Raw genomic sequence first — 42,797 nt, forward strand, 5'->3', positions numbered from 1 at the left:
ACGGAAGACTATGATAAAGTGGTATCACCTCATCCTATCGCACTCAATTACGTATATTATGAGATTTATACTCAAATGGTCGAGATGATTAGGGATTTAGATTTATCCTATTAAACTCTACCGTCTCGAAATTGAACACAAGGACAAAAGCCAGCACTTAATCTGTCGTCTAACGAAACATGACTAAGCGCTGGCTATAAATTTATTAAAGTCCCATTTGTACCTACTCTGAATAACTCTCAGATATCACTTACTAATCTCTTTACAAATAATGTAGTACAAGTTGAGCAATATTATTTTTGTTGTTGCTTCAAACTCGCTTCAACAAAAGCTTTAAAGATAGGTTGTGGACGATTTGGACGCGAAGTAAATTCAGGGTGAAATTGACATGCTACGAAGAAATCATTTTCTGGTAATTCAACCATCTCTATCAAACGTCCATCAGGGCTCGTGCCTGAGAACACCATACCGTGAGCTTCTAATTGCTCTCGATAATTGTTATTGAATTCGTATCGATGGCGATGACGTTCTTCTATATCAGTTTCCTTATATATAGACTCCGCTAGAGTGCCCTGTTTAATATGACAAGGATATAGACCAAGACGTAAAGTACCACCTAAATCTTCTATATCTTTTTGTTCTGGTAACAAGTCGATAATAGGATGTGGCGTATTAGGGTCTAATTCTGCTGAATGCGCACCTTCTAAACCAAGGACGTGACGAGCGTATTCAACCGTGGCGAGTTGCATACCGAGACATATGCCGAAATAAGGTACATTATTTTCACGAGCATATTTGATCGCGGCAATCTTACCTTCGCTAGCTCGGAAACCAAATCCACCTGGAACTAAAATACCGTCCACTTCAGCTAAATAATCTTTCGCGTTCTCAGTTGTCACTTCACTAGAGTCTATCCATTTCACTTTAACATCTTTTTTAAGTGGATATCCTGCGTGCTTTAAAGACTCTACAACGGAGAGGTAAGCATCTTGAAGGCTGACATATTTACCGACCAAACCTATTGTGATAGTACCATCCAAATTATTAACTGTATTTAATAAATATTGCCATTCTTCGAGTTGCGTTTCGTATTGAACATTTAAACCTAGACGTTCTATAACGATATCATCCATGTTTTGTTCACTTAATTGCAGAGGTATTTCGTAGAGAGATTCAGCGTCACGACACTCTATGACGCTGCGTTCATTAATGTCACAGAATAAAGCAATCTTATCTTTTAAATCTTGCGTCATTGGATATTCTGTACGCACCACAATAAGGTCCGGTTGAATCCCTAATCCTCTCAATTCTTTAACACTATGTTGCGTAGGCTTAGTTTTCATTTCCCCTGCCGCTTTAATATATGGTAATAACGTACAGTGAACGTACATTACATTTTCTCGACCTAAGTCGCTACGAATTTGACGTATAGCTTCTATAAATGGTAAAGATTCTATGTCGCCAGTCGTCCCACCTATTTCAGTAATGACCACGTCAGCATTCGTACTTTCTCCAGCTAGTAACAATCGCTCTTTAATTTCGTTAGTAATATGAGGTATGACTTGTACGGTGCCACCTAAGTAATCTCCACGGCGTTCCTTCTTCAATACATCTGAATAAACTTTACCAGCTGTCACATTAGAATACTTATTTAAATTAATATCGATAAATCTCTCATAATGACCTAAGTCTAAATCTGTCTCAGCTCCGTCATCCGTGACGAATACTTCACCATGCTGATAGGGACTCATCGTACCTGGATCGACATTTAAATAGGGATCAAACTTCTGTATAGTAACATTTAAACCACGGTCTTTCAGCAATCTCCCTAGTGAAGCTGCTGTGATTCCTTTTCCTAGCGATGATACAACGCCACCTGTTACAAATATAAATTTTGTCATCTTTCGTCCTCCTACCCTTTTGTAGATTAAACATCATTACTTAACTCATTTTTTAAATATGTAAAGAATTAACCTTGAGCGCTTCTTGTTTCTAAAACCACTTGAATAAGATATGCCTTAAAAATATCATTTAAACTTTCACTTTTTCTTTATGATAAAATAAAAAAATCGCTCCCTCTCACACATTGTAAGGGGGAGCGTATACTTTATACACGTCGTCTCCAAATTTAAGGAGCCCGAATAAAATTTTATCACTTTCACAGAAAAAGTCAATCGGATTTCAAGAGCTTAATCATTCATATCTGTTTCGTCTTCAAATACTTCCTCTTCTTCCTCAAGACCATCTTCATCTTCATCAATAACGATATCATTATCATTCATTTCTTCTTCTACTTGTCCTTCTTCTTCATCGTCGTCAATAGATTCTTCACTTTCAGCTTCCTTAGGTGATGGTTCAGTATCTTCATCCTCATCTTCACCTAAGAGCTTGAGATTCTTATCTTCTTCATCATCATCGTCAAGAATATCAAATTTTTGAATTGTAGGAGCTATTTTTTCTTCGATATCATCTACAGAGTACCAATCACGTAATCCCCATTCATTTTCGCCTACATTGAGGAAACGTCCATCAGTATTTAAATCAGTGTAAAATTGAACAATCCGATTTTCAATTTGTTCATCTTCATAATGTCCTAATTCTTTGAATTCATCGATAATATCGTATAAATTCATCGTTTCGCCCTTTTGATTTAACATCGTGTAGGCCATATCAATAAATGATTTCTCGTCTACCATTTCTTTAGTATAATCTTGAATCTTCATCCGAATACTTCCTTTCGCAGGCTTTAATTAAAAATTTATCATGTCGTAAATTATTCATTATCAGTAATAACCAAGTTTACATCATTGAAGAGGTCGGGGCAAAAGCATATTGGATTGGAGCAGAACTGAGCGATGAGCAAAATGATTGTTGATATTTTGTCAAATCACGACTGTTTCTGTCGACAATCCTGCTTTTAAGACGCCGTTAATTAGGTTCCGAGAGCACAGAAACTTTATATCTCAACCTCATTCGGTGGTTTAGGAGTAAATGAAGTATAGATCTAGTATCTCATTAGTTCTAAGTAATAACTTACTTAGTTACTAGACTCACAGTTACCCTTACAGAGCGAGATGACTCTGTCACAATGTACTTTCCTCGCTTGCATGTTTAACAATTGAATTGGGTTGCATTGGTCTTAAGTTTAGACTCAACTTCTGTTAGTCCTTACCTTTCATACTCATTAATAGTAACAAAACATGATTATAAATGACAATATTGAAATACGCAAACTTCCCTCAATAATTAATGAATTTCTCGAAGATAACATAATTCTCTGTAGTAACGGTTTCAACGAAATTACTATTTGTACACATTGGTCTCAACTCATTATATTCACCATATAAAGTTATTCTTATTAATGTTATACTTGTGAAATGCTTTCTAATATAAGTAGCCAATTGGCGCAGGGCACTCTGCGCTACACCACTTTTTCTTTCAGACGCAGTCACTTCTATCGCTGCAATATTAACTCGAGTAGAATATTTCTCTAGCGCTACAAAGCCTATTTTTTCATTATCTTTTTCTAAGTTAATGATATGGATATTATAATTTTCTTCAGACTTACCTGGAATTAATTTTAAAGAAGAAACATATTTAGCATCGAGATCTAAATAGTATAAGCGCTCTTTACCTATAGGCCCTTCTTCTTTCGTTGCTGTGTGCATGAAACCGGCCCGCTCGTAGACATTCCAAGCCCCTTTATTCTCAGCATCAACGACGAGATAAAGATGGTTAAAGTCTGGGAAGCACTGTTGAACATATTGCGGTAAATTCATCATCATCTGCGTGCCATAACCTTGACCTTGAAACTTTTCATTAACCGAAAGTGAACGTATGTACACGACTTGATTAGGCGTATCATAGCCTTCATGTTGGTAGTATGCATGCAGTACGAAGAAACCTACTACTTCGTCATCTTTATTTAAAGCTATATTTGCCCTTTGATGTGGGTCGCTTATCGCTTCGTCAAGTACGTCCTTCGGTAAGGAGGTATAGATCTGTTGACGTTCATTTAGCTGGAACGCTGTTAAATTGTCTCTATACTGTTCCTCAAACTCTTGAATGATAATATCTCCAAATATCCCTTTTTGTTTCATCTCATTTAATCCCCTTATTATTTTATCTAAGTTTAACATACCCCAATAAATTTAATTTAGTAAGTTAATTGCTAAAAAGGATTTTCGTACTTGATTTACGAGTAAAATATTATAATATAAAAGATGATTGATTAATGTCGAGGTGAGCAAGTGATGAAAATTGGTATCGATGCAGGTGGCACACTTATAAAAATAGTAAAAGATGATAATGGGAAAAGAACTTATGAAACAACAAAAACGAGTGACATCGATGAGGTTATCAAGTGGTTGGATGAAACTGAGTGCGATAGTATTAGCTTAACTGGAGGAAATGCAGCACTGATTAACTCACGCTTAAATTGCACAGCTTCCGTTTATGTAGAATTTGATGCAGCTGCTAAGGGAGTAGAGATGTTACTACAAGAGCAAGGCCATGATTTAAACAATTACATATTTACTAATGTTGGTACTGGAACATCTATCCATTATTCTGATGGCGTCTCTCAAAAGCGTGTCGGCGGTGTCGGCACTGGCGGTGGCATGATTCAAGGTCTCGGATACTTGCTCACTGGCATAACTGATTATAAACAGTTAACAGATACGGCTCAAAAAGGTAACCGTGATATTATAGATTTAAAGGTTAAACACATTTATACAGATACAGAGCCCCCTATCTCAGGAGACTTAACAGCTGCTAACTTTGGTCACGTTCTTAAGAATTTAAATCACACATTTACTCCCGCAGATAAACTAGCATCAGTTATCGGAGTGGTGGGTGAAGTCATTACAACGATGGCGGTCACTGTGGCACGTGAGCATCAAACTGAAAATGTAGCCTACATCGGTTCTTCATTCCACAATAATCCACTGCTAAAAAAAGTAGTTGAAGATTATACAGTGTTACGTGGCTTCAAGCCATACACCGTTGAAAAAGGCGCCTTCTCTGGAGCAATAGGTGCTATCTATCTTTAACCTTTCCTGTTAACTAAAACGAACTAAAAGGCCCTAAGATATAACAATCTCAGTAACTGAAAAAACTTCAGAAGCGGGACAGAAATCTAATTTGAATAAAAAGATTTCGTTGTCCCCCCAGCAAAGATGACTAGAATTGAAAAAAGCTTGATACAAGCGCATTTTCAAATCAGTCATCTACTGCCAAAATGCGGAAAAAGGCTGAGACATTACATTATGTCCCAGCCTCTTTCTCTCTAGTTAAAGACCATTATGTCCCAGCCTCGAAGTATTTATTTTAATCATATGATACGTTGAGTAGCACAACGTGCGCTCATGTCTTTACATGGGAGCGGGACAGAAATCTAATTTGAATAAAAAGATTTCGTTGTCCCCCCCGGCAAAGATGACTAGAATTGAAAAAAGCTTGATACAAGCGCGTTTCAAATCAGTCATCTACTGCCAAGATGCTAAAAGGACGGGGCATCATCCGCGTTTGACCTTATTTAGCCTTCCACACAACACGGGCTTACCCTTAAATGACGTAGCGTCAATTAGAACGTCAATTCATTCGCCACTTTTTGAGCAGGTACTACTGTCCCTACCACACCGGTTTTCAAATCAATAGCTACAGCGTTATCATCATCTCTAAGCTCATCTAACCACTCACCAAAGACTTCACCTTCAACTTCGATGATCTCACACTCCTCAAAGTCTTCTTGGCGAACTGCTTCTGCTCTCTTTTTAAGACTCCAGACAGGCATGATGTTAGGCTTTTCTTCTTCTCCATCACTGATCATAATAAATTGGTTTTGTCCTTTTTTAGAAAGCCCGTAAACCGCGTCTTCTTTAGCAACAACTCTTACAAATTCTTTAACTCGAATATTATCAAGATCAGACATTAATTCTGATGTGACTTTAACGACATCTATTAATTCTCCATCGCTAGGACCAGAAGGGTTAACGAGCACTTCGTCCCCCTCATCGAATACTTCATCTAATTCGTACGTTACGAAACGATCAATATCCATTTGATGTAACCTATCGTACTCTACGCCTTCCTTTTTAAGAAAAGCCTCAGCTTCTTTCTTACCTGTCCAAAGACACACTACTTCTTTACCTAGCACTCCATGTCTAACTAATTTCTTATTATGTGTTGCGATAAAGAATATTTCGTTAACTAATATATCTTCGTAGAAAGCATAATTTCTATAAGACACATAACTCCCTCGTTTCTCTACAATGAATGTCATTCATTTAAAATATAAATGAGTCCACTCTGTGAGTCAAACAACCTACTTGGCAATCTCTTTAGAGTGCTATTTGAACCTATTACAACATTATTGATGAGCTTCTAGTTCTCGTAAAAATTCCCTTTCATATGCTTCAATTTCTTTACGGGTCTTCCCGTGCCATATACATCCAAATCGAGAGTTTACCTTATCGGATTCATACCAATCACCATCATAGTATGAAAGCGGATAAAGAACACCTTTAGCTACATATTTGTAAATAGTATTAAAGAAATGTTCATTATCACCTTTAGCAAAGTAACTAAAGAACTTATGGTAGCCTTGATTTAACAAAGGTTCAAGTAACAACATATTAGTCGAACCATTTTGGCGGAAATTTAAATCAATAGCAAACACATTGTCATCTTTGTCGACAAGTAGATCAAAACCTGCCACACCAAAGAAACCTAATTCGACTCCTCGTTTCATAATTTCTCTACCCGCTTCTATCACATGAGGAGGTACATCTTGTGCATTCTCATTACCATTGTAGAATCCATAATCATTAGTTAATTGTTGCGCGCTGCCAATATATTGAATCGGTTCTCCTTGTGCACAAGCAAACTGCACACAGTAGTTAGCTACTGCCTCGATTTTTTGTTCGATAATCATATGTTCCGTTTCATCTGCAGCTTGATGTACACGCTGTATGGCTTGTTCTAATTCCTCATCGTTATAAACTACTATAACGCCGTAACCACCAGCAGTTGGTAAATCGTCACCGGGTTTCAGGACAAATGGGTATTCCCATTGACGTACAACCGAGTCAAAGTCTTCGAGCGATACGACCGCACGTTTAGGTAAATATTTTCCTCCTGTCCAGAGAGGTATTTTCGCTTTATTATTTAAAGCTATAAAGTCATCTTTATCTAACGCGTAATACGCTTTGGTCAGAATTGAATCATCATGGACATATTGAAAGTAGATTTTCTTACCTTTGTCATAAGCCAACGCTTGTAGCAAGCGTTCATATGTCTTCTTATCTTGAAATGAGTATAATTGTTTAGGCTTCTCTTTACCTACGAGCTCAAGCAATTTATCTAATTTCGGCGTCACACACGCTTCATGTACTATGACAGGCATATCACCTGCAATTAAGAGTTCCCTTCCAGTTAAAAAGTTCGATTGATGCTCTTCCGGCTCTAACCAAGGATTAGAAACATACGATGGTCTAGAGGTATACACAATTTGGCTATCATATAAATCACTAAGTACTAGTTTAGGTCGTAACGTCTCATGGTGTGTCATTTAATATTCCCCTTTATTATTTGATGCTCCTCTTTAATATCATGAAGTAAGGAAGGGCGTTCTATTAATTCAAGCCCCATTAGCGCTAATATCTTCGCCCCTCGAATGAGCGCTTGATCACCATGCGCACTTGCTGCCGCCTCACGAAAACGATGCGTGTGACCTACTAAATTGCGAGATCCTATTTTAACGTGCGGATGGATAGTAGGTACAATATGACTGACATTACCTGTATCAGTTGATCCGAAACCAAAATCATCGTCAATGACGGCTTCACCCATTTCTTCTGCATATTTGACAAATAACTCATCTAGTTTAGGTGATTTAACAAATTCATTCACTCCGTTTTGGATTGGGTCAAACTCGTAATCACAACCCGTTTGAATGGCTGCACCTTTAGCTATTTGACTCACTCGCTCTGTTAAGACATTGAGTTCTTTACGAGAGGTTGCTCGTGTGTAAAAACGTGCGTGGGTGTAGTCAGGAATAATATTCGCAGCCTTGCCACCATCCAAGATCACACCGTGGACACGCTGGTCTTTCTTAATATGTTGTCTCAGCTGGGCAATACCATTAAAGTAAGAGATCATCGCATCAAGTGCATTTCGAGCTTCACTCGCTTTTTCGGAAGCATGGGCGCTCTTACCATAAAATTTAATATCTAATACATCTACCGCTAACGTGTCAATTGTTCGATACGTTTCATTGCCGGGATGGACCATCAATGCTACATCAATTTCATCAATTATCCCCTCATTCACATAGCTAGCTTTGGCACTCCCATTCTCACCACCCTCTTCAGCAGGACAACCGAGCACCACTACTTTGCCGCCAACATCGTCGATAACTTGTTTAAGCGCTATTCCTGCGAAGACACTTGCAGTTCCGATAATATTGTGGCCACAAGCATGACCCAAACCTGGCAGCGCATCATACTCAGCAAGTAAACCTATCGTAGGTCCCGATGTCTCCGCTTCATAACGTGCGATAAACCCTGTCCCATGTCCTGCAATATCGGTTTCTAAATCGAAACCGTTTTGAACGAGTTGATCTCCAAGCGTGCGAGAAGCAAAGATTTCTTCATTACCTAACTCAGGACGTTGATGGATTTGATGACTTATCTTCAGATATTCGAGCTGATGATTATCTATATAATCTAGTATGTGTTGTTTAATACTCATAATAAATTGCGCCCCTCCTAATAATTAATAGATTTTTATTTTAAATATGATTTAATTTTCTGATATTAGTTTCTGTAATTAACTATGCGCGCTCAGCATGTATCCTAATTTTTAGGAATTTCTACTTATTCTATCGGATTTGTTTCATTTTGTCAGTAGAAGTATTAATATTTTTCACAATTTCAATATTATTTTGAATCCAATTCATTCATACGGCAATCTACATACATACCCTTTACCCCGAATTTTAACATTCACTCAATGCTCCTTGTATGTTTAGCTAATTATAAAATTGTAAATGATATAAACTGTTGTTACAATAAGTTAAAGTGATGTACGAGGAGGAAATATCATGCCTAAAATGAATGTTGAAAGCTTTAATCTTGATCATACTAAAGTCGTTGCACCTTTCGTTCGCTTAGCAGGAAAGATGGAAGGTGAAAATGGAGATACAATTTATAAATATGATATTCGTTTTAAACAACCAAACAAAGCGCATATGGAAATGCCTGGACTACACTCGTTAGAGCATTTAATGGCTGAAAATATACGCAATCACAGTGATAAAGTAGTAGATATTAGCCCAATGGGATGCCAAACAGGTTTCTATGTCTCATTTATCAACCACACTGATTACGAGGACGTGCTTCAAATTATTGAAGCGACGTTGAAAGATGTATTAGCAGCTGAAGAAGTACCGGCTTGTAACGAGGTCCAATGCGGTTGGGCAGCTAGCCATTCATTGGAAGGCGCTAAAGAGATAGCACAAGAGTTCTTAGATCATCGTGAGGAATGGAAAGACATCTTTGAATCAGCTCAATAAATGTATTGAGAAGGGCTAATATTAACGCAAGTCTGTAAACGTCGCTTACCGATTGCACTGATGAAACATGCGCTTTTGCGACAGCAGATGACTAAAAACATACTAAGATGCCCTGGGACATAAATCTCAGAAAAAATAGCGGGACAGAAATCTTTTTATTCAAATTAGATTTCTGTCCCGCTCCCGCTTTCAAACAAATCATACAAGCTTTTATAGTTTTGAAATTGTTCTCATTAATACGAATTGAAGCGGTAAACGAGCATATAATACCCATGTAGGCAATTGTTTATCTCCTAAAGGCAATTTCTTTCGAGCCATATACACATTAGCTGGAAATACAGAAAGTAAAAATGCATTGATACTTCTCTTCCAAAACTGGGAAGGACGTCTTATGATGAGGATGACACCAAATAACATTTCAAATACACCTGTTATGAGGACAGCTGTTTTACGTAATGGCAAATAGTGTGGCACGATGTTTCTAAATTGCTTTTCTTTAACGAAGTGTAAGATTCCAATACTAACTAATCCGATACCTAATAGAATTCTTATAACTTTCTTCATTTATGAACCCCCATTTCTTTTAAATAACTCTTACCGTATTGAGGTAATTTAACGCCGAAATTATCGGCGATCGTCATGCCAATTGAGCTGAACGTTTCGTCTGGTGAAAGCTCATAATAATAATCGATTTGAGGACTATACATTAAGACTGGTACGAATTCCCGTGTATGGTCTGTTCCCTCAGCTGTAGGATCATTGCCATGATCTGCAGTGATGATAAGTAAATCTTCTTTCTCTAGATTATTTAGAATTTCAGGCAATCTTTCATCAAATTCTTTTAACGCTCGCGCATAACCCTCTTTGTCTCGACGATGACCATATTTAGCATCAAAATCTACGAGGTTCAAGAAGCTCAATCCTTCAAAATCACTTTGCATCGTCTGAATTAATTTATCCACGCCATCCATATTATTCTCTGTTCTTATAGCCTGGGTAATACCCTCTCCATCATAAATATCATTGATCTTGCCTAAAGCAATGACGTCATACCCTTCATCAGCTAAATAATTTAGAACTGTATCGCCGAAAGGCTTTAGCGCATAGTCATGACGACGTGAAGTGCGAGTATAATTACCCGGTTCTCCCACATAAGGACGAGCAATAACTCTGCCGATTAAATATTTAGGGTCTTTAGTAATTTCTCTCACTTGCTCACATATCGTATAAAGCTCATCTATTGGAATGACGTCCTCATGAGCTGCTATTTGAAGTACAGGGTCGGCAGATGTATATATAATTAAATCCCCGGTTTCTAATTGATGTTCGCCCCATTCCTCAATGATTTGTGTACCGGAAGCTGGTCGATTGGCTACTACTTTTCGTCCCGTTAGTCGTTCAATCTCACGTATTAATTCTGGTGGAAAGCCTTCTGGGTATACCTTAAAGGGTTGCATGATATTAAGACCCATTATTTCCCAATGACCTGTCATAGTATCTTTGCCTATTGAAGCTTCGCTGAGCTTTGTATAAAATGCGCGAGGTGCGTTGACCCTGGGCACCCCCGGTAACGTCTCAATATGACCTAACCCTAAACTGGCTAAATTGGGTAGCGTAACTCCTGAATCCTCAAGGGTATGACGGAGTGTATGTGCATCTTCATCACCGAATGCCTTAGCATCAGGACCTTCACCGATACCAACTGAGTCCATTACGATCAAATGTATACGTTTAAATGGTTTCACCATTTTTTCAGCTCCAATCTAATTTTATAATGCAAATTTCGCAAACATCAAACTAATTGCCTGCAACATACTAAGTTGACCTCTACTTGATCTTAAATTGCTTTATTTTATCTTTCGAGTTCTTGAATAATACTTACACCTGCGCTTGCTCCTACCCGCGTAGCACCTGCTTCTATCATAGCTATAAAGTCCTCTGCTGTACGTACACCTCCGGAAGCTTTAACTCCCATCTCCGATCCCACAGTTCGCTTCATTAATCTTACATTGTTAACCGTAGCACCACCGCCAGCGAATCCAGTAGAAGTCTTCACAAAATCTGCACCAGCTGATTTGCTTATTTCACAAGCTTTCACTATTTCTTCATTAGTAAGTAAGCACGTCTCAATAATCACTTTAACCGTTTTATTAGCGGCAGACTGTATGACTGCTAATATATCTTGTTCCACTCTTTGATAGTCTTTATCTTTTAAAGCCCCTATATTAATAACCATGTCAATTTCATCAGCCCCATGGTGAATCGCATTCTCCGTTTCAAAAGCCTTGACTTCAGAGGTTTCTGCACCTAATGGAAAGCCAATAACAGTGCATACTAAGACATCACTATTTGCTAACGACTGTGCAGCGTGCTTAACATGCGTAGGATGTATACAAACAGATTTAAATTGGTAATCATTTGCCTCGTCAATGAGTTGATCAATTTGCTTAACCGTAGCGTCGGGTTTCAATAATGTGTGATCTATGAATTGCGCGTATTGCATATGTATTCCTCCTAAAACTTTTAAATTAATCCCAAAATACTTTCTAGTACTAGCATACCCTTTTCCCTAAATATACATATATACGTTAACATTCCATCTTCACGTCTTAGTTGCCTATAGCAAACGATATGTGCGCAGCAGCTGACTGACAAAAGCGCTCGTCTCAAACTCGCCAAATCGTCATCCAGCATTGTGAGAAAAGGGGCAGGAAGTTTGCTTTATACTTTAATTTAACCTTTGATGTGAGCAGCAAAAAAGTAACCAATTTTATACTACAAAAATTCGCTAAAATAATAAACTAATGTTATCTTTAATACGAAGTTTAAGAGAAGGAGTTAATGACTATGACTAAATCTACACCACATATCGAACCCAATGATGTACCTATCGCCAAAACGGTTCTGATGCCCGGCGACCCTCTAAGAGCGAAATATATTGCAGATCATTATTTAGATAATGTAGAACAATTTAATTCTGTACGTAACATGTTTGGTTATACCGGTACCTATAAAGGCAAGACTGTATCAGTTATGGGATCAGGTATGGGGATGCCAAGTATTGGTATCTACTCTTATGAGCTTTATAACTTTTTTGATGTTGAAACGATCATTCGAGTAGGTTCTTGTGGCGCATTACAACCTCAAATCAATCTTTATGATCTCATTATTGCTCAAGCAGCTTCTACCAATTCAAACTATGTTGATCAATATAATATTCCTGGTCACTATGCACCGATTGCCGATTTTAATTTAATGGTTAAAGCTAAACAATATGCGGATCAACTTGGAGCTACTGTTCACGTTGGCAATGTATTATCTTCTGACACATTTTACAATGCTGATACTCAATTCAACGATCAATGGCAACAAATGGGCATTTTAGGTATTGAAATGGAATCTGCAGCTTTATATCTCAATGCTGTTCACGCTGGACGGCAGGCTTTAGGTATCTTCACAGTGAGTGATCACATCTTACGAGATGAGGCTACAACTGCTGAGGAACGACAAAATGCTTTTACTCAAATGATGGAAGTTGCATTAGAAATCGCTGAGTAAAATCTGTGGATCGAAGTTATGTCTTAAAGGCTATGCGACTCGATCACAGTGCTGGTAATCATCATGATCTAGCTTCCTTTAAATAAATGATATTATAAGCGCTCTCTGTAGAATTCAAAGAAGCTTTGTTAAGGCGCGTGGGAACGACATTAATGAGTAATGTCCTACTGTCCTTTCGTCCATCTTTTACATAGTTAACTCATATTAAAAATCAGTCCCTTATGACATTTAATCAGATACCCAAAAAGGGAGCGGGACAGAAATCTTATTTTGAATAAGAAGATTTCTGTCCCGCTCCCTCCAATCATTTATTCTAAATACTAGCCAGTTAGATTAATTCACTCTGATGATTGACGTTTCACTTATTTACCTAAATAAGATTTTAACATCCAATTGTGCTTATCAATATCAGTTTGCATACCGATAAACATATCCTCTGTTACATCATCTTCAGCTTTACTAGCTACTTCAATAGCTTCCTCTAATTGTTTAGACACGTTCGTAAAGTCTTGTGATAATTCTGCTACCATTTCTTCAGCTTTGTAATTTTTACCTGCTTCGTCTATGATTGAGATTTCTAAACTCTCTTTAAGAGTTGCTACAGGATTGCCTCCAATAGCTAATATACGTTCCGCTAAATCATCTATAAATTGACTAGCTTCATCATATAATTCTTCAAATTTAGTGTGAAGTGCGAAGAAATTAGGACCTTTAACATACCAATGGAAATTATGCAATTTAGTAAAAGCTACTGTCCAGTTTGCCACTTGTTGATTTAATACACGTACTACTTCTTCATTATTACTCAAAATAATCTCTCCTTTTTAGTAAAGGCGTAGTTAAGTTTTCAATTTCAACGAGAGGTTCAAATTAAAAGCTTGTTATACGCTAACCTTATTTTCAATTATTATTATATCATAATTATTATAATATTCAACAGGATTGCTCACATACTTCTAAATCCTTTAACGCGCTTATTAATGCACTTTTTAAATTATATACATCACTACAAACATATTTGCAAATGAGAATGCGAGAGTTTAATTGATAAAAACAAAGCAAAAGTAGTCATTAATCAACGTGTTCTTGTTTATCGATAAAGAAACTACGTTCATAGTCTGAAGGTTGATGCCAATGCGTCTTCCACATAATTTTACGATTCTGAGCAAAGAAATCATAAGCACAATCTCTTATCACAGGAGGAATGCAGCGGAGTACAAACGCTAGCCATTTAAACTTAGGTAAGCTGCCTATTAAAGAAGCGATTGCATCTGATTTATATTGCAGGCGATCTCCCGTTTGGAGAATCACACTATCATATTTTCTCGCTTCTGGATAATCTTTTTTTAATTTCTGACCGGCTTCACTTTGTAATTGTACGAATTCATATCGGTGAGATAATCCATTCTGAATTAACCAAATTGCGTAATTGTAGCAATAGACACATGTACCATCATAATAAATTATAGGCATTCCTTTTCACCTCATCTTTCTCTTATATTCTGTATAGCCTTTAACCATTCATTTCAATCATAAAAAAGGACGAACGCCCTTTTGAAACTGAGGCGTCGTCCTTCGTTACATCGCATTGCTCGTATCCCTGTCATACTTTTAATTATCTTTATTTACTCTGACGATCCTTGTATATTTTAAAAATTGAGGGCTATATTTCTGTTTGATCGTCGTCAAATCGTCATGCGTTACTCCAATAATATGCCAGTTCGGATTAAAGTGATAGAAAGAGTCTTTATTGCGTGACCATTTAATCATTTTCCCTTCTTTATTATAGCGCGGTAACGTTACTTCATACCCTTCTAGTACATTGATATACATCTGAAAGATATCTGGATCAATACGGTGAAAGTTATCGATCACTAAATAACGTCTGTCTGTTTGCGGCATATTTTCAGTAATAAAGCCTTCTCGATAATATAATGCTCCGTTTTCATTTGGTAGATATTTACCGTAAAGCATATCTTCGGTAAAGTCTACATGGCCCGTAGTTACTACAGGGTTGGCGTTTGTCTTTTGCAATAAGTTTTGAGCAGCTTCTAAACCATTTTGATGCTCTTCTACTACGAGTAGAATAAAGGGCTTTAACTCGTTATCATCTGAGTCTACAACCTCGTTCTTATCAACCTTTTCAAACTGAGGCTTGAGCCCGTCATTCTCACTCATCTCTATAATCGCATCATACTGAGTTTGACTAAGACTGGCGATAGCTTGTTTGGCATTTTCTTGTAAAAAATATAAATTTTTTAATTTAGGATGTTTATTCAAAGTAGTTAAAGTGACTGGATTGATATATTTCTCAAAATATACTTCAATCGCCGTACTGCTCGTTCTACCAGGAATTGGAGGTTTCTCATGAATATGTTGAGTGACTTCTCCCACACCTATAACAGATTGGTTGCTATTGCGGTTAAAGAATATCAGCTTATCTCCTATTTCAAGTTGCGTGTAGTGATGATAACCGTTTCGTTTGATTCCATTATAAGTATGAGTGTAGACAGTAAAACGTTGTCCCGGCTCGTATTCGTCAGTTTCAGATAGGAAGAAATAACGTGATATCTTTGTTTCTCCTTTTCCTAGACTCACTATTAATTCAAATTCTTCTTGAGAAAGTTGGTTAAATAACGTTTCTTTCATATTACGTATTCTCATATCTAATTGGTCACTACGTTTGAGGTAATCCGTAGTGAGCGGTTGCAATTGCTCTTTCAGTTCAAACTGAACGCGTATTTTATTCTGAGCGCCTGTTTGTACGCTAATAATTTCGCCATACCCTAATAGGCCTGTATCCATCTGAACTTGATAGAATACGACTTGGTCACCTACTTTTGCATTTTTAAAAGCTCTGAAACCTTGTGTAGGATTAAAATGTGCTCCAGACTCAAATAATGTAGTTTGCCCTACTAAAGAATCATGATGGTCCCATCTATTATAACCACAATTTAACCAAAAATAATTTGTTTTTTCCGACATATAGATACTCCTAATCACCTTATTTATCTTTATAGTTAAACATAATATTAACTCTATCCTTCAATCATTCATCTATTCTCAAGCTTGACTCTTATCATCATAGCATTGAGACACAATTCTATTTAGCTTTCGACATCTCATACCTGCATGGTTAGCTAAGATTTAAAAAAGTATCTAGCAGTCCATTTAGAATTGATTCGGTACCTGTACAATACTAGATTTCATCACTAGGGTCCCCACAGATATATGCGTCATCAGTCACCACTAGAGTAGGTGTATGAACCACATAGTTAAGATACTTGATAGTATCACTACTATCCACGTTATCAGTCCCAATAATATAGGTTTAAAGCCTGTAGACTTAAACTGTTTAACATCTACTGATAACCCTATTCCTGCCATCGCCACACTAATTAAGAATAAGGATATATTGTGAAATACGTCCATTACATGCGATGGGAAATTAAAGAGTGTACTTATTAATGAAGTGACGATGAAACCTAAGATAAACCATGGAAATATCTGTTTAATTGAGACGTTAGAGTCCTTAGATTTCTCTTTATTCATCGTTCTAACGGCAAAAAATAGCACAACAGGTATAATCATAAGTGTACGCGTGAGCTTGACAATAGCACCCGTTTGCAACGAAGTATGACCGTATATCGATGCGGCTGCTATAACACTTGAAGTATCGTTGATAGCCGTCCCGCTGAAATAACCAAACGATTCTTGACTCATACGCAATAAGTGCCCTACCGACGGGAAGATAAACACTGCAATTAAATTAAATAAGAAGACAGTAGATATTGAGAAGGCCACTTCATTATCCTTAGCTCGAATGACGGGGCTCGTAGCTGCTATAGCTGATCCCCCACAAATAGAAGTACCTACCCCGATAAGAATGCCTATGTTCTCTTCAATTTTTAACAACTTTAAGAGTATGTATACAGTTATAAATGCTAAGATTAACGTTATAAAAATAATTGGAATTGAGCGCCAACCAACACTACCGATAGATTGAAAGCTCAATGTAAATCCGAGAACTATAATACTATAGTGTAACACTTTCTTACTACTAAACTGAATTCCGGCTTGAAAGGAATCAGGTATATGAAATAAATTTCCTACTACCATTCCTATAATAATAGCAAATATCGCGCTACCGATAATTGGAAAGAAATGCCCTAATGTAGAGGCTATAATAGCAATTATAACTGTCACGATAAGTCCTTTAACCTTAGTCATTTTCTCACCTTTTCTTCATACACTAGCTCACCCTAGCTAATAAAATATGAACACTTATTCGGTTGCTAACTTATTTATGAGTGCATAAGCGTAAACGCTCCGAAAAGAGGCATAATATTGATAAATAAACCACCTAATTTAAGGAATCCATTAATCTCTTTATCAGGTAACGTGATGAGGACACTGATAATGCCAACTATATTAATAACTATAGGAATAAATAAGACGGGGAAAATAGGTAACTTTAAAAATATTCCTACGCCTGAAATAATTCCACAAACAAGAGCGATATAAATAAATTTCTGCATTAATTATACCTCCTTTTATAGAAGTTGAGACATCAAGATTCTGTGCTCTAGGAAACCGATGAACGGCGTCCCAAAAGTAGGATTGTCGATGGAACTTTCACGATTCGGGAGCGGGACAGAAATCTAATTTGAATAAAATGATTTCGTACTCCCGCTCCGGCTTGGATGACTAGAATTGAAAAAAACTTGATACAAGCGCATTTTCAAATCAGTCATCTACTGCCAAGATGCTAAAAGGGGGAGCGGGACAGAAATCTAATTTGAATAAATGATTTCGTAGTCCCGCCCCGGCAAAGATGGCTAGAATTGAAAAAAGCTTGATACAAGCGCGTTTTCAAATCAGCCATCTACTGCCGAGATGTTGAAGGGAGCGGGACAGAAATCTAATTTGAACAAAAAAGATTTCGTAGTCCCGCCCCGGCAAGGATGACTAGAATTGAAAAAAGCTTGATGCAAGCGCATTTTCAAATCAGTCATCTACTGCCAAGATGCTGAAAGAGGTTGAGACATTACATTATTTCCCAGTTTCTCTTTGTTGGGGCCCACCCCAACTTGCATTGCTGGTGGAAACTGATGAACCAGTTTCTTTGTGTTGGGGCCCCCACCCCAACTTGCTGTGCTTGTTGGGAGCGGGACAGAAATCTAATTTAACTAAAAAGATTTCGTAGTCCCGCCCCGGCAAGGATGACTAGAATTGAAAAAAGCTTGATACAAGCGCATTTTCAAATCAGTCATCTACTGCCAAGATGTTGAAAGAGATTGAGACATTACATTATGTCCCAGTTTCTCTTTGTTGGGGCCCCTCGCTCAAATCCTCAACGCTTTTGTCCTGACCTCTTTCTTACGATTAGTCAAGCGCTTCTACTATAAAATAAGCATACTTAACTAAAGCGTTTTATAGAAAGCTTACTATAAGTTCAAAGTTCCCTTCAAAAACGGTATCTAAATCATGAGATGTTAAAATAAAATTGGACCCCTTTTGAATATGATATATCTCTCCATCTGTAACTACTTGGCCTTCACCCTTTATCACAGAAACTAATACAAACTCTCTCGGTTTCATGTAATTAAGGGTTCCTGAAATGTCCCACTTAACCATAGTAAAAAAATCATTAGAGACAAGTTGAGTTCGCTTGTGATTCTCCCTATACTCCACATCAGTGGAAGAATTGTTTTCTATTTCAGGTAACTCTAGCACCTCGATAGCTTTTTCTCGATTAAGTTCCCGCCGTGAATTACCATATTCACGCCCGTAATCATAAATACGATACGAAATATCAGAAGCTTGCATTGTTTCATACAATAACACGCCAGCTCCTACTGAGTGAATCATCCCTGCAGGAATATAATAGAAATCTCCAGCTTGGACCTTAATCTTATTAAATAGATTTTCATAGTCCTGATTTCTTAGTTTATCAATATTATTGGGACAGCGTTCATCTTTGAAACCATATATAATCTCAGCACCAGGTTCTGCCTCTATCACATACCAGCATTCCGATTTACCATATTTGCCTTCCTCATGTTCAAAAGCATAAGCGTCATTAGGGTGAACATGGATGGATAAAGGTTCTTTGGCATCTATCAATTTAGTTAACAACGGAAATTCTTCACTAGGGAAATCTCCAAATAATTCTCTATGATGGCTCCAAAGATAATCAAGCGTATACCCACGATATTCGCCCTCCACAATTTCACAAGCGCCTCTATGATGAGCAGAAATAGTCCAAGCCTCTCCAACTGTTTGACTCGGTAACTCGTAATCAAACGCCTCAAACTTAGTTCCACCCCAAACCTTATCTTTCAGCACAGGTTTCAAAAACAAAGGCATATCTGCACCTCCATGTAAGTGGTCGCTACCTTTCTCTTATCTCTGTAGCTAATATAAATTATCGTTCAGCTTTTAAAAGTGAAACATCACCATTCATTGAACATCTTGTCTCACTTCTCAGAATAACAACAATCCTACAAACGACTTATCAGTGTACGATGAATGCAGTCACAACAGCTTTCTAGTATATCAGTTCGCTTTCTCTTTCAAATCTGCTCGATTGAAGTTCGTATAATAAAGGGTTTGAAAATGAACTTTTATTGTACTACCTAAGACTCCTTTTTATCGTAACACTATTACTCATTCTGATTGTATCATATAGAAGTAATAATGAGATAGCTTCTATTTTCTGAACTCTATTACAAGCATCATATCTCTAAATCTTCTATCTCTTAATTAATCAACGAAATTACCAGAGCGAAATTATATTTTAGATTAAAACAACTCTGAAGGTGTTGTATTACACAAAAACAATATTGCTTATATTCAAATTTAATGCTTATAATGAGTAATAGAAACACGGAAGACAGTTATTTTATTCAATAGTAGTCATTCCCTGTTTTAATGGCTCATATAAGGTAATAGCTATGATAATGTTATACATCAGTACCGATTATAACTATGTGTAACTTACTAATTTGCACGAGGCCCCTAGTAGATAGAGATAAGTCTAGGGGTCTTTTTTAATAAAAAAGACGTAAATATAGGGAGCGGGACAGAAATCTAATTTGAATAAAAAGATTTCGTAAACCCGCTCCCTATACTTACTCCTTGGATAAACTATATCTTATTCATTTAAATCACTATTAAATTTGTGCTATAGCCTCTTTAATGTCTGTTTCTCCTTGAACGATTTGAAATTCTTGATTATCTTCTCCATCTTCTTGAGCCACTTCTTTAAGTACGCTAGCAACATCTTCTCTCGGAATAGAACCTCTTCCTTCAAAGAAAGCACCGACATCAATTTTTCCAGTGCCTGGCTCATCTAATAATACGCCTGGGTGAATGATAGAATAAGTTAACCCGGAATTTTTAAGGTATTCGTCAGCGTAATGCTTAACGATCGTATAAGGTTTTAAATCGCCGCTCGCTTCGAACGCCTCTCTTCTAGAATCATAAGTGGATACCATAATATAGCGTTGAATTCCTGCAATTTTGCTAGCTTCAATGGTCTTGATAGCACCGTCTAAGTCTACAGTGATCGTTTTGTCAGCGCCAGTGCTACCACCAGAACCAACTGAGAATATAACTTTTTCGAAGCCTTTCACCTTATCTTTTAAGGTATCTATATCGTCTTTCTCCACATCAATTAATAGAGATTTAATTCCTTTCTCTTCTAAAGCTGCTTTTTGGTCCTCTTTACGCACTCCAGCTGTGAAGGTCTTACCCTCTTCTGTTAGTTGGTCAACTAATTTACTGCCAACGCCTCCATTAGCGCCTATGATTAATATACTCACGATAATTCCTCCTTCATTAAATCCCGTATTATTTATTACATTCCCCACTTTTACTTACTTTAAAAGTCTTTAAAAATAATTTAAATGTAATAATTTTTAATTAGATGAATGTTTGTTCACATAGAATAACAATTTATAAGGTTGACCTTAAAATCTTTATACTTTAATATATGAATATATGTTCATATATTAAAAGGAGACGTTGACATGTGTGAATACATTCAAGATATTGAAGTACAAAAGTTAGAGCGAATTACTGAAATTTTTAAATCTCTAAGTGATGGCACACGCTTACGTATCTTACATTTGTTATTGCAACAAGAATGTAGTGTGGGACATATCTCTCATACATTGGAAATTAGTCAATCTAACGTTTCACATCAACTGCGGATATTGAAACAAGCACATCTCGTAAGAGCACGTAGAGACGGTCAATCTAAGATTTATCAAATTGACGACGATCATGTTAAGACACTGTTACAACAAGCATTAAATCACGTATCACATCATCAGGAGGGATAGTATGTCCGAACACGCACACCACCATCACTCTCACGTCCATACTAATAATAAAAAGGTCCTCATCTTTAGCTTTATTCTCATTAGTTGTTTCATGGTGATTGAAATTGCGGGCGGGATGATAGCACAGAGTTTAGCCCTAGTTTCTGACGGTATTCACATGTTGAGCGATGCTATCTCATTAGGGGTAGCTCTTGTAGCCTTCATATATGGAGAGAAACATCCGACCTTTCAAAATACATTTGGCTACCGCAGATTTGAAATACTCGCAGCTTTATTTAATGCGGTATTACTGATCGTCATTAGTATCTATATAGTGATAGAGGCTATACAGCGCTTTATACATCCTACTTCCGTGCATTCTAACCAAATGTTTATCATTAGCTTTATCGGATTGATTATTAATATCGTTATCGCAGCGATAATGTTTAAGGGAAGTGATACTTCTCATAACCTTAATATGAAGGGCGCCTTTCTACACGTGTTAGGTGACTTACTAGGTTCAGTTGGCGCTATGGTAGCGGCAGTAATCATATGGCTCTTAGGTTGGAATTGGGCCGACCCAGTGATGAGTATCATCATGTCATTAATTATTTTAAAGAGCGCTTGGACTGTAATGAAATCCTCCATTAATATACTTATGGAAGGTACTCCACACAATGTTAAACTCGAGCAAATTATTGCTGCTATCACTGAAGAGCGAGAGATAGAACAAGTACATGACTGGCACCTATGGAGTATTTCCAGTGACGTTAACGCCTTAAGTTGTCATGCTGTGGTATCTTCTAGCCTAACAATGTCAGAAGCTGAATTATTATTAAAGAAAATAGAACATAAACTTGAGCATTTAAATGTACAACATGTAACAATTCAACTTGAAACAGATAATCATGATCACGAAGAAGCCCTTTTCTGTTCTACTATGCATGGTACCACTTCAGCTGCTCATGCACACGAGCACTAGCACTTATAGATAATATCAGCTAGGTGGTTGAGACTGATAAGCAAGAATAGTTATAAAGGCACGTAACGATACATCGCTTATATAATTCTTTGACGTAGCGCGTATAATGTGATGAAATCAAAAAGGTGAAGTGCTTAAACTGTATTTCTAACTACGATTTATACAATCAATTATTATGCTATTACATTTTAAAATCCTCATTTATTTTAAAATGACAATTGTTTCTGGTATCGTGTTTATATCAGTAAAAAGGAGTGCTAAAGAGTTGTTTAATTTTCATAGATCAGCAATACGAAGTATCAAACCACAGAATCTTAAAGTGATAGGCTTGTCAGTTTTAAGTGCTATCATGATTTTAATTCTGCTTTTTGTTAGTAGTAAACTCATTGAAGAGGTTATGAGAAATGTCGAGATGACCATCATGCAAGCTCAAATCGGTGGCCAGAGTAATGGAATGGGTAATATAGTGATTATCTTAATTGCGGCATTTATACTCATTTCTCTCTTATGGATTTTAATAGGCTATCCTATTTTCTCCAGCTTGGTATATTATATTTCTAAATCTATGAAGGATGAAAGCGTAAAAATAAGAGATGTCTTCTCTTCTTTCGCAAAGGAAAGATACCCTAAAGCGGTATTAACTGGTTTGAGTGCTCTAATCATTTTCATTCTCCTCTTAATCATTCGAGGAGTAGTAAGTTTTTTATATGCTAAGTTAAGAAATGCAATCTTCTCACATATGACAAATTCATTACAATCATCAGATCATAGCCAAGGCTTCTTGATCACTATACAAATTACTGATAAAGTGATTGCATCTATCATTTCAACTGTGTTAATGCTATTCTTATTTATAATCATTATAAACCTCACTTATTCATTTGTTAGTGATGTTAAACGCAGTGCTGGTACAAATATTAAGAATGCCTTTAGAAATATTAAAAACGGGCACAAAACATGGTTCAAATTCTTTATTGGCTTATTGTTATTATGGTTAATCCCTATTATTCTGAACGATATAGTAGCACCATTATTAGGTATAGCGACTATGCATTCATCGCAGAAGTTAGCTTTAATCATTGGAAGTGCGTTAAATATTATCTCAATATTAATAGAATTAGTTCTTATTTATTTAACTTTACTAGCCGTTACGCATTATGCACACCGTCATGGTGAGAGACCTACTAAAGATTAATCTGATCTATAAACGCGTATCAAAATTTAACGCATGCAACACCTAAGAGATTATGGAACATCATCCGTCCCCTAAAAAGGCGGGAGCGGGACAGAAATCTTTTTATTCAAATTAGATTCTGTCCCGCTCCCGTTCTTTATTTATACAATAAACCCTGTTAAGATATCATTTAATAAATATCAATATATTAAATTAACGAGGGCTCTATATGTTTAGAAGGTTATCTTCTAAATAATGAGCTGCTCCATCTTCCTCATTAGTCTTTGAAGTTATATCCCTTGTTAAAGCTTGAACTTCAGGTCTTGCATTTTTCATTGCTATCGTATAGTGAGCGAATTCAAACATAGAACGGTCGTTATCACTATCACCTATTACTAAAGTTTCTTCTTGTTTAATATTAAAATAGTCAATCATTTCTGCAATAGCCGTCCCTTTATTCTTACCATATGCCATGGTCTCTGCATTAAAGCGCGAAGAGTTAGAAACTGAAATACCCAACGTCTTCTGTTCATTAATAAGGTCTGCTCTAAAACTTTCAATTCGCGATTGGTGTGAAGCAAATAAGTATATTTTAGCAAATTCAATATCTGGCAACTGAGACACCCATCGTACTTTATCTTTCAAAGCATCTTTACGTGATGTCCACTCGCTTGTGCTCACTCCCCCTCTAGGTTCATCTCCATCAATCATCGTAGTTATCCATGCTTTGTCAGTGGTTAATATCATACGATCCCCCTCAAACGGAAAAACTTCATAATATATATTATTTTCTTGTGCTCTTGTAACGATTTGATGAACCTTCTCAAGATTCAACGCATGTTTGAACACAACCGTTTGATTCACCTTACCCAGCGCCCCATTAGAACTGATGATACCGTCTACTGAGAAGTCAGAGGGTACTAAATACTTAATCTCATCATGCGAACGTCCTGTAGCTAGAAACACTTTATATCCCGTCTGTCTTAATTTATCTATAGTCTTAACCGTATAGTCGCTCGTTCTATTATTACTATGTAAGATGGTGCCATCCATATCTAAAAAGATTGCTTTCACGTTATCCATTCTGATTACCTCCCGCTTGTATTTATTTTATTATCTCACTTAGTTCTCATCACCTCAATGCAGTGATATAGACTAGCGACGGAAGTGGGAGGTCATAGTCACTAATAACCCATGATTAACCGCTATTAAAACATACTAGGATTAGCGGCTGGGACATAATGGTCTTTGACTAGAGAGAAAAAGGGAGCGGGACAGAAATCTTTTTATTCAAATTAGATTTCTGTCCTGCTCCCAATGATTTTAGAGCCCATCTTAAATTGTAAGTACATAGTATTTAAGTGTCTAACAGAAATTTAATTGTCTTTAATTTCTCATATTCACAAAATACATAGCTCAAGTGCTGACTTAGCAATATCAAGTATAACGTGCTCAACCGACCTTATATATTATTCTACTGTGACTGACTTCGCTAAATTACGTGGTTTATCTACATCTAAATCACGATGTAAAGCTGCGTAGTAAGCTATGAGTTGTGTTACAACCACAGAAACGAGTGGTGTTAATAACTCATGAACTTGAGGGATAACATACGTATCGCCATCTTTCTCTAGTCCTTCCATAGCTATGACACACGTGTTAGCTCCGCGCGCAGCAACTTCTTTAACATTTCCTCGAATTGAATTATTAACATTTTCTTGAGTTGCTAACGCAACGACAGGTGTCCCTTCTTCAATTAAAGCGATAGTGCCATGCTTTAATTCGCCACCAGCAAAGCCTTCAGCTTGAATGTAGGAAATTTCTTTTAACTTTAAAGCACCTTCTAAACTGACATTATAATCTATAGTGCGACCAATGAAGAAGGCATTACGCGTATCATCCATGAATTCTTTCGTGATCGCTTCCATCTTTTCCGCGTCATCTACAATAGCTTCAATGGCAGTCGTCACTTTAGCTAATTCTCTTAATAAGTCTACTTCAGCTTCTCTTCCATGTTCTTTAGCAACAATTTGTGAGAGTATAGATAGTACCGCTATCTGAGCTGTATAAGCTTTTGTAGAAGCTACAGCAATCTCAGGCCCTGCGTGAAGTAATAATGTATGATCTGCTTCACGTGACAATGTAGACCCAGACACATTCGTAACTGTTAACGATTTATGACCAAGCTTTTTAGTCTCTACTAATACAGCTCGACTATCTGCAGTCTCTCCAGACTGAGAAATATATATAAATAGTGGTTTTTCAGAAAGTAACGGCATATTGTATACAAATTCAGAGGCTACGTGTACTTCAGTAGGTACACCTGCCCACTTTTCTATAAACTCTTTACCTACTAATCCAGCATGATAACTTGTACCTGCCGCGATGATATAAATGCGATCTGCAGCAGCTACATCATTGATGATATCTTTATCCATTTTAAGGTTGCCTTGCTCATCTTGATATTCTTGGATAATACGACGCATAACTGCAGGTTGTTCGTGAATCTCTTTTAACATGTAGTGGTCATAAACACCTTTTTCAGCATCTGCAGCATCAATTTCAGCTGTATACGTCTCACGGTCTTGCTGATTTCCTTCAGCGTCTTTGATCACAACGCGATCGCGTTTAACAATAACAATTTCATGATCATGAATTTCTTTGTATTGGTTAGTAACAGGTAGCATCGCCAACGCATCAGAAGCGATGACATTGAAATCGTCTCCTACCCCAACAAGAAGTGGTGACTTGTTCTTAGCTACAAAGATAGTATCTTCATCTTCGCTATCAATTAGACCTAAGGCATAAGATCCTTCTAACATTGATACGACTTTCGTAAAGGCGTCTTCTGTCTTCAATCCTTCATTAGAGAAGTGCTCAATTAGTTGCACTACAATTTCTGTATCAGTTTCTGAAAGGAAGTTGATATCCGCTAAATATTCAGCTCTTAATTCTTCATAGTTTTCAATAACGCCATTATGTACTAAAGTGAAACGTCTTGACGCTGATTGATGAGGGTGCGCATTCTCATAATTTGGTACGCCGTGTGTCGCCCAACGCGTATGACCTATACCGAGCGTCCCATCAAAATCATTGCTGTCAGCTACTTCTCTTAAATCAGCTATTCTACCTTTTTCTTTAAACACTTTAGTTCCTTCGTCATTAGTTAACGCTATTCCAGCTGAATCATAGCCACGATATTCTAGTTTCTCCAAACCTTTCAGTAACAATTCTTTAGCATTATCATGCCCAATAAATCCCACAATTCCACACATACTTTATTCCTCCAATAATTTGTAACAGCAAATATACAGCTAGACGAATAAGAAGCACCTTAAAATAAGACATCGATTGTACTATCCATGCCTTTTCATATATATACGATGATACTCTTATAAGATACCGCTTCTTTAGCCATCGTCTAATCATCAATAGAGAGTGAGTAACTAAACTGTTACATAAATATTTATTGTTTGTGACTTGCTTATTAACTTTGTGCACCGAGTCACCTCAATGTTTTGCTTAATAAGCTTACGAATGAGCCACTTCATCCGGGATAGCATCCGCCGATAATTCGATAACTATCCTCCTCGTCTACAAATATTGACGACTTAACCTATTAAGATTTCTGTTCTTAAATCTTAAGTTATGGGCAAAGTTTCAATATTTGTACAGGCGCTTTGTATTATTTCTATTGCCTGTCCTCCTTTCTCATTACATTTTATTCTACATCTTTATAACTTGGTTTTGCAAACAATCGCATACACGTGCTACGAATATATTTAACCTTATTATCAATTGGTAAACATAATACTTTATTTCAAATTTGTCACTTTCAATCTGACAAATTCGCATCTAGTTCTTATTGTGTACCCTCTTGTTTACATTTTAAAATGAATTATATCCTATTTTTGAAAAAGAGGTGCAATTATGTCACAAACTCAACAACAAGAAAAGAAAGGTCTCGGCCGTCAAATTCAGTCATTTGGATCTTTCCTAAGCAGTATGATTATGCCTAATATCGGAGCATTTATTGCTTGGGGTTTTATTGCATCAATATTTATTCCAGGTGGTTGGTGGCCTAATAAGGAATTAGGAAGCTTATCGGATCCAATGATCAAATACCTCATTCCACTACTCATAGCTTTTAGCGGAGGACGACTGCTTCATGACATACGTGGTGGAATTATCGCAGCTGTGTCGACTATGGGAGTCATCGTTGCTCTTCCCAACACACCTATGCTTTTAGGCGCTATGATTATAGGCCCTCTCGTCGGTTGGCTCATGAAAAAGACTGACCAATTTATTCAATCTCGGACACCTCAAGGTTTCGAGATGTTGTTCAACAACTTCTCTGCTGGTATATTAGGCTTTATTATGACTATTATTAGCTTTGTAGTTATTGCGCCAATCATGAAGCTAATTATGCACATATTATCCGTACTTGTAGGTTCTTTGGTACACGCACATCTATTACCTATAGTCAGCATCATCGTTGAGCCAGCTAAGATCGTATTCTTAAACAATGCTATTAACCATGGCGTATTCACTCCTCTCGGTGCAGACCAATCAGCACAGGTAGGCAAATCGATTCTATATACTATTGAATCAAATCCAGGGCCTGGAATCGGAATTCTGATTGCTTACATGATCTTTGGTAAAGGCACGGCTAAAGCAACATCATATGGTGCTGGTATTATTCAATTCCTAGGTGGGATTCACGAAATATACTTCCCTTACGTTTTAATGCGCCCTTTACTTTTCATTGCTGTCATCTTAGGTGGTATGACTGGCGTAGCTACCTATTCTTTATTTGACTTTGGATTTAAAAGTCCAGCGTCTCCTGGTTCATTTTTAGTTTACATAGTAAACACCCCTAGAGGAGAATATTTACCGATGTTGTTAGGCGTATTACTTGCCGCCATCGTTTCATTTATAGTTGCATCGTTAATTATGCGTTTCACTAAAGAACCCAAGCAGAGCATTGAAGCTGCAACAGCACAAATGGAAGCTACTAAAGGTAAACAGTCAAGCGTATCTTCTCAAATTACGGGAAGTAAAGAAGAAACAGATAGTAACTCTGATAACTCCTCTTCTATTGAACATAATCAACTTTCAAATAAAGAAGATCTAGTTTCAGAATATGATACTGAATCAGTTGAAGCACATGACTATAGCCACATTAATCATGTCATCTTTGCTTGTGATGCCGGTATGGGTTCAAGTGCTATGGGCGCAAGTTTATTAAGAAATAAATTTAAAAAAGCTGGAATAGAAAATATCGAAGTAACTAATACGGCTATCAATCAATTGACTTCTGACGCTCAACTTATCATTACGCAGAAAAAGCTAACCGCTCGTGCTATTAAACAAGCACCTCAAGCTATTCATATATCTGTGGATAATTTCTTAAATTCCCCACGGTACGAGGAATTATTAGAACGCTTTAAGACAGAGAATTAAATTATTTTCTAAAAAGGGGGGACAGCAATGCTATTGAGTAAAAGAGAAAAAGATATTCTTAAAATCTTTCTAACCTACAACCATCAATTCATCACAATTTATGACATAGCACAATCACTAGCTGTATCCTCTCGAACGATTCATCGTGAACTCAAGCATTTAGAACATACTTTAGCTCCCTTAGGTATAGAACTAAAGCGTGTAACTCGTAAAGGTATCAAACTCAATGCTTCTGAATTTGCGATTAAACAACTTGAAACGCTGATTAGCGAGCAACAACCCTCTGAATTATCTAATGAAGAACAAAAGGTAATTATATTATATGCATTGATTCAAGCTACAGATCCTATAAAGCAATACAGTTTAGCCCATGAAATAGGAGTATCAACTCAAGCATTATCTAAGTTGCTCGACGAACTTGAACGCGATTTAAACACTTATGAGCTTACTTTACAGCGTAAACGTGGTTTAGGTCTTATTCTGAGTGGACCTGAATCAAAGAAACGTGAATTGCTTAGTTCATGGATGGTTAACAACTTAAGTAGTACCAGTGTCTATTCTGTCATTGAAAACCATTTCGTTTATCAATCGTTGACTCAAACACAATTAAATATGGTAGATATTGACAAAATATTTAAAATTGAGCGTATCCTCATGGATTATTTAGAACCGCTCCCATATACATTAATGGAAGCGAGTTACATTAACCTGACCATCCATATAGTACTAAGTGTTGACCGAATGCAGAAAGGAAACTATGTTGCTCTAAATGAAAGTATGTATAGTCAGGTTAAAGACACTAAGGAATTCAGCGTTGCTAAAGACATAGCTAAACATCTTGAAACCACATATAAAGTTAAATTTAATAAAGCAGAACTTACCTTTATTACTATTCATCTCCGAGGCGCTAAGCGTAAAGAAACTACTGAAGATAGCGATAGAGAGCTGCAGCATATTAACTCACTAATTGAATTAGTAGGAAAGTATACTGAGCAACGTTTTACAGAAGTTCATTCACTAGTGGAAGGTTTAAGACTACATCTCGTTCCTGCAATGAATAGATTAGAAGCAAACATCGAAACTTTTAATCCCCTGACAGATATGATTAAAAATAAATATCACCGACTTTTTACTAGCGTAAGGAAAGCAGTTCGTCAGTTATGGCCTGATTTTCACTTTCCAGATAGTGAGATAGCATTTATCGTCCTTCATTTTGGAGGCTCTATCCGCCAACAAGAAAATAATAAATTAAATATTTTAGTCGTCTGTAGTAGTGGCATCGGTACAAGCCGCCTATTATCTACGCGGTTGCAACAGGCTTTCCCTTTAATAATTAATACTGTTCAAAGCTCAGTAGGTGATCTTTCTCAACTAGATTTAAATCAATATGACGCAATTATTTCAACAGTTAATCTAGATATCAATCAACCTTACTTAACTGTTAACCCACTGTTACCACAACCTGACATTAAACAAGTAGCTCAGTTTCTTAATATAGACACTGCTACTCAGACTAGTGCCATAGCTAATCAACCCAAATTAGAGTTAGAGGCTCCCCTCGTCGAAACTGCTCTGGATAAGATTAAAAGTGGTTTATTATTAATAGAAAATAGTTATATTGAGCATGTAGATATAGCGGATTGGATTGAACACTTAACAAATGCACTCACTAACAAAGCCATGATTCAAGACCGAGAATCATTCGTTGAAGTGCTGAAAGGACGTCAGATGGAGCGAGGTTATACGCTAGATCCCTACCCTCTAGCTTTGCCTCATTTAAAACACAAGATGATCAAACAACCCGTGATGATTATCTCTATACTACAAACGCCTATCAAGCTTTCACCTCACAATGGTGTGCCGATTAAATATATAATCAGCATCTTTATACCCGATGATGACGCTTTAGCTCATATAATAAGTGAACTAACGAGTGAGCTATTTATTTATCTTGAAGACCTAGATTCTATGATGAAACAACCGGAGAAATTACTTAACATCTTAAAGCAAAAATATTTACTAATGTTAAAACAAACTTTAGATTCGGAGTGATACTATAATGAGTAAAATGTTTAGTAACGAAAATATTTATATTAATCAAACTATTAAAGATCAAAATGAAGCGATAGAAAAAGCAGGCCAAGTCCTTGTAAAGAGCGGTGCTGTTACACCTAACTACGTCGCTGCAATGAAGGAACGTGAACAACTCGTTTCTACGTTTATGGGTAATGGACTTGCTATCCCGCATGGTACCGATGAAGCTAAAAGTGAAGTCATCCACTCAGGTCTGTCTTTACTTCAAATTCCTGACGGTATAGATTGGAACGGTGAGACGGTTAAAGTAGTAGTTGGAATTGCAGGAAAAGACGGTGAACATTTAGACCTCTTATCTAAGATTGCAATTACCTTTAGTGAAGAAGAGAACGTGGATCGTATTGTGAACGCTCAATCTGCTGAAGAAATCAAACAAGTTTTTGAGGAGGCAGAAGCATAATGAAAGCATTACATTTTGGTGCTGGTAATATTGGCAGAGGATTTATCGGCTATATATTAGCTGACAATAACGTCAAAGTTACTTTCGCAGATGTAAACACTTCTATTATAGAAGCTTTAAAAGACCAACAGCAATATGATGTAATCTTAGCAGACGAAGCACAAACGACAACACGCGTGCATAATGTGAGTGCGATACACTCTGGAGAATCTTCCGAAGAATTGAAACAAGCAGTATTAGAAGCTGATTTGATAACTACTGCTGTAGGCGTTAATATATTGCCTATTATCGCTCAAACCTTCGCGCCCTATCTCAAAGAGAAACAAACGCCGGTCAACATTGTAGCTTGCGAGAATGCGCTGATGGCTACAAATAAACTGAAAGAAGCAATCTTAAATATAACGGGGCCCTTAGGTAATCACATCCACTTCTCAAATTCGGCTGTTGATCGCATTGTGCCTCAACAAACAAATACTCAGTTACTAGATGTTGTGGTCGAACCATTTTATGAATGGGTCATTGAGAAAGATACGTGGTATGGACGTGAATTGGATCATATTAAATATGTTGAAGATCTCGCCCCTTATATAGAGCGCAAACTTTTAACAGTAAATACTGGACATGCTTTCCTAGCATACGCTGGACGATTCTATAACAAACCAACTATCTTTGAAGCAGTGAACGATAGTGATATTTCTAATAAACTACGAAAAGTATTGGCAGAAACAAGCTCGTATATTACTAACCAATTTAATTTCTCTGAGGAACAACAAGCACAATATGTGGAACAAATCATAGAACGGTTCGAGAATCCTCATCTATCCGATGCTGTTACGCGTGTAGGACGTGGCACAATTCGTAAAATAGGCCCTCAAGATCGTATCATTAAACCTTTAAATTATTTATATAACAATAATTTACCTCATGATGGCCTACTTCAGGCAGCAGCACTGCTGTTAAAATACGATGACAGCAATGATGAAGAAACAGTAATGAAAAATAACTTTATAAAGGAAAACGGTGTAGCCGCTTTTCTTAAAAACTATGCACAAACAGATGATCAGTTAACTGGTGAAATTGTACGTGAATATAATGATCTAGGGAGCGGGACAGAAATCTAATTTGAACAAAAGGATTTCGTAGTCTCGCCCCGGCAAGGATGACTAGAATTGAAAAAAGCTTGATACAAGCGCATTTTCAAATCAGTCATCTACTGCCGAGATGTTGAAGGGAGCGGGACAGAAATCTAATTTGAATAAAAAGATTTCTGTCCCGCTCCCGCTTCATTATTTTCATAGCTTTAGAACAGCTCTATCCTAGTTTCACTTATAAGCTAATTATTCTAAGCCTTTAACAATTTCATCTATTTGTTTTTCAGTTGTTCTTACACCGCCAGAAGCTAAGTACCATAATTGTGCGTCTACATTAACCACGTTGTCGTCTTTAACTGCCTTTACATCTTTAATAACGTCATTAGATAACGCTTTCTTAGCAGTAGATTGACCACCGATTGCTTGACCTCTGTCCATAGCATAAATAATATCAGGATTTTTCTCATTAATATATTCATAACTTATCGGTTGACCATGATTGCTTGCTTTAACATTTTTATCCGCTGGAGTGACCCCTAACTCATCAAATATTAAGCTACCAAATCTAGAACTTGGGCCAAATGTAGATAATTCACCTTCGTTAACTAATAAGTACATTGCTTTACGTTTTGATTTTTCAGCTTTATCTTTAGCAGTTTTCACTTTGTTATCTAAATCACTATTTAATTCTTTCGCTTTGCTCTCTTTATCGAAAATCTTGCCTAAGTTAGTTGTGTTGTCTTTTACTGATTTCAAGTAGTTATGTTCATCAGCGCCAACATATAAGCGTGCTGCATCTGGGGCCGCTTTTTTCAATTCATCTTGTACTTTAGTTCCAGCTGTACGACCAGAGAATAAGATTAAGTCAGGTTTAATTTCTGCTATTTTATCATAGTTTACTTCTTTAACAGTACCAGTGTTTACAAAGTCATTACCTTTAAATGTATTTAAGAATTTTGGTAATGATGCACCGCCTTCACCTTTTGGCACACCTTTAACTGCATCTTTAGCACCTAATGCTTCAACGGTATCTAAAGCACCGTAGTCTAATACCACAACTTTTTTAGGGTTAACAGGTACTTTAACTTTTTCTTTCACAGTTTTTGAATCACTACCATCTTTCTTTTCACCACGCACTTGATATTTAGACTGAATTTCTACTGTTTTAGATTCACTCTTAGTATCGCCCTTTGATGATTTGTCGTCACTATTTGAATTAGATCCACATGCTACGAGTACAATAGATAATACTATAATTAATATAAAACTGAAAACTTTCTTCATCACCGTTGTCTCTCCTTAAATATTATGATTATAATGCCATTCGATCCCCCTATTGCCCTACATCTACAAACATCACCCCTTTCACTGTGTAGTCAATTAGTCTATACAACGCAAACTATTATTAATTGGTACTTCTGTAATGAATTTCATCATCATAATAGACACATATACGTTGGCCATTAATTTCTTGTATCTTAATTTCTAAGTCATAAATATGACGTAAAACGTGCTCGTTAATGACATCGTTTTTAAGACCAGCAACTGCAACTTTTCCCTCTTTAAGCGCGATAATTCTATCTGAATAGCATGAAGCAAAATTAATATCGTGAATAACAATTACAATTGTCTTGTTCATTTCTTTCACAAGTCTTCTTAATATTTTCATAATCTGAACGGAATGTTTCATATCTAAATTATTTAATGGCTCATCTAACAGAATATATTCTGTATCTTGAGCAATCGTCATCGCGATATATGCCCTCTGTCGTTGTCCACCAGATAACTCGCTTAAATATTTGTCTTGAATCTCAGTGAGTCCTAAATAATGGAGCGCCTGCTCAATCATAGCTTGATCGTCTTCTTTTAAGTTCCCTTTTGAATACGGAAACCTTCCAAAGCTAACGAGTTGTCTTACTGAAATCTTAAGTTCTGTATGATTAGATTGCTTTAATATAGCAAGCTTTTTAGCCATTTCATTACTTTTCAACGAAGCGATATCTTGATCGTCTAACATTATTGTACCGTTATCTTTATCTATTAAGCGGCTAACCATTGCTAAGACGGTACTTTTACCTGCTCCGTTTGGACCGATGATAGATGTGATTTCCCCTTTTTTAATTTCTATATCTACTTCATCAACAACTTTATGATGATATGTTTTTGTTAACCCTTCGACTTTAATCATGCTACGTTACGCTCCTTTAAGACTAGGAAAATAAAGTAAATGCCACCTATAAAGTTAATCATGATACTAATTTCTGTATTACCTTCAAACACATGCTCCACAACCCATTGGCCTACAAATAAACTTATCCAACTGATGAGTATAGTAGCCGGTAATAAATATTTATGTTCAAACTCTTTAATGAACACATGAGCTAAATTTACGACGAGTAAACCTAAAAATGTAATGGGTCCAACGAGCGCTGTTGAAATAGTGACAAGTAGTGCGACCATTACCATTAACCATCTGGTTACTTTTATATAATTCACACCTAGGTTAATAGCCTGATCTCTACCTAATGACAATACATCTAAATAATTTTTTATTTTAAAAGTAATGACTATCATAATTAACAAAGCGATACTTGATATGGTGAGTAAACCTTCGTTAATAGCATTAAAGCTTGCGAACATTGCACTTTGGACAGATAAGAATTCTTCAGGATCAATCATCATCTCTATGAAACTAGATAAACTGGAGAAGAATGTTCCGCAGACAATGCCGAGTAGTAATATGAAGAATACGTTTTGATCTTTCGACCTAAACAAGAGTTGAAATAAGAACAAACTAAATAAAATCATCCCTATCAATGTAATGAGAAAGTTAAAATAATTATTTAATACGACAGTCGATGTTGAACCAAATAAAAATATCAACGCTGTTTTAATAAACATATAAATCGCATCTAAACCGATGATAGAAGGTGTTAAAATTCTATTATTAGTAATGGTTTGAAAAATGACTGTTGACACAGCAATACTACCACCGACTAATAGCATTGCGATGGCTTTTCTAACTCCGCCTATCAATTGATAAGTCAATATATTAGGATTAATGTTATAAAATAAATAGAATGCCATGACTAATAGCGTTAATACGGATAAAAGGATTAATTTATGAGTAGGAGTTAGTTTATAGCGCATTGCGTGAACGTCCTTTCATCAGTAATACTATGAAAATAAAACTTCCAATAACCCCAATTGTTAAACCAATTGTAATTTCATAAGGGAATATAATTAACCTTCCAATCACATCACAAATCATGACAAATAACGCACCAAGTACTGCTGTATGAGGTAGAGCATTTTTCAAATGATCTCCTTTAAATATTGAGACTAAATTGGGCACAATCAAACCTAAGAAGGGCATCATACCCACAGTTACTATAACGAGTGCCGTAATCATTGCTACAATGATAAGACCGATATTGACGACTTTATGATAGTTAAGTCCTAAATTTATACTGAAATCTTTACCCATACCAGCAATGGTAAATTGGTTCGCAAATATGAAAGCTAGAACCAATAACGGAATACTAATATAGAGAATTTCATACCTACCACTTGTTATGATTGAGAAATTACCTTGCATAAAGTTACCAATGCTTTGTACTGCATTGGTACGCAATGCAACAAAAGCAGAGAAACTCGACACGATGTTTCCGAGCATAATGCCAACTAACGGTATGAAAATGACATCTTTGAACTGAATTCGACGGAGGATTTGCATGAATAGCATTGTTCCAAATAAACTGACTAGCGTGGCAAATAATAATTTAAGTAGTATATTGGCTTCTGGAAAAGCGATAAGTGAAATTAATATACCTAATCTCGCCCAATCCATAGTCCCTGCGGTTGTAGGAGAAACAAATTTATTCCTAGTTAACTGTTGCATTAGCAATCCACAAATAGCTAATGAACTACCTGAAATAACAATGCTGACTGTTCTTGGAATTCTGCTCGATACTAAAATATTCTTCTGTTCGGCGGTCAAATTAAATATCTGTAATGGTTTCACTTCCGAGACACCAATAAATATAGAGAAGAACGTTGCAATCACTAGTAGAATAATCAAAACTTCCATACGCATTAAAAATCTTCCCATTTCGCACCCTACTTCTCTTTATTTGATAATGATTATCATTATCTCTATTGTAATGAAGAGTTTGATAAAATGCAATGCTATTTATAAAAGGTATCAAGACAAATAGTCTATTTTACAATTCATTTCCTCAAGCATTAACGCTTTACAAAAATTTTTAGCACTTTTCTATTTTTCATAAGTTAATTAGTTAATTCTGCCTCTTCTTAACTAAATGAGCTTTAAAATTACAACTAGGTCATATTTACACTCTTTTCTTATGGCAGAATGGTAGAAGTTTTATAAAAGATAGCAAACGTATGATGTGACTATCATAGAACTAAACAGTTAGTCACAGATCAACTAGACGTTACAAATTTATCCAATTTGTATGAAGAAATCCTCAAGGCTTTTGTTCCGACCTCTAAAAGACTTCAAATAAAAAACAGTGAAAATTCAATTTTACAAAAGAATTCTCACTGTTTTTCGACTTTCTAGAACTTGACTGTCCTAGTCGTTATAGTTGTTGAGATATTTGATAAATTTATAATCCCATATGTTCTTCTACTACACGCGCAATACGTTGTGCATATTCCTCAGCTTTCTCATCTGTTGTTGCTTCAACCATCACGCGTACAAGTGGCTCTGTGCCGGAAGGACGAACGAGTATGCGCCCTTCTCCATTCATATCTACTTCTACTTTAGTCATCTCTTCTTGAACTGCAACATTTTCTTCTACATGATATTTATCGGAAACTTTAACATTGACTAGAGATTGTGGATATTTTTTCATTTGAGAAGCTAATTCGCTTAACTTTTTACCAGTAAGCTTAATCACTGAAGCAAGTTGAACGCCAGTCAGCAAACCGTCACCCGTAGTGTTGTAATCCATCATGACAATATGACCAGATTGCTCTCCACCTAAATTATAATCGCCTCTACGCATTTCCTCTACGACATAGCGATCACCGACTTTAGTTTTGTTTGATTGGATGCCCTCAGCTTCTAAAGCTTTGTAGAAACCAAGATTACTCATGACTGTAGAAACAATCATGTTATTATTTAATTCTTGATTTTTTGCCATTTCTTGACCAATGATAAACATGATTTGGTCACCATCTACGATATTCCCTTTTTCATCTACAGCGATAAGTCTGTCACCATCACCATCAAAAGCTAGACCGAAATCACACTCTTTTTCAACTACTGTCTCAGCGAGCGCCTCCGGATGGGTAGAACCAACTCCAGCGTTAATGTTGTAACCGTCTGGGTTGCAGCCAACTGTTACAGTGTCAGCTTCTAAATCGCCAAATAAAAATGGTGCAAGGGAGGACGTTGATCCATTTGCTCCGTCTAAAGCAATAGTCATACCTTCAAAGTCTACATCGACAGTAGATTTTAAATAACTTAGATACTTCTGAGACCCTTCGAAGTAATCTGAATAATGGACGATATCTTCACCTACAGGACGTGGAATATCGGGATCTTCTTGATTTAATAACGCTTCTATTTCCTCTTCTTGTGCATCGGATAACTTAAAACCGTCAGACCCAAAGAACTTGATCCCATTGTCTTCTACTGGGTTGTGAGAAGCAGATATCATAACGCCTAATTCTGCTTCCATCTCTTTAGTTAAATAAGCTACTCCCGGTGTAGAAATTACGCCTAAACGCATAACCTCTGCTCCAATAGAGACAAGTCCTGCAATAAGCGCTGACTCTAACATTTCGCCTGATACACGCGTATCACGCCCTACGAGAATTCTTGGATGCTTTTTATCTTCATTATGAGCGAGTACGTAACCGCCATAGCGACCTAATTTAAAGGCGAGTTCAGGTGTTAAATCTCGGTTTGCCACCCCTCTTACGCCATCTGTTCCAAAATACTTAGCCATAACCTTTATCTCCTTTTAGCGATTAATTTATTTAATAGAAATTTCTGCTTTTGTGTTTTTTGGTTCTGCTTTTGTTACTTCATCAGGTAACTTTAAGTTGACCTCTTTATCTGTCGTTTCGCTTGCGTCATCAACGTGAATCTCACCTGTTATTTCGTTGATGTCTTTTAAATCATCCTTATTCCCATAAATTTCAACTGTATCTTGATTAAGATTAACCTTATCTACCTTACGATGTTTGGCTACCTTGCCTACAATCTTAGGGTTGATTTTCACTTTTTTACTGTAAGGTGCTAATTTTGTAGTCAAATTTACTTCTTTAGGTTGTATTGCTACATCTAACTTATTCAATTTATTATCGAATGCAGTAATGTTGGCCACGTCAGTCGTATCGTCAGATAGTTGAGACGTATCTTTATATGTGGCCTTTAAATATGCTACTTTACGTAATTGTTTCTCTCCACCTGTGACTTTCACAGTCTGTGGAGACACAGATTGTTGACTAATCTTGTAGTCAGCATCTACATTATCTTCACTCACATCTGGTTCAACTTTCATCTTCTTACTGACTTTTTGTTCAAGATTAACACTGGCCTCTTTCGGTTTAACTTCATAGTCCAAATTATCATCTAAACCTTTTATTTCAAAATCTGCTGAATGCTGTCCTGCCTTTTCGCCAGTTAAATCGAGTATGGCTTTAATATCATCGTTTTTCTGAGCTTTGATAATTTGTGAGCGCGAACCAGTTAATTCCACATTAACTGTCTCAGGGGCGCCACTAGCGAATAAATCTTTATGATTATATTTTATCTCTACAGGCACATCATTTAAAGTCTCTGTAGAGTTCTGCCCGAATTTATCTGCATCAAACATATTACCGAATACATTGTTTACAGAAAGGAAGAATAATATAGCTAAGGCGAGTGCTATAAGTCTTAATCCCCATTTATTCTCTAACATCTATTTCACACCTTTCTCTTGAAAGTGTGTGCCAAACCAATGTTCAGCTAGTAATTCTTCGAAAGCATCCGTAGAAATATCTTTGCGGAGCTTTCCATCGAACGTCACAGAGATTGAACCTGTTTCCTCAGATACCACTGCTGTAAAAGCATCTGATACTTCGGATATCCCTACAGCTGCTCTATGACGTGTACCTAAACTTTTAGCAATTTTAGCACTATCTGATAAAGGTAAATAAGATGCAGCACTAGCAATTTTACTTCCTTGAATGATCATAGCACCGTCATGCAAAGGTGTGTTAGGTATAAATACATTAGTCAATAACTCTTGCGATATATCTGAATCTAACGGGATCCCAGTTTCTATGTAATCCTGTAGTCCTGTCTCCTTTTCGAAAACGATTAACGCTCCTATACGACGTTTAGCCATGTACTGAATAGCTTTAGATACAGCTTCAATCAGCTTATCTTCGTTACTATTTAAATTACTTGAGTATCGTTTAAATAAACTACCTCTACCTAGTTGCTCTAATGCACGTCTAATTTCCGGCTGGAATATCACAATGAGTGCAAGGACACCCCATTGTATAACTAGATCAAATAGATGAGATGTAGCTGTTAGGTTTAACATTTTACTGACTTGTTGCCCTATGACAATGACAACAATCCCTTTTAATAACTGTATGGCTTTCGTCCCTTTAAATACTGTGATGACTAAATAGAGGACATACCATACAATGAGTAAATCGAGAACACCAGTAATAACGTTTATTGTATTCCAATGATAAAAAAAGTTGGCTAACTCCATAACATCTCCTCCGGTAACATGTTCCCATGCTATATATTATACCAACCAAATGAATAACTGTCATACTTTCGATAAAAAAGAATAAGCAAATTAAGGCAAAAGGAGCGGGACAGAAATCTCATTTGAATGAAAGGATTTCGGAGTCCCGCTCCCTTTCTCTCTAGTCAAAGACCTTGATGTCCCAGTCTCAATAATGATAAGAAAAATAGTAATGCACTAAAGGAATATTAATCTCTCTTTACTATATCTACAATTAAAAAAACGGCCAGTGATCTCTATCACTAACCGTTAAAATCATAGTCCCATAAAAGAATATATATATTCACCATGCTATTTTTTAACTTACAGTAAAGTCTCACCAAAGAAACTACCTAGTAAACCAACTGCTTGCTCAGCAGTCGTGTTACGGTAATCAATGAGTGGGTTAACTTCCACTAAATCCATTGAGGTAATTAAATCAGCTTCATGTAATAGTTCTAATGCGAAATGACTTTCTCGATATGTCAATCCACCTAACACACGAGTTCCTGTTCCAGGAGTTTCAGCTGGATCTAAACCATCGACATCTAAGGAAAGATGTACGCCATCAGTTTTATCTTTCAAGTATGCCACTGTTTCCTCAATAACTTGTTGGATACCATAACGATCAATATCTGCCATAGTATAAGTTTTAATATTATGCTTTTTAATAAATTGTTTTTCACCTTCGTCTAAATCTCTTACGCCAATCAAAACAATGTTTTCAGCTTTCACTTTAGGTTGTTGATCAGTGAGGCTAACGAGTTCTTCGTCACCTTCTCCCATCAATACTCTTAAAGGCATTCCATGTACATTACCTGACGGAGACTCCTCAGGAACATTTAAATCAGCATGAGCGTCATACCATATAACGCCTAAGTTATCATAATTACGGATGACTCCTGATAATGAACCGATTGCAAGTGAATGGTCACCGCCAAGGATTAAAGGGAAGCGAGCAGAATTTACGCTTTGAGATACAGCTTCACTTAGTTGTTTAGAAAAAGTAATGATCTCATTCTTATTTCTTAACCCTTGTTGTTCAGAATTGTATTTTTCGACATCAATACGTGGTGCCTCGACATTTCCTTTGTCTTCAACATCTAAACCTAGATTTTTCAATCGATCAACTACACCTGCATAGCGAATTGCATTTGGACCAAGATCTACCCCTAATTTCTTCTGTCCAAAAGCTGTAGGTGCTCCTATAATATCGATATTTTTATTCATAGTTCATAACCCCTTTATTTAAGCTAAACTAAAATGATTAGTTCTGTACGTATTTTTCAGTATTATGTAACTGTCACGTTCATACTAATCATAACAAAATGTAGTTTCATGTCAATAACAGTTCGAGACATGTAAACGCCTTTAGTATTCATTATGATTTGTGGTTATATGCGTTTTATGTATTCTATGAAGCAATCAAAATTGAATAAGAGCTCGTTCCTACACTGCGCTAAATTGCTATAACTGTAAGGTAATCTTTACTTTATTTAGACTTATTATTGAGGGGGGTATAAAGCCTCTATGATCTTAGAACTGGTGGACAACGTCCTAAAAGTAGGATTGTTGACAGAAACGCTCATAATTCGGGAGCGGGGCAGAAATCTAATTTGACTAAAAAGATTTCGTACTCCCCCCGGCAAGGATGACTAGAATTGAAAAAGCTTGATACAAGCGCATTTTCAAATCAGTCATCTACTGCCAAGATGCTAAAAGGGTCTGGGACATTACATTATGTCCCAGCCTCTTTCTCTCTAGTTAAAGACCTTTATCTCCCAGCCTCATATCCCGGTTCTCCTCCAAACCTTAACGCTTCTGTCTCGACATCTTTCTGTTAGCATTAGTTCTTCTAAAAGAAAAATTTAAAAAAAGCACCCTCTAAATAGAGCGTGCATTAAATGAGCCATAGAGGATTCGAACCTCTGACCCTCTGATTAAAAGTCAGATGCTCTACCAACTGAGCTAATGGCTCATGGCTGGGCTAGCTGGATTCGAACCAGCGCGTGACGGAGTCAAAGTCCGTTGCCTTACCGCTTGGCTATAGCCCATTAATAATGGTGGAGGGGGACAGATTCGAACTGCCGAACCCGAAGGAGCGGATTTACAGTCCGCCGCGTTTGGCCAACTTCGCTACCCCTCCATATTTAATTAAGATGGTGGAGGATGACGGGATCGAACCGCCGACCTCCTGCTTGTAAGGCAGATGCTCTCCCAGCTGAGCTAATCCTCCATCAAAATGACCCCGACGGGACTCGAACCCGTGTTACTGCCGTGAAAGGGCAGTGTCTTAACCGCTTGACCACGGGGCCATATGGCTCCACAGGTAGGATTCGAACCTACGACCGATCGGTTAACAGCCGAT

Annotated in this window: 38 protein-coding genes and 5 tRNA genes (1 of these 43 only partly in view); 11 read left to right on the forward strand and 32 right to left on the reverse strand. The window is 36.8% G+C overall.

Annotated elements, in window-relative coordinates; all coding sequences use genetic code 11:
- A protein-coding gene (locus N9R04_RS07995) for a DUF2529 family protein (RefSeq protein WP_262856231.1) crosses the window boundary here: on the forward strand, positions 1-114 show its 3' portion. Its footprint begins 414 nt before the window's first position; 114 of the gene's 528 nt are visible here — the last part of the coding sequence; the start codon falls outside the window, past its left edge; its stop codon occupies positions 112-114.
- Between the two features lie 179 nt (positions 115-293).
- Here the strand turns inward: N9R04_RS07995 and pyrG are convergent, their stop codons facing one another.
- The 3 genes from pyrG to N9R04_RS08010 all read right to left on the reverse strand — a co-directional run bounded on the left by pyrG (position 294) and on the right by N9R04_RS08010 (position 4,100).
- Positions 294-1,901: a CTP synthase gene (pyrG, locus tag N9R04_RS08000; RefSeq protein ID WP_262856232.1), complete on the reverse strand. Its 1,608-nt coding sequence runs from the start codon at positions 1,899-1,901 to the stop codon at positions 294-296.
- 288 nt (positions 1,902-2,189) lie between these two features.
- Entirely contained in the window at positions 2,190-2,723 is a 534-nt protein-coding gene (rpoE, locus tag N9R04_RS08005; RefSeq protein ID WP_262856233.1) for a DNA-directed RNA polymerase subunit delta, read from the reverse strand.
- 516 nt (positions 2,724-3,239) lie between these two features.
- The gene (locus N9R04_RS08010; protein ID WP_262856234.1) at positions 3,240-4,100 is read right to left on the reverse strand and encodes a GNAT family N-acetyltransferase; all 861 of its coding nucleotides are present in this window, start codon (positions 4,098-4,100) and stop codon (positions 3,240-3,242) included.
- Between the two features lie 153 nt (positions 4,101-4,253).
- Here N9R04_RS08010 and coaW point away from each other — a divergent pair, with 153 nt between their 5' ends.
- Positions 4,254-5,051, forward strand: a complete 798-nt coding sequence (coaW, locus tag N9R04_RS08015) for a type II pantothenate kinase (protein ID WP_262856235.1) — start codon at positions 4,254-4,256, stop codon at positions 5,049-5,051.
- A 533-nt stretch (positions 5,052-5,584) separates the two neighbouring features.
- On the opposite strand, the gene N9R04_RS08020 is transcribed toward coaW, so the two are convergent.
- The 3 genes from N9R04_RS08020 to N9R04_RS08030 form a co-directional block, all read right to left on the reverse strand.
- Entirely contained in the window at positions 5,585-6,250 is a 666-nt protein-coding gene (locus N9R04_RS08020) for a DUF2750 domain-containing protein (protein WP_262856236.1), read from the reverse strand.
- 120 nt (positions 6,251-6,370) lie between these two features.
- Positions 6,371-7,570, reverse strand: coding sequence for an L-aspartate--L-methionine ligase LdmS (ldmS, locus tag N9R04_RS08025; protein WP_262856237.1), 1,200 nt, complete (start codon positions 7,568-7,570; stop codon positions 6,371-6,373).
- Positions 7,567-8,751: a M20 family metallopeptidase gene (locus N9R04_RS08030; RefSeq protein ID WP_262856238.1), complete on the reverse strand. Its 1,185-nt coding sequence runs from the start codon at positions 8,749-8,751 to the stop codon at positions 7,567-7,569. The genes ldmS and N9R04_RS08030 overlap by 4 nt, the downstream gene beginning before the upstream one ends.
- 352 nt (positions 8,752-9,103) lie before the next feature.
- Here N9R04_RS08030 and N9R04_RS08035 point away from each other — a divergent pair, with 352 nt between their 5' ends.
- Positions 9,104-9,574 carry an S-ribosylhomocysteine lyase gene (locus N9R04_RS08035; protein WP_262856239.1) on the forward strand — a complete coding sequence of 157 codons (471 nt, stop codon included), beginning with the start codon at positions 9,104-9,106 and terminating at the stop codon, positions 9,572-9,574.
- Between the two features lie 210 nt (positions 9,575-9,784).
- On the opposite strand, the gene N9R04_RS08040 is transcribed toward N9R04_RS08035, so the two are convergent.
- The 3 genes from N9R04_RS08040 to deoC form a co-directional block, all read right to left on the reverse strand.
- Positions 9,785-10,138, reverse strand: a complete 354-nt coding sequence (locus tag N9R04_RS08040; RefSeq protein ID WP_262856240.1) for a DoxX family protein — start codon at positions 10,136-10,138, stop codon at positions 9,785-9,787.
- A complete protein-coding gene (deoB, locus tag N9R04_RS08045) occupies positions 10,135-11,322 on the reverse strand; it encodes a phosphopentomutase (protein ID WP_262856241.1) in 1,188 nt (395 codons plus the stop codon). The genes N9R04_RS08040 and deoB overlap by 4 nt, the downstream gene beginning before the upstream one ends.
- A 104-nt stretch (positions 11,323-11,426) precedes the next feature.
- On the reverse strand, positions 11,427-12,077 hold the full coding sequence (deoC, locus tag N9R04_RS08050) for a deoxyribose-phosphate aldolase (protein ID WP_262856242.1): 651 nt from the start codon (positions 12,075-12,077) through the stop codon (positions 11,427-11,429).
- Between the two features lie 344 nt (positions 12,078-12,421).
- Here deoC and deoD point away from each other — a divergent pair, with 344 nt between their 5' ends.
- On the forward strand, positions 12,422-13,132 hold the full coding sequence (gene deoD / locus N9R04_RS08055) for a purine-nucleoside phosphorylase (RefSeq protein WP_262856243.1): 711 nt from the start codon (positions 12,422-12,424) through the stop codon (positions 13,130-13,132).
- A 362-nt stretch (positions 13,133-13,494) separates the two neighbouring features.
- On the opposite strand, the gene N9R04_RS08060 is transcribed toward deoD, so the two are convergent.
- The 8 genes from N9R04_RS08060 to N9R04_RS08095 all read right to left on the reverse strand — a co-directional run bounded on the left by N9R04_RS08060 (position 13,495) and on the right by N9R04_RS08095 (position 20,958).
- Positions 13,495-13,941: a Dps family protein gene (locus tag N9R04_RS08060; protein WP_262856244.1), complete on the reverse strand. Its 447-nt coding sequence runs from the start codon at positions 13,939-13,941 to the stop codon at positions 13,495-13,497.
- A gap of 262 nt (positions 13,942-14,203) precedes the next feature.
- Entirely contained in the window at positions 14,204-14,605 is a 402-nt protein-coding gene (locus N9R04_RS08065) for a thiol-disulfide oxidoreductase DCC family protein (RefSeq protein ID WP_262856245.1), read from the reverse strand.
- Positions 14,606-14,743: 138 nt separating this feature from the next.
- Positions 14,744-16,117, reverse strand: coding sequence for an EVE domain-containing protein (locus N9R04_RS08070; RefSeq protein WP_262856246.1), 1,374 nt, complete (start codon positions 16,115-16,117; stop codon positions 14,744-14,746).
- Between the two features lie 264 nt (positions 16,118-16,381).
- Complete coding sequence (locus N9R04_RS08075) at positions 16,382-17,362, reverse strand: YeiH family protein (protein WP_262856248.1); 981 nt, start codon at positions 17,360-17,362, stop codon at positions 16,382-16,384.
- Positions 17,363-17,436: 74 nt separating this feature from the next.
- Positions 17,437-17,670, reverse strand: a complete 234-nt coding sequence (locus N9R04_RS08080) for a hypothetical protein (protein ID WP_262856249.1) — start codon at positions 17,668-17,670, stop codon at positions 17,437-17,439.
- A 514-nt stretch (positions 17,671-18,184) separates the two neighbouring features.
- Positions 18,185-18,352 carry a hypothetical protein gene (locus N9R04_RS08085; protein WP_262856250.1) on the reverse strand — a complete coding sequence of 56 codons (168 nt, stop codon included), beginning with the start codon at positions 18,350-18,352 and terminating at the stop codon, positions 18,185-18,187.
- A gap of 213 nt (positions 18,353-18,565) precedes the next feature.
- Positions 18,566-19,501 (reverse strand): type I phosphomannose isomerase catalytic subunit, encoded by a 936-nt coding sequence (locus N9R04_RS08090; protein WP_262856251.1) that lies wholly within the window; start codon positions 19,499-19,501, stop codon positions 18,566-18,568.
- An 806-nt stretch (positions 19,502-20,307) separates the two neighbouring features.
- Positions 20,308-20,958, reverse strand: a complete 651-nt coding sequence (locus N9R04_RS08095) for an SDR family oxidoreductase (RefSeq protein WP_262856252.1) — start codon at positions 20,956-20,958, stop codon at positions 20,308-20,310.
- Positions 20,959-21,165: 207 nt separating this feature from the next.
- Between N9R04_RS08095 and N9R04_RS08100 the strand changes: the two genes are divergently transcribed.
- From N9R04_RS08100 to N9R04_RS08110, 3 genes are all read left to right on the forward strand, one after another.
- Positions 21,166-21,480: an ArsR/SmtB family transcription factor gene (locus N9R04_RS08100; protein ID WP_262856254.1), complete on the forward strand. Its 315-nt coding sequence runs from the start codon at positions 21,166-21,168 to the stop codon at positions 21,478-21,480.
- 1 nt (position 21,481) lies between these two features.
- The gene (locus N9R04_RS08105; protein ID WP_262856255.1) at positions 21,482-22,441 is read left to right on the forward strand and encodes a cation diffusion facilitator family transporter; all 960 of its coding nucleotides are present in this window, start codon (positions 21,482-21,484) and stop codon (positions 22,439-22,441) included.
- A 265-nt stretch (positions 22,442-22,706) separates the two neighbouring features.
- Positions 22,707-23,636 (forward strand): hypothetical protein, encoded by a 930-nt coding sequence (locus tag N9R04_RS08110; RefSeq protein WP_262856256.1) that lies wholly within the window; start codon positions 22,707-22,709, stop codon positions 23,634-23,636.
- A gap of 204 nt (positions 23,637-23,840) precedes the next feature.
- Here N9R04_RS08110 and N9R04_RS08115 read toward each other — a convergent pair whose 3' ends face one another.
- The gene (locus N9R04_RS08115) at positions 23,841-24,698 is read right to left on the reverse strand and encodes an HAD family hydrolase (RefSeq protein ID WP_262856257.1); all 858 of its coding nucleotides are present in this window, start codon (positions 24,696-24,698) and stop codon (positions 23,841-23,843) included.
- 386 nt (positions 24,699-25,084) lie between these two features.
- Positions 25,085-26,890 carry a glutamine--fructose-6-phosphate transaminase (isomerizing) gene (gene glmS / locus N9R04_RS08120; protein WP_262856258.1) on the reverse strand — a complete coding sequence of 602 codons (1,806 nt, stop codon included), beginning with the start codon at positions 26,888-26,890 and terminating at the stop codon, positions 25,085-25,087.
- Between the two features lie 655 nt (positions 26,891-27,545).
- Between glmS and N9R04_RS08125 the strand changes: the two genes are divergently transcribed.
- The 4 genes from N9R04_RS08125 to N9R04_RS08140 are packed head-to-tail and all read left to right on the forward strand — an operon-like array spanning position 27,546 to position 32,693.
- Positions 27,546-29,078 (forward strand): PTS mannitol transporter subunit IIBC, encoded by a 1,533-nt coding sequence (locus N9R04_RS08125; protein WP_262856259.1) that lies wholly within the window; start codon positions 27,546-27,548, stop codon positions 29,076-29,078.
- Positions 29,079-29,105: 27 nt separating this feature from the next.
- Positions 29,106-31,130, forward strand: coding sequence for a BglG family transcription antiterminator (locus N9R04_RS08130; protein ID WP_262856260.1), 2,025 nt, complete (start codon positions 29,106-29,108; stop codon positions 31,128-31,130).
- Between the two features lie 7 nt (positions 31,131-31,137).
- Positions 31,138-31,572 carry a PTS mannitol transporter subunit IIA gene (locus tag N9R04_RS08135; RefSeq protein WP_262856261.1) on the forward strand — a complete coding sequence of 145 codons (435 nt, stop codon included), beginning with the start codon at positions 31,138-31,140 and terminating at the stop codon, positions 31,570-31,572.
- Entirely contained in the window at positions 31,572-32,693 is a 1,122-nt protein-coding gene (locus tag N9R04_RS08140) for a mannitol-1-phosphate 5-dehydrogenase (RefSeq protein WP_262856262.1), read from the forward strand. Before N9R04_RS08135 ends, N9R04_RS08140 begins: the two co-directional genes overlap by 1 nt.
- 216 nt (positions 32,694-32,909) lie before the next feature.
- On the opposite strand, the gene N9R04_RS08145 is transcribed toward N9R04_RS08140, so the two are convergent.
- The 13 genes from N9R04_RS08145 to N9R04_RS08205 form a co-directional block, all read right to left on the reverse strand.
- Complete coding sequence (locus tag N9R04_RS08145) at positions 32,910-33,947, reverse strand: ferrated catecholamine ABC transporter substrate-binding lipoprotein SstD (protein ID WP_262856263.1); 1,038 nt, start codon at positions 33,945-33,947, stop codon at positions 32,910-32,912.
- Between the two features lie 121 nt (positions 33,948-34,068).
- Complete coding sequence (locus N9R04_RS08150; protein WP_262856264.1) at positions 34,069-34,851, reverse strand: iron ABC transporter ATP-binding protein; 783 nt, start codon at positions 34,849-34,851, stop codon at positions 34,069-34,071.
- Positions 34,848-35,813, reverse strand: coding sequence for an iron chelate uptake ABC transporter family permease subunit (locus N9R04_RS08155; protein ID WP_262856265.1), 966 nt, complete (start codon positions 35,811-35,813; stop codon positions 34,848-34,850). Before N9R04_RS08155 ends, N9R04_RS08150 begins: the two co-directional genes overlap by 4 nt.
- Positions 35,803-36,774 (reverse strand): ABC transporter permease, encoded by a 972-nt coding sequence (locus N9R04_RS08160; protein ID WP_306439853.1) that lies wholly within the window; start codon positions 36,772-36,774, stop codon positions 35,803-35,805. The genes N9R04_RS08155 and N9R04_RS08160 overlap by 11 nt, the downstream gene beginning before the upstream one ends.
- A 520-nt stretch (positions 36,775-37,294) precedes the next feature.
- Complete coding sequence (gene glmM, locus N9R04_RS08165; RefSeq protein ID WP_262856266.1) at positions 37,295-38,644, reverse strand: phosphoglucosamine mutase; 1,350 nt, start codon at positions 38,642-38,644, stop codon at positions 37,295-37,297.
- Between the two features lie 27 nt (positions 38,645-38,671).
- Positions 38,672-39,604: a CdaR family protein gene (locus N9R04_RS08170; protein ID WP_262856267.1), complete on the reverse strand. Its 933-nt coding sequence runs from the start codon at positions 39,602-39,604 to the stop codon at positions 38,672-38,674.
- On the reverse strand, positions 39,605-40,411 hold the full coding sequence (gene cdaA / locus N9R04_RS08175; RefSeq protein ID WP_262856268.1) for a diadenylate cyclase CdaA: 807 nt from the start codon (positions 40,409-40,411) through the stop codon (positions 39,605-39,607).
- A 342-nt stretch (positions 40,412-40,753) separates the two neighbouring features.
- The gene (rocF, locus tag N9R04_RS08180; RefSeq protein WP_262856269.1) at positions 40,754-41,659 is read right to left on the reverse strand and encodes an arginase; all 906 of its coding nucleotides are present in this window, start codon (positions 41,657-41,659) and stop codon (positions 40,754-40,756) included.
- A gap of 675 nt (positions 41,660-42,334) precedes the next feature.
- Positions 42,335-42,407 (reverse strand) — tRNA-Lys (locus tag N9R04_RS08185).
- Between the two features lies 1 nt (position 42,408).
- A tRNA-Gln gene (locus N9R04_RS08190) sits at positions 42,409-42,483 on the reverse strand.
- Positions 42,484-42,490: 7 nt separating this feature from the next.
- Positions 42,491-42,575, reverse strand: a tRNA-Tyr gene (locus N9R04_RS08195).
- Positions 42,576-42,589: 14 nt separating this feature from the next.
- Positions 42,590-42,665 (reverse strand) — tRNA-Val (locus N9R04_RS08200).
- 7 nt (positions 42,666-42,672) lie between these two features.
- Positions 42,673-42,744: transfer RNA gene (locus tag N9R04_RS08205), tRNA-Glu, on the reverse strand.
- Between the last annotated feature and the right edge of the window lie 53 nt (positions 42,745-42,797).

Origin of the sequence: Staphylococcus marylandisciuri (genome assembly GCF_025519785.1) — a bacterium.
Lineage (GTDB): Bacteria > Bacillota > Bacilli > Staphylococcales > Staphylococcaceae > Staphylococcus > Staphylococcus marylandisciuri.

What these genes read in the sequence shown, in the direction of transcription:
- glmM (WP_262856266.1), bottom strand. Translation starts at nt 38,644, where the DNA reads ATGGCTAAGTATTTTGGAACAGATGGCGTAAGAGGGGTGGCAAACCGA.
- deoC (WP_262856242.1), bottom strand. Translation starts at nt 12,077, where the DNA reads ATGCAATACGCGCAATTCATAGATCACACATTATTGAAACCCGACGCT.
- N9R04_RS08135 (WP_262856261.1), top strand. Translation starts at nt 31,138, where the DNA reads ATGAGTAAAATGTTTAGTAACGAAAATATTTATATTAATCAAACTATT.
- N9R04_RS08130 (WP_262856260.1), top strand. Translation starts at nt 29,106, where the DNA reads ATGCTATTGAGTAAAAGAGAAAAAGATATTCTTAAAATCTTTCTAACC.
- ldmS (WP_262856237.1), bottom strand. Translation starts at nt 7,570, where the DNA reads ATGACACACCATGAGACGTTACGACCTAAACTAGTACTTAGTGATTTA.
- N9R04_RS08090 (WP_262856251.1), bottom strand. Translation starts at nt 19,501, where the DNA reads ATGCCTTTGTTTTTGAAACCTGTGCTGAAAGATAAGGTTTGGGGTGGA.
- pyrG (WP_262856232.1), bottom strand. Translation starts at nt 1,901, where the DNA reads ATGACAAAATTTATATTTGTAACAGGTGGCGTTGTATCATCGCTAGGA.
- N9R04_RS08075 (WP_262856248.1), bottom strand. Translation starts at nt 17,362, where the DNA reads ATGACTAAGGTTAAAGGACTTATCGTGACAGTTATAATTGCTATTATA.
- N9R04_RS08145 (WP_262856263.1), bottom strand. Translation starts at nt 33,947, where the DNA reads ATGAAGAAAGTTTTCAGTTTTATATTAATTATAGTATTATCTATTGTA.
- deoD (WP_262856243.1), top strand. Translation starts at nt 12,422, where the DNA reads ATGACTAAATCTACACCACATATCGAACCCAATGATGTACCTATCGCC.
- N9R04_RS08010 (WP_262856234.1), bottom strand. Translation starts at nt 4,100, where the DNA reads ATGAAACAAAAAGGGATATTTGGAGATATTATCATTCAAGAGTTTGAG.
- N9R04_RS08030 (WP_262856238.1), bottom strand. Translation starts at nt 8,751, where the DNA reads ATGAGTATTAAACAACACATACTAGATTATATAGATAATCATCAGCTC.
- N9R04_RS08140 (WP_262856262.1), top strand. Translation starts at nt 31,572, where the DNA reads ATGAAAGCATTACATTTTGGTGCTGGTAATATTGGCAGAGGATTTATC.
- N9R04_RS08160 (WP_306439853.1), bottom strand. Translation starts at nt 36,774, where the DNA reads ATGGGAAGATTTTTAATGCGTATGGAAGTTTTGATTATTCTACTAGTG.
- N9R04_RS08105 (WP_262856255.1), top strand. Translation starts at nt 21,482, where the DNA reads ATGTCCGAACACGCACACCACCATCACTCTCACGTCCATACTAATAAT.
- rocF (WP_262856269.1), bottom strand. Translation starts at nt 41,659, where the DNA reads ATGAATAAAAATATCGATATTATAGGAGCACCTACAGCTTTTGGACAG.
- N9R04_RS08035 (WP_262856239.1), top strand. Translation starts at nt 9,104, where the DNA reads ATGCCTAAAATGAATGTTGAAAGCTTTAATCTTGATCATACTAAAGTC.
- N9R04_RS08150 (WP_262856264.1), bottom strand. Translation starts at nt 34,851, where the DNA reads ATGATTAAAGTCGAAGGGTTAACAAAAACATATCATCATAAAGTTGTT.
- N9R04_RS08115 (WP_262856257.1), bottom strand. Translation starts at nt 24,698, where the DNA reads ATGGATAACGTGAAAGCAATCTTTTTAGATATGGATGGCACCATCTTA.
- cdaA (WP_262856268.1), bottom strand. Translation starts at nt 40,411, where the DNA reads ATGGAGTTAGCCAACTTTTTTTATCATTGGAATACAATAAACGTTATT.
- N9R04_RS08100 (WP_262856254.1), top strand. Translation starts at nt 21,166, where the DNA reads ATGTGTGAATACATTCAAGATATTGAAGTACAAAAGTTAGAGCGAATT.
- coaW (WP_262856235.1), top strand. Translation starts at nt 4,254, where the DNA reads ATGAAAATTGGTATCGATGCAGGTGGCACACTTATAAAAATAGTAAAA.
- N9R04_RS08040 (WP_262856240.1), bottom strand. Translation starts at nt 10,138, where the DNA reads ATGAAGAAAGTTATAAGAATTCTATTAGGTATCGGATTAGTTAGTATT.
- deoB (WP_262856241.1), bottom strand. Translation starts at nt 11,322, where the DNA reads ATGGTGAAACCATTTAAACGTATACATTTGATCGTAATGGACTCAGTT.
- N9R04_RS08065 (WP_262856245.1), bottom strand. Translation starts at nt 14,605, where the DNA reads ATGCCTATAATTTATTATGATGGTACATGTGTCTATTGCTACAATTAC.
- N9R04_RS08155 (WP_262856265.1), bottom strand. Translation starts at nt 35,813, where the DNA reads ATGCGCTATAAACTAACTCCTACTCATAAATTAATCCTTTTATCCGTA.
- N9R04_RS08125 (WP_262856259.1), top strand. Translation starts at nt 27,546, where the DNA reads ATGTCACAAACTCAACAACAAGAAAAGAAAGGTCTCGGCCGTCAAATT.
- glmS (WP_262856258.1), bottom strand. Translation starts at nt 26,890, where the DNA reads ATGTGTGGAATTGTGGGATTTATTGGGCATGATAATGCTAAAGAATTG.
- rpoE (WP_262856233.1), bottom strand. Translation starts at nt 2,723, where the DNA reads ATGAAGATTCAAGATTATACTAAAGAAATGGTAGACGAGAAATCATTT.
- N9R04_RS08170 (WP_262856267.1), bottom strand. Translation starts at nt 39,604, where the DNA reads ATGTTAGAGAATAAATGGGGATTAAGACTTATAGCACTCGCCTTAGCT.
- N9R04_RS08080 (WP_262856249.1), bottom strand. Translation starts at nt 17,670, where the DNA reads ATGCAGAAATTTATTTATATCGCTCTTGTTTGTGGAATTATTTCAGGC.
- N9R04_RS08070 (WP_262856246.1), bottom strand. Translation starts at nt 16,117, where the DNA reads ATGTCGGAAAAAACAAATTATTTTTGGTTAAATTGTGGTTATAATAGA.